This is a genomic window from Myxococcales bacterium (assembly GCA_022563535.1).
In the GTDB taxonomy this organism is placed as follows: domain Bacteria; phylum Myxococcota_A; class UBA9160; order UBA9160; family UBA4427; genus DUBZ01.
The window spans coordinates 1-57,330 of sequence record JADFNE010000027.1 but is presented as its reverse complement, the minus strand read 5'-3'; the positions used below and the strand labels follow the sequence as shown (position 1 = coordinate 57,330).

The 57,330-nt window shown below is 60.5% G+C and carries 55 protein-coding genes and 1 tRNA gene; 28 read left to right on the top strand and 28 right to left on the bottom strand.

Annotated elements, in window-relative coordinates:
- Nucleotides 1-753, bottom strand: a 753-nt coding sequence (locus tag IH881_10550) for a GNAT family N-acetyltransferase (GenBank protein ID MCH7868124.1), incomplete at its 3' end; no start/stop codon positions are given.
- Nucleotides 754-806: 53 nt separating this feature from the next.
- On the bottom strand, nt 807-1,727 hold the full coding sequence (locus IH881_10545; GenBank protein ID MCH7868123.1) for an RluA family pseudouridine synthase: 921 nt from the start codon (nt 1,725-1,727) through the stop codon (nt 807-809).
- A 317-nt stretch (nt 1,728-2,044) separates the two neighbouring features.
- Between IH881_10545 and IH881_10540 the strand changes: the two genes are divergently transcribed.
- The 3 genes from IH881_10540 to IH881_10530 all read left to right on the top strand — a co-directional run bounded on the left by IH881_10540 (nt 2,045) and on the right by IH881_10530 (nt 7,124).
- The gene (locus IH881_10540) at nt 2,045-3,751 is read left to right on the top strand and encodes a 2-isopropylmalate synthase (GenBank protein MCH7868122.1); all 1,707 of its coding nucleotides are present in this window, start codon (nt 2,045-2,047) and stop codon (nt 3,749-3,751) included.
- Between the two features lie 51 nt (nt 3,752-3,802).
- Nucleotides 3,803-4,825 (top strand): hypothetical protein, encoded by a 1,023-nt coding sequence (locus tag IH881_10535; GenBank protein ID MCH7868121.1) that lies wholly within the window; start codon nt 3,803-3,805, stop codon nt 4,823-4,825.
- A 64-nt stretch (nt 4,826-4,889) separates the two neighbouring features.
- Nucleotides 4,890-7,124, top strand: coding sequence for a hypothetical protein (locus IH881_10530; protein MCH7868120.1), 2,235 nt, complete (start codon nt 4,890-4,892; stop codon nt 7,122-7,124).
- 21 nt (nt 7,125-7,145) lie between these two features.
- On the opposite strand, the gene IH881_10525 is transcribed toward IH881_10530, so the two are convergent.
- The 5 genes from IH881_10525 to IH881_10505 form a co-directional block, all read right to left on the bottom strand.
- Nucleotides 7,146-7,781 carry a YdcF family protein gene (locus IH881_10525; protein MCH7868119.1) on the bottom strand — a complete coding sequence of 212 codons (636 nt, stop codon included), beginning with the start codon at nt 7,779-7,781 and terminating at the stop codon, nt 7,146-7,148.
- Nucleotides 7,782-7,796: 15 nt separating this feature from the next.
- Nucleotides 7,797-8,159: a deiodinase gene (locus IH881_10520; protein MCH7868118.1), complete on the bottom strand. Its 363-nt coding sequence runs from the start codon at nt 8,157-8,159 to the stop codon at nt 7,797-7,799.
- 36 nt (nt 8,160-8,195) lie between these two features.
- A complete protein-coding gene (locus IH881_10515) occupies nt 8,196-8,504 on the bottom strand; it encodes a hypothetical protein (protein ID MCH7868117.1) in 309 nt (102 codons plus the stop codon).
- A gap of 74 nt (nt 8,505-8,578) precedes the next feature.
- Complete coding sequence (locus IH881_10510) at nt 8,579-9,730, bottom strand: aromatic ring-hydroxylating dioxygenase subunit alpha (protein MCH7868116.1); 1,152 nt, start codon at nt 9,728-9,730, stop codon at nt 8,579-8,581.
- A gap of 21 nt (nt 9,731-9,751) precedes the next feature.
- Entirely contained in the window at nt 9,752-10,591 is an 840-nt protein-coding gene (locus IH881_10505; protein MCH7868115.1) for an LLM class F420-dependent oxidoreductase, read from the bottom strand.
- 427 nt (nt 10,592-11,018) lie between these two features.
- Between IH881_10505 and IH881_10500 the strand changes: the two genes are divergently transcribed.
- The 6 genes from IH881_10500 to IH881_10475 all read left to right on the top strand — a co-directional run bounded on the left by IH881_10500 (nt 11,019) and on the right by IH881_10475 (nt 15,934).
- Nucleotides 11,019-11,903: an LLM class flavin-dependent oxidoreductase gene (locus tag IH881_10500; GenBank protein MCH7868114.1), complete on the top strand. Its 885-nt coding sequence runs from the start codon at nt 11,019-11,021 to the stop codon at nt 11,901-11,903.
- 116 nt (nt 11,904-12,019) lie between these two features.
- Nucleotides 12,020-13,198, top strand: a complete 1,179-nt coding sequence (locus IH881_10495; GenBank protein MCH7868113.1) for a CoA transferase — start codon at nt 12,020-12,022, stop codon at nt 13,196-13,198.
- Nucleotides 13,199-13,258: 60 nt separating this feature from the next.
- Nucleotides 13,259-13,783, top strand: a complete 525-nt coding sequence (locus IH881_10490) for a MaoC family dehydratase N-terminal domain-containing protein (GenBank protein ID MCH7868112.1) — start codon at nt 13,259-13,261, stop codon at nt 13,781-13,783.
- Nucleotides 13,780-14,265, top strand: a complete 486-nt coding sequence (locus IH881_10485) for a hypothetical protein (GenBank protein MCH7868111.1) — start codon at nt 13,780-13,782, stop codon at nt 14,263-14,265. The genes IH881_10490 and IH881_10485 overlap by 4 nt, the downstream gene beginning before the upstream one ends.
- Before the next feature lie 84 nt (nt 14,266-14,349).
- Nucleotides 14,350-15,462 carry an acyl-CoA/acyl-ACP dehydrogenase gene (locus IH881_10480; GenBank protein ID MCH7868110.1) on the top strand — a complete coding sequence of 371 codons (1,113 nt, stop codon included), beginning with the start codon at nt 14,350-14,352 and terminating at the stop codon, nt 15,460-15,462.
- 49 nt (nt 15,463-15,511) lie between these two features.
- The gene (locus tag IH881_10475) at nt 15,512-15,934 is read left to right on the top strand and encodes an SRPBCC family protein (GenBank protein ID MCH7868109.1); all 423 of its coding nucleotides are present in this window, start codon (nt 15,512-15,514) and stop codon (nt 15,932-15,934) included.
- Between the two features lie 11 nt (nt 15,935-15,945).
- On the opposite strand, the gene IH881_10470 is transcribed toward IH881_10475, so the two are convergent.
- On the bottom strand, nt 15,946-16,731 hold the full coding sequence (locus IH881_10470; GenBank protein MCH7868108.1) for a hypothetical protein: 786 nt from the start codon (nt 16,729-16,731) through the stop codon (nt 15,946-15,948).
- A gap of 163 nt (nt 16,732-16,894) precedes the next feature.
- On the opposite strand from IH881_10470, the gene IH881_10465 reads away from it, so the two are divergent.
- Nucleotides 16,895-17,296 (top strand): FHA domain-containing protein, encoded by a 402-nt coding sequence (locus tag IH881_10465; protein MCH7868107.1) that lies wholly within the window; start codon nt 16,895-16,897, stop codon nt 17,294-17,296.
- 64 nt (nt 17,297-17,360) lie between these two features.
- Nucleotides 17,361-18,464: a serine/threonine protein kinase gene (locus tag IH881_10460; GenBank protein MCH7868106.1), complete on the top strand. Its 1,104-nt coding sequence runs from the start codon at nt 17,361-17,363 to the stop codon at nt 18,462-18,464.
- On the opposite strand, the gene IH881_10455 is transcribed toward IH881_10460, so the two are convergent.
- Nucleotides 18,448-19,551 (bottom strand): DUF1214 domain-containing protein, encoded by a 1,104-nt coding sequence (locus tag IH881_10455; GenBank protein ID MCH7868105.1) that lies wholly within the window; start codon nt 19,549-19,551, stop codon nt 18,448-18,450. The two genes, IH881_10460 and IH881_10455, sit on opposite strands and share 17 nt — an antisense overlap.
- 37 nt (nt 19,552-19,588) lie before the next feature.
- A complete protein-coding gene (locus IH881_10450; protein MCH7868104.1) occupies nt 19,589-20,530 on the bottom strand; it encodes a dihydrofolate reductase in 942 nt (313 codons plus the stop codon).
- 251 nt (nt 20,531-20,781) lie between these two features.
- Between IH881_10450 and IH881_10445 the strand changes: the two genes are divergently transcribed.
- Together IH881_10445 and IH881_10440 are read left to right on the top strand one after the other, a co-directional pair.
- Nucleotides 20,782-21,753 carry a diguanylate cyclase gene (locus tag IH881_10445; protein ID MCH7868103.1) on the top strand — a complete coding sequence of 324 codons (972 nt, stop codon included), beginning with the start codon at nt 20,782-20,784 and terminating at the stop codon, nt 21,751-21,753.
- A gap of 108 nt (nt 21,754-21,861) precedes the next feature.
- Nucleotides 21,862-22,452, top strand: coding sequence for a TetR/AcrR family transcriptional regulator (locus IH881_10440; GenBank protein MCH7868102.1), 591 nt, complete (start codon nt 21,862-21,864; stop codon nt 22,450-22,452).
- On the opposite strand, the gene IH881_10435 is transcribed toward IH881_10440, so the two are convergent.
- Nucleotides 22,449-24,023, bottom strand: coding sequence for a fatty acid--CoA ligase family protein (locus tag IH881_10435; protein MCH7868101.1), 1,575 nt, complete (start codon nt 24,021-24,023; stop codon nt 22,449-22,451). The genes IH881_10440 and IH881_10435 overlap by 4 nt on opposite strands.
- 271 nt (nt 24,024-24,294) lie before the next feature.
- Here IH881_10435 and IH881_10430 point away from each other — a divergent pair, with 271 nt between their 5' ends.
- The 4 genes from IH881_10430 to IH881_10415 are packed head-to-tail and all read left to right on the top strand — an operon-like array spanning nt 24,295 to nt 28,199.
- Complete coding sequence (locus IH881_10430; GenBank protein ID MCH7868100.1) at nt 24,295-25,170, top strand: LLM class F420-dependent oxidoreductase; 876 nt, start codon at nt 24,295-24,297, stop codon at nt 25,168-25,170.
- A complete protein-coding gene (locus IH881_10425) occupies nt 25,167-26,354 on the top strand; it encodes an acyl-CoA dehydrogenase family protein (GenBank protein ID MCH7868099.1) in 1,188 nt (395 codons plus the stop codon). Before IH881_10430 ends, IH881_10425 begins: the two co-directional genes overlap by 4 nt.
- A gap of 33 nt (nt 26,355-26,387) precedes the next feature.
- Nucleotides 26,388-27,170, top strand: a complete 783-nt coding sequence (locus IH881_10420; GenBank protein MCH7868098.1) for an SDR family oxidoreductase — start codon at nt 26,388-26,390, stop codon at nt 27,168-27,170.
- Nucleotides 27,171-27,200: 30 nt separating this feature from the next.
- Entirely contained in the window at nt 27,201-28,199 is a 999-nt protein-coding gene (locus tag IH881_10415; GenBank protein ID MCH7868097.1) for a cysteine synthase A, read from the top strand.
- Nucleotides 28,200-28,233: 34 nt separating this feature from the next.
- Here the strand turns inward: IH881_10415 and IH881_10410 are convergent, their stop codons facing one another.
- Nucleotides 28,234-28,881 (bottom strand): alpha/beta fold hydrolase, encoded by a 648-nt coding sequence (locus IH881_10410; protein MCH7868096.1) that lies wholly within the window; start codon nt 28,879-28,881, stop codon nt 28,234-28,236.
- Nucleotides 28,882-29,021: 140 nt separating this feature from the next.
- Between IH881_10410 and IH881_10405 the strand changes: the two genes are divergently transcribed.
- The 3 genes from IH881_10405 to IH881_10395 all read left to right on the top strand — a co-directional run bounded on the left by IH881_10405 (nt 29,022) and on the right by IH881_10395 (nt 31,469).
- Nucleotides 29,022-29,555 carry an NUDIX hydrolase gene (locus IH881_10405; protein ID MCH7868095.1) on the top strand — a complete coding sequence of 178 codons (534 nt, stop codon included), beginning with the start codon at nt 29,022-29,024 and terminating at the stop codon, nt 29,553-29,555.
- A 225-nt stretch (nt 29,556-29,780) separates the two neighbouring features.
- A complete protein-coding gene (locus IH881_10400) occupies nt 29,781-30,524 on the top strand; it encodes a rhomboid family intramembrane serine protease (protein ID MCH7868094.1) in 744 nt (247 codons plus the stop codon).
- Between the two features lie 48 nt (nt 30,525-30,572).
- Nucleotides 30,573-31,469, top strand: a complete 897-nt coding sequence (locus IH881_10395) for a DUF4097 family beta strand repeat protein (protein MCH7868093.1) — start codon at nt 30,573-30,575, stop codon at nt 31,467-31,469.
- A 55-nt stretch (nt 31,470-31,524) separates the two neighbouring features.
- On the opposite strand, the gene IH881_10390 is transcribed toward IH881_10395, so the two are convergent.
- Nucleotides 31,525-32,466 (bottom strand): hypothetical protein, encoded by a 942-nt coding sequence (locus tag IH881_10390; protein MCH7868092.1) that lies wholly within the window; start codon nt 32,464-32,466, stop codon nt 31,525-31,527.
- Nucleotides 32,463-34,139: an AAA family ATPase gene (locus IH881_10385; GenBank protein MCH7868091.1), complete on the bottom strand. Its 1,677-nt coding sequence runs from the start codon at nt 34,137-34,139 to the stop codon at nt 32,463-32,465. The genes IH881_10390 and IH881_10385 overlap by 4 nt, the downstream gene beginning before the upstream one ends.
- An 88-nt stretch (nt 34,140-34,227) precedes the next feature.
- On the opposite strand from IH881_10385, the gene IH881_10380 reads away from it, so the two are divergent.
- Nucleotides 34,228-35,094, top strand: coding sequence for a hypothetical protein (locus IH881_10380; protein ID MCH7868090.1), 867 nt, complete (start codon nt 34,228-34,230; stop codon nt 35,092-35,094).
- Between the two features lie 104 nt (nt 35,095-35,198).
- Here IH881_10380 and IH881_10375 read toward each other — a convergent pair whose 3' ends face one another.
- The 4 genes from IH881_10375 to IH881_10360 form a co-directional block, all read right to left on the bottom strand.
- Nucleotides 35,199-36,686, bottom strand: a complete 1,488-nt coding sequence (locus tag IH881_10375) for a hypothetical protein (GenBank protein ID MCH7868089.1) — start codon at nt 36,684-36,686, stop codon at nt 35,199-35,201.
- A gap of 560 nt (nt 36,687-37,246) precedes the next feature.
- Complete coding sequence (locus tag IH881_10370; protein MCH7868088.1) at nt 37,247-38,422, bottom strand: TRC40/GET3/ArsA family transport-energizing ATPase; 1,176 nt, start codon at nt 38,420-38,422, stop codon at nt 37,247-37,249.
- Nucleotides 38,419-39,657 (bottom strand): ArsA family ATPase, encoded by a 1,239-nt coding sequence (locus IH881_10365; protein MCH7868087.1) that lies wholly within the window; start codon nt 39,655-39,657, stop codon nt 38,419-38,421. The genes IH881_10370 and IH881_10365 overlap by 4 nt, the downstream gene beginning before the upstream one ends.
- Nucleotides 39,658-39,669: 12 nt before the next feature.
- Nucleotides 39,670-39,879: a hypothetical protein gene (locus tag IH881_10360; protein MCH7868086.1), complete on the bottom strand. Its 210-nt coding sequence runs from the start codon at nt 39,877-39,879 to the stop codon at nt 39,670-39,672.
- 376 nt (nt 39,880-40,255) lie between these two features.
- Here IH881_10360 and IH881_10355 point away from each other — a divergent pair, with 376 nt between their 5' ends.
- A complete protein-coding gene (locus IH881_10355) occupies nt 40,256-41,017 on the top strand; it encodes a PaaI family thioesterase (protein MCH7868085.1) in 762 nt (253 codons plus the stop codon).
- 306 nt (nt 41,018-41,323) lie between these two features.
- Complete coding sequence (locus tag IH881_10350) at nt 41,324-41,680, top strand: HPF/RaiA family ribosome-associated protein (GenBank protein MCH7868084.1); 357 nt, start codon at nt 41,324-41,326, stop codon at nt 41,678-41,680.
- Between the two features lie 96 nt (nt 41,681-41,776).
- On the opposite strand, the gene IH881_10345 is transcribed toward IH881_10350, so the two are convergent.
- Nucleotides 41,777-43,270 carry a long-chain fatty acid--CoA ligase gene (locus IH881_10345; protein MCH7868083.1) on the bottom strand — a complete coding sequence of 498 codons (1,494 nt, stop codon included), beginning with the start codon at nt 43,268-43,270 and terminating at the stop codon, nt 41,777-41,779.
- A 33-nt stretch (nt 43,271-43,303) separates the two neighbouring features.
- Complete coding sequence (gene folP, locus IH881_10340) at nt 43,304-44,170, bottom strand: dihydropteroate synthase (protein ID MCH7868082.1); 867 nt, start codon at nt 44,168-44,170, stop codon at nt 43,304-43,306.
- Nucleotides 44,171-44,422: 252 nt separating this feature from the next.
- Between folP and IH881_10335 the strand changes: the two genes are divergently transcribed.
- Both IH881_10335 and IH881_10330 read left to right on the top strand, forming a co-directional pair.
- On the top strand, nt 44,423-44,731 hold the full coding sequence (locus tag IH881_10335) for a hypothetical protein (GenBank protein ID MCH7868081.1): 309 nt from the start codon (nt 44,423-44,425) through the stop codon (nt 44,729-44,731).
- A 348-nt stretch (nt 44,732-45,079) separates the two neighbouring features.
- Complete coding sequence (locus tag IH881_10330) at nt 45,080-45,592, top strand: HDOD domain-containing protein (protein MCH7868080.1); 513 nt, start codon at nt 45,080-45,082, stop codon at nt 45,590-45,592.
- A 31-nt stretch (nt 45,593-45,623) separates the two neighbouring features.
- Here IH881_10330 and IH881_10325 read toward each other — a convergent pair whose 3' ends face one another.
- The 4 genes from IH881_10325 to IH881_10310 all read right to left on the bottom strand — a co-directional run bounded on the left by IH881_10325 (nt 45,624) and on the right by IH881_10310 (nt 50,786).
- The gene (locus IH881_10325) at nt 45,624-46,919 is read right to left on the bottom strand and encodes a (Fe-S)-binding protein (GenBank protein MCH7868079.1); all 1,296 of its coding nucleotides are present in this window, start codon (nt 46,917-46,919) and stop codon (nt 45,624-45,626) included.
- A gap of 4 nt (nt 46,920-46,923) precedes the next feature.
- Nucleotides 46,924-48,216, bottom strand: a complete 1,293-nt coding sequence (locus tag IH881_10320; GenBank protein MCH7868078.1) for an FAD-binding oxidoreductase — start codon at nt 48,214-48,216, stop codon at nt 46,924-46,926.
- On the bottom strand, nt 48,213-49,649 hold the full coding sequence (locus IH881_10315) for an FAD-binding protein (GenBank protein ID MCH7868077.1): 1,437 nt from the start codon (nt 49,647-49,649) through the stop codon (nt 48,213-48,215). Before IH881_10315 ends, IH881_10320 begins: the two co-directional genes overlap by 4 nt.
- Nucleotides 49,650-49,748: 99 nt before the next feature.
- Complete coding sequence (locus tag IH881_10310) at nt 49,749-50,786, bottom strand: metallopeptidase family protein (GenBank protein ID MCH7868076.1); 1,038 nt, start codon at nt 50,784-50,786, stop codon at nt 49,749-49,751.
- A 551-nt stretch (nt 50,787-51,337) separates the two neighbouring features.
- On the opposite strand from IH881_10310, the gene IH881_10305 reads away from it, so the two are divergent.
- Both IH881_10305 and IH881_10300 read left to right on the top strand, forming a co-directional pair.
- On the top strand, nt 51,338-51,994 hold the full coding sequence (locus IH881_10305) for a PEP-CTERM sorting domain-containing protein (GenBank protein MCH7868075.1): 657 nt from the start codon (nt 51,338-51,340) through the stop codon (nt 51,992-51,994).
- Nucleotides 51,995-52,032: 38 nt separating this feature from the next.
- Complete coding sequence (locus IH881_10300) at nt 52,033-52,983, top strand: sel1 repeat family protein (protein MCH7868074.1); 951 nt, start codon at nt 52,033-52,035, stop codon at nt 52,981-52,983.
- Nucleotides 52,984-53,008: 25 nt separating this feature from the next.
- Here the strand turns inward: IH881_10300 and IH881_10295 are convergent, their stop codons facing one another.
- From IH881_10295 to IH881_10285, 3 genes are all read right to left on the bottom strand, one after another.
- A complete protein-coding gene (locus tag IH881_10295) occupies nt 53,009-53,929 on the bottom strand; it encodes an SDR family NAD(P)-dependent oxidoreductase (protein MCH7868073.1) in 921 nt (306 codons plus the stop codon).
- A gap of 67 nt (nt 53,930-53,996) precedes the next feature.
- Nucleotides 53,997-55,181, bottom strand: a complete 1,185-nt coding sequence (locus IH881_10290; GenBank protein MCH7868072.1) for a steroid 3-ketoacyl-CoA thiolase — start codon at nt 55,179-55,181, stop codon at nt 53,997-53,999.
- A gap of 331 nt (nt 55,182-55,512) precedes the next feature.
- Nucleotides 55,513-55,588: transfer RNA gene (locus IH881_10285), tRNA-Ile, on the bottom strand.
- A gap of 62 nt (nt 55,589-55,650) precedes the next feature.
- On the opposite strand from IH881_10285, the gene IH881_10280 reads away from it, so the two are divergent.
- On the top strand, nt 55,651-57,021 hold the full coding sequence (locus IH881_10280; GenBank protein ID MCH7868071.1) for a hypothetical protein: 1,371 nt from the start codon (nt 55,651-55,653) through the stop codon (nt 57,019-57,021).
- A 40-nt stretch (nt 57,022-57,061) separates the two neighbouring features.
- On the opposite strand, the gene IH881_10275 is transcribed toward IH881_10280, so the two are convergent.
- On the bottom strand, nt 57,062-57,277 hold the full coding sequence (locus IH881_10275) for a DUF4339 domain-containing protein (GenBank protein ID MCH7868070.1): 216 nt from the start codon (nt 57,275-57,277) through the stop codon (nt 57,062-57,064).
- Nucleotides 57,278-57,330 lie beyond the last annotated feature (53 nt).

Below are 57,330 nucleotides of genomic sequence, written 5' to 3'. Positions count from 1 at the left end.
GGCGAGTGCAAGGGACGCATCTTCGAGGCGTCCGAGTTCCGTCAAAGTGAGGACACCCCCGAGCAGGGTGCAGCGCGCATAGGCGACCACCGCGCCGTTTTGTCTCGCCACCAGAAACTCTTCCATCGGGTTCCCGGCCAGGCAGAGACTCGCATCCCACTGCTCGTCATCGCGCACCACGGTGCCACTGCGTGAAGCCGAGTAGGCGGAATGAATGACCTTTACCGCCGCCAGATCGCGAGCGTGATCAAACGGGGCGAACTTGACCTCGCGACTCGGCGGGATTGAATCCGTGGACTTGGGATCTGACGCGACCGACCCGCTGCCCGTCCTGCGCAAGATGCTTCGGTCACTCGTCCAACTGTGCCAGCCACGAGCTAAAAAGATGTCCTGGTTCTGGGCGTGGAGCAGAGAGATCTCCATCCCCTGCTCGATCATTGCATTCACCGCCGCTTCGATCAGCATGCTCGCCAGGCGCTTGCCCCGGTGTTCCGGGGCCGTAAAGAGCGTCCCCAGGCCGCCGGTCGGAATCCCATGGCCGAGCACGCGAACGCGGCGGGGGTAGATCTGCACACAGGCGAGCAGTTCTTCGCCCTCCGCGGCCACCCAGATGTTCTGATCCCGGTAGCCCGGGTCATAGTCCATATGGCGGCGGAAGTAGTTGCGGCCGCGCCAGCCGTCTTGCAGTTCCCACTGGTCGAGCAGGCCGAGCACACGGTCGCGTTCCGATTTCTCGAGTGTCCGGATCTCCATGGCGTCGCCAGTATAGTGGCTTCAGCGTTATGCGCGGCCGCTAGTGCTCCGCATCAGTGCCGCAGTCGCGCGACCACCTCTGCGAAATCCGCTGGATCGGGGCTGCTGACTTCGATCTCCTCGAAGCGAAGCTCCGCGGCATGCAACATATGCCGCGAGATCCAGGGATGTTCTCGATCCCCACCGTAGGTTCGATCGCCGAGCACCGGATGACCCAGGTGGGCCAGGGTCGACCGAATTTGATGCAGGAACCCCGTTCGGGGCCGGACCTCAACCAGGCATGCACCTTCGAATTGCTCGAGCGGGCGCACCCGCTGCACCGCCGCGCGAACGCCTCCGGACTTGGACCCGTCCGGTTGGTCGACGACTCGCACCCGCGCGGGACGATGCTGGGCAACCACAAGACCCACCTCTTGCTCCAACGACTCGCGTAGATTTCCTGCCACGATGGCGCGGTAGACCTTGTCTACCCGGTGTTCGTGAAACCCCCGCCGCAAGCGATTCCAAGCGGCCTGCTCGGTGGCGACCAACAAGATCCCAGACGTCTCGACATCGAGCCGATGGACGACACCGCTGCGCAGCCCCCCTTCGCCTATGCCCTGAAGCTCCGGGTGAAGCGACGCAACGCAATTGAGCACGGTTCCTGTTTCGTGCTCCCGCAGCGGGTGGACGGGGAAACCCGGGCATTTGTCCACCGCGAGCCAACCTTCGCCCCGGGCCAGAATTCCGCGAATGGCTGCATCCGGGTCCGCTGCCGTATCGGGTTCGATCCGCTGTCGATCCGGAGGTCGGAAATCGACCACCCCCACCTCGGCCCCCGCCTGCAGCGCCCGCCCCTTGTCCCGGACGGATGCTATGCGCCCGTCGAGACTGACCTTGCCGGCCTCGAGCAGACGGCGAGCCTCGCCGCGCGAAACCTCGAGACACTCGGCCAGGAACTGGTCGAGCCGGGTCCCGGCCCTCGTGTCGGGCACTCTTTCGAGCCTTTCGCGGCCCTGATCCATTCCCAATCTGGCCCCCCGGCAGCCCGTTTAAAAGCCATGATTTCTCGCTCGTGATACTCGTCCAGCCCGCGCGCGAGGTCGACAGGCCCGGAGCGCATGGGTAACCTCGCACTCCATGAGCACGAGAACCACCTTCATTTGGATCGAGTCGATAGCCGCCGCACAGGGGATTGCGCGCGCGGCGATCGCAATTCGGAGAAGGTCCTGCCCCCATCCCAAACCCGGCTCAGTCTGATGCCGGGACGGGGCGGCGGGCCTGAAGGGGCTAGCCGCCTCGGGAACGCATCATGAGCACCGGTTTGAACAAAGACGGCAGCAGCAATCGAGCCAGCGAATTCCAGGAACCGCGGTACATCGCGGTGATGGACACCACGTTGCGCGACGGGGAACAAACCCCAAACGTCTCGTATACCCCCGAAGAAAAGCTGCTGATCGCGAGGCGGCTCTTGCTCGAGGTCGAGGTCGACCGCATTGAAGTCGCGTCGACCCGGGTTTCCGACGGCGAGTACGAATCCGCCACGCTGATCTGTAATTGGGCGCGCAAGAACCGGGTGATCCAGCGGATCGAGATGCTGGGCTACTGCGACGGTGCAACTTCCGTCGATTGGATCGCGAGTGCGGGGGGCAAGGTGATCAACCTGCTGACCAAGGGCAGCGAGCGACACTGCCGTGTGCAGCTGCGCATGACCCCCGAAGAGCATCGCGCTCAGATCGAGAAAACGATCCGCTATGCCCGCCGCAAGCGCATGACCGTAAACGTCTACCTCGAAGACTGGTCACATGGAGTCAAAGATTCGTTTGACTACGTTTTTGCCCTGGTGAATTTGCTTCGCGAGTTGCGCGTCGCTCGAGTGTATCTGCCCGACACCCTCGGCATTTTTGCGCCGGACGACACCGCCCGCTACGTCGACCTGATGGTCTCTACCTGGCCCGAGGTCGACTTCGAATTCCACGGCCACAACGACTACGGACTCGCGGTGGCGAATTGCCTAGTGGCCCTGCGCGCCGGAGCGCGGGGAGTTCATACCAGCGTAAACGGCATGGGAGAGCGTTCGGGCAACACGAGCCTGGCCGAAGTGGTGGCCGCCATTCACGACCACACGTCGCTTGAAACTGGCGTCGTCGAATCTCGGCTGGCCGGTGTCTCACAGATCGTGGCGACTTATACAGGCAAAGACATCTCGGCCAACACTCCGATCGTGGGGCGCGATGTATTCACCCAGACCGCGGGCATTCACGCGGACGGCGACGCCAAGGGCGACCTTTACGGCACCAGACTCGCGCCGGGTCGTTTTGGGCGCGCGCGACGTTACGCGCTCGGAAAGCTCTCGGGCAAAGCTTCGCTGGATCACAACCTCGAAGCGCTGGGGGTTCAACTGAGCAGCGCCAACCGCAACCTGGTGCTCAAGCGGGTGATCGAACTCGGCGATCGCAAGCACACGGTCTCGATGGAAGACCTGCCCTACATCATCAACGATGTGCTCAAATCCACCGGCGAACAACTGGTGCGCGTCGAACGTTTCCAGGTTTCGATCAGCAGCGACGAAATCCCCGAAGCCGATGTAGCTGTGAGCTTTCACGGCCGAATCGAGAAGGCGACCGCGACCGGAGACGGCGGCTACGACGCTTTCATGAATGCGATCAAGAAAGCCGTGAAGAGCTTTGAACTCGAAGTCCCGGCACTCGAAGACTTTCGCGTGCGCATTCCGCCGGGCGGCAAGACCGGCGCCATTGTCGAAACCATCATCACCTGGAACCAGGCAGCGGGCCGCAACAACGCGGGCGTGTTCACCACCAGTGGTGTCGATACCGATCAGCTGAACGCTGCGGTGATTGCAACCGAAAAGATGCTGAATCTCCTGGTTCAGCCCAAGGCTGCAAAATCTGCCCAGCGCGATCGCAATTCGAGCAAGCGCAAAAAGAAAACCAAGGCCAAAACCAAATCCGGCGCGAAACCTAGAACCGCGTCGAGTAGCAAGCGCACCGCCCGCTGACCGCAGCGCAGGCGGCTCGATGCTTCAGGTCTTTGGGAGAAGGACCCCGTATTGCGCCTCGCAGATCAAAATTTGGTTGCACTCCCGATCCGGGGCGTGGTCCTTGGAGTAGTCCTGGGATTAGTCCTGGGATTATTCCTCACCGGGTGCACGCCATATACCAAGCGTAGAGCCGCTGCGATCTACGACCCGGCGGAGAGCCTCACCGAAATTGTCGCCGTGCTGCGACGACACGTTCCCGACGACACGTACCGCTTCCCTCCCGGTCGCGACTTCACCGGCCGGAATGTCTATCGCTCGACGTTGCTCCGCCTCGAGAACATCGAGCGAATTCACAGCGACGAACTGCGCAGTGGCTACATGGATGCGGTGATCGATTTTTCTAAGGCGCGCAGTCTCGAGCGTTTGCGGGGCTTCGACCTCGCCGCTCGTTTGTATCGCGAAGCCGCGCGCAAGGACCGGGAACTGCGCGACGAAGCGCTGCGCAGTGCAAACATATGCGAAGCCATTTACGCGGCGAACCAAATTGGCATCGATCTCCCGGACCCGGTCGCAGCCGTTGTGGTGCCGTTGAGCATGGATACCGACGAAGTCGTGGTCCAGCTCGACCGGCGCATCGCCGAACTGCTCAACATCTTGGCGGGACTCGATACTTCCCACCAACCCAACTCCCACTACCGAGCCGTAATTCGACAGGAGATCGAGCGCGCGGACGTGATCCGCAGCCACTACTTCCTGGCCCTGCGACACGTGATCCCCGACGGTTCGATTCGCTCCGTGGCAGAACTCCAGAAGCTGCTCACGCGTCACGGCGCAAGTCAAAACCGACGCCAGCACATGCTCGAACTCGCGGATCTCTACGCCACGATTTCACGGGAGTACGTACAAGCCGTGCCACCCGAGAGTTTGCACTTTGACCCACCCAAATTTCAGGAACTGGTGGACGCCGCCGTGGGTCTATACCGCACGGTCGCCGCCCAGGATGGAACCAGTGAGAAGCTCGAGGCGACGCGGCGACTCGAAGCATTCTTGGCCTTTACCCTCCGCGTGGATCGCGATCGCTTTGCCCAGTAGACGAACTGTAAGTAGACGAGCCGTAAAAGCGCGGGTTCTTTTCGCCTTGGGCTTTGCAGCCAGCATGAGCGCGCTCGCTTGCACAACCCCCGCACAAATCGTCGAGGACAACATCCTCACGCCCCTGGTCCCCATGGCTGCCCTGCAGCCGAGCGACAGCGATCTCGCCAGCCGCGACCTGATCCGCGCCGCACTGCAGAGCGACCGCAACGGTATAGAGAGCAGTCTCGCAAGGCTGCGGAAACTCGCGGAAGACGGACTCGAGCCCGAACGCAAGCTCGCGCGCCGCATCCCGATGAGTGTCGACTTGCGCAACTCGACCCTCGACGACCCCGTGGAATACCGCGCCGCTTGTATGGCGCTCATGCGAGAGATCAAGAAGAGCGGCGTTCACGACGACCCGCGGCTCGACAGCCGACTCGAAGAATGTGTGGCCGACGACTCCCTGCGCCTGGCTCGACGGCGGATCCGGGATTCGTTCGAATCGCTTTGGGCCGATACCTACAACGCGGTCGCAGAACCGCTGAGCCAGTCTCTTTTGAGCGGAGGCCTCCTCACGCCCTACTACCTCGCCAACAGCGTGGCGAACTACCTGGCAGGGCTCAACGAACGCGACGCCTTCCCGTTGCAGTGGCGTCAGGCACTGGTTCACCGCGAACGATTCCTGGCGCACTTTCCCGACTCGGAAGAAGCTCCGGAGGTTGCGCGTCAAATCGAAAAGGCTCGACGCAAACTCAACCGCGAGCAGGCAAAGAAGATCGTCTTCCGTTCCAATCTCGCCATGAAGAACGACAACAAGCGCGCCGCCAAATGGCTGGCCGAGAGCGCGCTGGAGACTGACCCGGAAAACAAGAAAGCAGCCAAGCTCGCCGATCGGGCGAGACTCGCGATTGAACACGAACGCAGTGAGAGGATTCGCAGTCAGGAAGTGGCGTTCGACCGCTTGAGCCTCGAGGACGCGACTCATGCTACCGGGCTGCTGCTCGCGGGTTCGGATCTTGGCAGCCATGGGCTATCGCTATCGCGCATCGATGAATATGCGGACGTGGGCGTCTACGTCGCCGCCACCGCGCTGGCCGAACGCGGAGACGAGGTGGCGAGCTGGGATCGATTGCGCGATCTCGCGGGCCGAGACCCCGGCCAACATTCAATGGCGCGTCACGCCCGTACACTGGTTCGAGATTCCGCACAGAACCCCTACGGAAGATTCGAACGGGTAAAGCGCATTCAGCGCAAGAACGAGGTGCTTTGGCGCATCTTCGGTCCGTTCGCCCAGGGCCCGCGTTACCGGAGATTGCCCCAACCCTTCGCCTGGTTGCTCGACCTCCCCCTGCTAGTCAACACCGTGCTCTTCGCGCCTGTTCGATTGATCTTCTCGCCAATCAGCGAAAAACCCGATTTCGATCGACCTGTGGCGATCACGGCGTATCGCTACCTCGATCGCGAACCCGAGGGTTACTACAAAGACGAACTCTCGCGCTGGCTATTCGACTATGAGTCGAAGCGTAAAAACTGGAACGCCGCACTTCGCATGGCGGATTATTTTCCGCGCTTCGATCCCGAAGAACGCAGCGAACTCGTAGAGAAGGCCGCAGAACAACAGATCGAGATTGCACGCAGGAGTAAACGGCGGGATCGCAGGGGCTCGACCCTTCGTCAAGCGGTGCGAGAGTTCCCGGAATCTGAGGCGGGCCATCGCGCGGGGGTCGCGGCGCGGGAGCAACGGGACAATGCCACGGCCCAGAGCATTCGCATGACCCGGGGGTTCTTGATCGAGAATCCGCAGGTGTCGGGGCCTCGGGCGCTCGGTATCCGCAGTGAACTGATCGACGGAGACAACGCCAACGGAGAACTCCATCCGAGAGGAGTGAGCTTTATTGGCGGTCGCTACCTCGAGTTCGAGTTTCTCGCCGAGTCTGGCGACGAAGATGATCCGCCAAACAAAGTGCGGCAGAAAATTTCTCAGGCGCGGCTGGCTCGACTGGTTGCAATTCTGGACGACACCGCGCGCCGCAACTTCCGAGTGGATCCCGACTCCGACCTCGCTCCAGACCCCCGTCGCGAGCTGTTCATCGAACGCGCGCGACTCGGCCTGACCGAAGAAATCGATCTGCGCGCAACCGCCCAATCCAACTACGTGTTCCGGAGCGCGCGCGAGCGCTTTGGAATGGTGCGCGGACGCGATTCGCTGCTGCCCTTTGATCTGGTGGTGCGCGGCGATTTTTCAAGCGCCGGGATCGCCGCGTTTCCGCGCTGGCGAAAGCCGAGAGAAACTCCCGACGCGTTTCTCTATCGGTAGCGTGCTATCGATTCGCGGGGATCAAAGCGGTTCGCGTTTTCCTAGCACCCTGGGTTGAGTGTGGTTGATGTGGATGTCGATCACGACGCGCATGCGCGCAAAGAATTCTCGGAATCGCACTTTTCGTCCTCGGGGTGGAAGCACATCCGCAGCATTGAAACCAACTGCGTCGATGCCGCGATGCTCGGCCAGGTAGAGGGCGCGCTGGTTGTGAAACGGCTGCGAGATGATCGTCAGACGGTCCTGGCCATAAACGAGTTGAGCGCGCAACACGCTGTCGATGGTCCGGTACCCGTGGTGATCGCAGACGATGCAGTCGGCGGGCACTCCCGCCTCGATCAAGGCTTGTTTCATACTGGTCACTTCGTTGATGTCTGCCCCACGACTCGCTCCACTCGCGAGCAATCGTTCGACCTTGCCCGCGCGAAACAGCGCGGCCGCGGCCTCGATGCGCTTGGTGAAGTAGAGGTTGGGCCGACCGCTGCGCAGATTGCGGGCGCAGCCGAGCACCAGTCCAACTCGATTGGCCGGAATCTGCACGACGTCGTCGTAGCATCGACCTCGAAAGCGCTTTGGAATTGTCTGCGCCGTGTAGACCAGCGCCACGCTCCCGAACACGACCGCGAGGGGAAGTACGACAAATAGAAACAACCACATGGGATGCGAGCGCGACTAGCGCTCTTCAGCCAGGTAGGACCGAATCGCTTCCTGCCATTCCCGGGGCTTGAAGAACATGGGGCCCATACCGCTCTTGTACGCGACGTTGCCGTCTCGACTGATCAGGTAGAGGCGTTCGGGCATGGCGCCGTAGATCGTGGCGACCGCATCGTCCATTTCGTCGACCAGTGCGGGCATTTCGAGGGCCAACTTGATCATGCACGACCGGCCCACTGCCACGCGCTCTGCCAGCGATTCATGGGTGCGAAAGAGTATTGCGTCCTGCTCGTTTTCTTTGACTTGCCAACCGTCCGTTGGGTGAATCTCTTTGATGTAGACGACAAAGAACTCGACCTGATTCGAGAACTCGCGGTAGATCTCGTTGAGGGTCCCAGCCTGGGCCCGAAAAGGAGGTCAGGTGTAGCTGCCGAAGATCAGCGCAACGGGACGCGAATCGAAATAGTCCGAGAGCGTTACCGAAGAGCTTCCGTCTGGACCTTGTCCGGATAGCCAGGGCAAGGTGAAGTCTGGTGCGAGCTCTCCGGACTGAATCGTGTCGGGCTCGAGCTCGATCAACGCCTTCACGATATCCGCAGCCTTGGGATGTGACATGGCGTCCATCAGGTCGTCCACGTCCATTTCTTTCAAGCCATCTTCGCCCGCGTTGGCTTCGAGCCCGGCCTTCAATTCATCTTTCAACGCATCGATATCGAATTCGGTCATTCGCATTCCCGGTTCTGTGGGGCGCCGAACAGAGCCTAACGCGCGTCAACCACTTTCGCAGCCAACGTCCGCAGCTATTCCAGTTCTTCCGACCAGCGGCGCTGCCACATCTGCACCACGGGTTCGTTGCGTCCGATTATGACGGGGCGCCCACTAGCTTCGATCCCCCGCTGGCACTCCTCGGAAATGGGAAGATCTTCGGTTGCGAAGATATTGCGACCGAACTCGTAGATCGCGAGAGCAGCTTCTGAGATTTCGTTTTCTTCCGCGTCCCCTGAAACTTCCGAACCCAAGACTTCCGAAACAGAAGAGAAGTAGACCACAGAGCTGCCGGGGTGTTCTCCCGGCTCGACGCGAATCATCTGTGCATTGCCCTCGTTGGCGACAACCACCGTGCCGGGAAACAACGTGTGATTCACGGCAGCGCGAGGAAAATCTGGCCAGTCGGCTTCGTCCTTGTCGCGCAAGCTCTCGATGCCGCGCAAGGGAAACGCCCAGCGGGTGTGAATGCCAAACTCGTCGACAACACCGTGGCCAGTCATCAGCGGCGCAAGGCTGTCCCGGTGAAGTGTCGAAAAGTGGTACCCCTCATGGCTCAGATTGACCACCAGCTTCCAGTTGGCCGCAACTTCGAACCGTTCACTCCCCACCAACGTCATCTGCTCGAGTCCATGACCCAGGAGCGCGGACGCAATGTCGTCGAGGGCGTGTTCGACCCGCAGCGGCCCCATCCCGGGCCGCACGCCGACCACGATCAAGCCCGCGCGGTCGCTCACGGGTAGCGGCTGCAAGCTGGGGTTCGACGCTTCGGGTTCGAAGGCCTCGGCTCGACCGCGTCCAGCGAGCTTCCCGTTCAGCTCGTAGCTCCAGCCGTGAAAGCCACAAACCAACCGCTTCCGCTTGCCACAACCCGTTGCGACCCGGGCACCCCGGTGGGAGCAAACATTCAGAAAGGCCCGCAAGGTGTTGTCCTCGTCTCGCACCACGACAACGGGAACGCCCATCACCTCGGCGGTCATGAATGAACCCGGCGCGGCCACCTCCCCGGCAAATCCGATCACTTGTGGAGTATCGAAGAAGAACTGTTCGCGTTCCCGCTCCCAGCGATCGCGATCGAGAAAGATTTCGGCGGGCTCGACCATCGGGGCGTCGGCCAGATCCGTGGTATCGGCCACGACGTGTTCGATCAATCGCTTGGTGATGGCAAGCGACGACTCGCGATCCATGGATCTCTCCAATTCAGTGATTCAGCGCGAAAGATAGCGAGCAAAATCGTCGAGTACTGGCAGCACCGCGTCACGCGGCGCGGACGGCAGGCGCAGTACCGCCTCCGTAACACCGAGTTCAGCGTAGTAGTCGAGCTTGGCAGTGTCCGGTTGAACGCCAAAAGGCACGATGTGGAGGGTCGAGGGATCGCGATCGCGGGCTTCGAGAGCCGCTCGCAGGCGCGGCAACGATTCCCGTAAGCCCGCGCCGCCAATCGGCAGCCAACCGTCAGCGTACTCGGCGATGTGATCAAAGAGCTTGGGGCCAGCGCCCCCACCGATCAGAGTACGGGGCCGCGGCTTCTGTACGGGCTTGGGCCACTGCCAACTCGCATCAAAATGCACGAACTCACCGTGGTACTCCGCAACCTCGTTGGCCCAAAGCTGCTGCATAGCGAGCATGTGTTCGCGCACCTGCGCACGTCGCGTCGCATAGACAACGCCATGGTGCTCCATCTCTTCCCGATTCCAACCAAACCCGATCCCGAACACCAGCCGTCCGTTCGAAACCAGATCGAGGGTTGCGATCTCTTTTGCAAGTGTGATTGGGTCGTGTTGGGCGGGCAGGCTGATTCCGGTGCCGAGACGAATGGTCTCGGTCACGCTCGCGGCCGCGGCCAGCGAGATGTAGGGATCGGGGCTGCGCGCGTATTCTTCGCCGAGTTCATCCTCTCCCGTCGGTGCCGGCGTGCGCCGACTGGTGGGAATGTGGGTGTGTTCGGGGATGTAGAGAGAGTAGAAGCCTCGGGCCTCCGCTTCGCGGGCGAGGTCGACCGGGCTGATCGATTTGTCGGTGGCGTGGATTGCGACGCCGATCTTCATGATCCAGTTTTCCTAGAAGCTTGTGTTTGGAACGCGCGAAAAACTCTAGCAGCCGGTTGGAGCGGCGAGGGCGGGACGGGAGTGGGACTCGATTTAGGAACTGGAGGGACACGATGACGCCCCCACGAGCAAAGGGGCGATCCGCCTTGGACCGCCCCCCCGGCTTCCTGCTGGGTACACCTCTGCCACGATCTCTGCAGAAACGTCTCGGTGCTCCAGCCGCTTTCGCTCTTCGCTCGTCCTGCACAGGCTGAGTTTGAGCGAGGCACAGTTGCCGCGATCATTGAGTCGCCCTGCCTGTCGAGATGGATACGGGGAAATCGCGCAATGAATGCAATAACTCCGCAGGTGAATCCACAACCAATCTGGTGTAACCGATCAAGGGTGCGGACAGCCGAACGCACGGGTCGACCGACGGAGATTCTCAATGGATATCGGCATGAATGTGCCCGTGATGGTCCCGGGGTTGGACCGCGAAACCCTGCTGGCCTGGTGCGTGGGAATCGACAAGGGCCCCTATTCGAGTCTCGCCGTGGGCGAGCGGATCAACTTTCCCAATCTCGCCGCCATGGTGACCCTCAGCGTGGCGGCGGCGGTGACCAACCGCGTGCGCATCATGTCCTACGTGCTCATCATGCCGATGCACAACGCGGTCAACCGGGCGAAGGAGCTCGCCACCATTGACGTGATCTCGGGCGGGCGCCTGTGCCTTGGGGTGGGGGCCGGGGCGCGTGAAGAGGACTACCAGGCCCTCGGGGCGACGTTCAGCAAACGCAGGCTGTCGCAACTCGAACAACAGATCGCCACGATGAAGCGCGTGTGGGCGGGAGAGATCGTGGTCGAAGGGCCGCTGCGACCCGTCGAACCCGCTCCGCTTCAGCCGGGCGGCCCGGAGATCTTGGCGGCTTCGCTCTCCGAGCCGGCCATCAAACATGTTTCACGCTGGGCCGATGGGCTCGCGGGTTTCAGTTTCGGTCCGTCTATAAAAGAGATCGACAACAGCTTTGCGCTTGCGCGCAAGTACTGGAAAGAGTCGGGGAGAGAAAGCCAGCCGCGGCTGGTCACCAGCTTCTGGTTTGCCCTGGGGAGCGACGCCCGGGGACAACTGGATCGCTATCTCAATCGGTATTTGAATTTCTTTGAACCTGACGTGGCCCAAAAGCTGGCCGAGAGCGTGAGCTGCGACTCTGCCCAGGCCCTCAAGGACTGGGTGCGGCGCGTAGAAGACACAGGCGCGGATGAACTGAGCCTCGTCCCCACCACCTCCGATCCCGCGGAACTCGACCGGGTCGCGGACGCGCTCGGCTGGTAGGCCGCCAGCTAGCCTGCGCAGCCGAAAGGCTCCGGGCATTTACAAGACGCATCGTCTCGTATATATTAAACGCCTTCTCCGAAGGCTCAATCACCGGTTTTGACGCCGAGGCGCCCATGTCCACGACCCCCTTGCTGGATGCCATCACCGTGCTCAATCTCGCGAGCGTGGGCCCCGCTGCCCGGGCGGCGCGGACCCTCGCAGATTACGGCGCCAGCGTGGTTCAGGTCGGGCCGATCGCAAAGCAGGGCGCCGTGCAGATTCAACCTCCCTTTCACACCTATGGCGCGGGGCGTGGTCTCAAGCACATCGCGATCGATATGAAGTCGGACGCGGGGCGCGAGGGATTTTTGCGCCTGGTGGAACATGCAGACGTGATGATCGAGAGTTTTCGTCCGGGCGTCGTCGACCGCCTCGGGATCGGCTACGCGGAGGTATCCGCGCGCAACGAACGCATCGTCTACTGCTCGACTACGGGCTACGGCCAGGACGGGCCCGCTTCGAGCTGGGCGGGGCACGACATCAATTACCTGGCCATGTCGGGTTTCCTCGCCTGCACGGAACCGCGTGAAGACGGCGGGCCCCCCATTCCGGGGGCGACCGTCGCCGACAGTGCGGGGGGGGGCATGCACGCCGCCATGTCGATCATGGCCGCATTGGTGAAGCGCGGCCATGACGGTAACAACGGCAAAGGCACGTATCTCGACGTTTCCGCAACCGAAGGTGTGCTTTCCCTGATGGCGCTGGCAATCGATCAGTATCTCGCGACGGGCCAGGTCGCGGGACCGCGCCAGGTTCTCCTGACCGGGCGCTACGCGTTCTACGACGTCTACCCCACAAAGGACGGCAAGTGGGTCTCGGTCGGCGCGATCGAACCCAAGTTCTACGTAAATCTGTGTAACGCGCTGGAGCTATCGCAGTACGCGAAGTCCCAGCTGGACGACGCAATGCAGGACGAGATTCGCGAGGCGTTCAAGCAGGCCTTCCTGACCCGCACGCGAGACGAGTGGACCGAAGCCCTCGCGCCCAACGACACCTGCGTGGCACCCGTGCTCACGATTCCCGAAGTAGTCGATGATCCTCACCATGCAGCCCGCAAGATCTTCATGCAGGCCATTCACGTTGAACACGGCGAGTTTCGCCAGGTGGGTCCGATCCTCGCGGGTGGAATTCGCGACCAGCCCACCCACCAGGTTCGGCCCGCTGGGTGCAGCGACGCGTCGGAGTTATTGACCGCGGCCGGCTACGACGCAGGAGAAATTGCAAAGCTCGCGGCCGAAGGGGCGATTGAGTAGTGCCGTGCAATTTCCCTTGCGCGGCAACGAGCGGGCAGCAACGAACAGGAGCGCGACAGCATGAGTGACGCACTGCCGGAAATTCCGGCCGAGGTAAGGGACTGGATCGGTGAGGAGCGCTACCGGGAAGTAAGCGAGTTTCCGGTCGAGCAAGGTTATATCTGGACCGCGTGCGCTTCGGTCGAAATGGGCAATCCGCTTTTTTGGGACGAGAAGGTCGCGAATGAACTGACCGATGGCCCGATCGCACCGCCCACCATGATCTCGACCTGGTTTCGCCCCCACCACTGGGCCCCGGGCCGCACCAAACAGGCGCTGCCCTTGCAGATCCACTTTGATTTGAAGGAAGTCCTCGAACTCCCGGAAGCGATCATGTCCGACTACACGGTGACGTTTGGCGAGCCCGTGCGCCCCGGCGACCGGCTGCGCACTGCTCAAATTCTCCGCACCCTGAGTGACCCGAAGACGACTAAACTGGGGACCGGTCGCTTCTGGCTGATCGACGTCGTCTACACCAACCAGAACGACGAATACGTCGGAACCGAATCCTACACGGGGTTTGGCTACCGGAGGAACGCAGCATGAGCGCCGCCCTTGCAAGCCTCACCGCCAGCCAGGTCAAGAGCGGCGACGCCCTGCCCGACTTCTCGTACGACGTAACGGCCACGACCGTCATTCTCGGCGCGCTGGCGACTCGCGACACGCGCCCGATGCACCACGACAGGGACTTCGCCATCAACCACAGTGGTACCAAGGACATCTTTCTCAATACGCCCAACCAATCGACCTGGTTCGAGCGGTATGTAAGCGATTGGACGGGACCGCGAGCACGACTCGGCAAAATGCAGTTTCGCATGAAGGACTCTGTGTATCCCAACGACACCATGGTCTTTCGCGGCACAGTGCGCGAAATTGAAACGGACGACACCGGCTGTCACTGGGCAACCCTCGAGATCAATCTATCGGTCGATGAAAAGACTGTGACGGATTGCACGGTGCGTGTGGCACTCCCGGCCGACGAAAACGACAACCCCTGGAAGCGCAAGGGAGAGCGCTGGAAACCCTAAGGGCCATGCCCTGACAATCAACAGCTTATACTCTCTGCAAGCACGTCTGAAGTGCGCAGAGCCCCGCCGTAAGAGGACGACGATATGAATCTCGATTTCACCGAAGAGCAAGACATGCTGCGCGAAACCGTGCGCGGTGTGTGTGACGAACTCGCGAGCCCCGCGGTCGTGCGCGCCATGGAAGACGATCCCAAGGGTTACCCCGACGATCTGTGGAAGCAATTTGCAGAGCTGGGTCTCACGGGCATCATCATTCCCGAACAGTACGGTGGCTCGGATATGGGCATGATGGAAGCCGCGATCACCTACGAAGAGTTGGGCAGCCGTCTTTGCCCGAGCCCCCACTTCCACAGCGCAATTCTCTCAGCCAAGATTCTGCTGGCCAGCGGAAGTGAAGACCAGAAATCCGAATGGCTGCCCAAGATTGCCAGCGGCGACTCGATCCTCACTCCGGCATGGCTCGAACCTCACAACGGCTTCGGTCCCAAGGGCGTTCAGGTGCGAGCCCAGGCGAGCGGTGGTGGATTCACGATCAGCGGCACCAAACTGCACGTCCACTTTGCCAGTGAAGCCGACCGCCTGTTGGTACTGGCTCGCACGGGCGACGCCGAAGAAGATGTTTCGATCTTTCTCGTCGATCCCAGTGCAAAGGGAGTGAGCCTCATCCAGCTCAAGAGTTTGTCTTCCGACACCCAGTACCGGGTGGACTTCGACGGCGTCGAGGTTTCGCAGGGCGACATTGTGGGCAACTGGGCTTCTTTCAACGCCACCATGTACGAAGGCGTCATCCTGCTCGCGGCACTCGCGGTTGGCGGGTCCGGCCGGGCCCTCGAACTCACGGTTGAATTCGCCCAGCAACGAGAGCAGTTCGGCAAGCCGATCGCGGCCTTCCAGGCAATCTCCCACTATCTCGCCGATGCGTCGACCAACCTCGCCGGCGCTCGTACGCTCATGTACGAAGCGGCCTGGGCGAGCGGCGCGGGCAAACCGATCGCGCGTCTGGCTCCGATGGCGAAGATGTTTGCCTGCCAGACCTACCGAGATCTCACCGCGATGGCCGAGCAGGTCTTCGGCGGGGTAGGCTTTACGGTCGAGTATGACATCCAGCTATACTTCCGACGCGCCAAACAGCTGCAGATCAGTTGGTGGGACACGAGCTACCTCGAAGAGTTGATTGCGAGCGAAATGCTCGATTAGTTTTTCCGACCCGGAATGCGACCTGTCATGTCAGTCGAAGGAGTCCGCCATGATCGAAGTAACGGTGAGCAAGAGTTCTGAATCGTCCGCCGATGACGTCTACGATCTGCTCGCGGATTTTGGCAATACGAGCTGGATGAAGGGCATCGCGAAGACCGAGGTCGAAGGCGACGGAGTCGGAATGGTTCGCAACATCTACCCAACCCCGGACGGCTCGCCGGTCCGAGAGAAGTTGCTCGAGCGTGACGATCTCGCGCGCAAGGTCTCGTACACCATTACCGAAGGCAATCCCCTGCCGGTCCAGAACTACAACGCCTCCGTCACCATATCCGAGTATGGGAGTGGTTGTCGGATCGAATGGACCGGGAGCTTCGAGGCCAAGGGCGTCGACGACCCCACAGCGAAGTCGACGGTCGAGGGCATGTACGGCGTGCTGATCGATTGGGTGATCGAGGGAGCCGCAAACAACTGATCCGAAGCGGCCTACTCTGCGGTGACCTTCGCCCCTTCGACGATGAGTTCGTAGAAATATCCGTAGCCGAAGTCCCGGTCGGCACGGACGACACCGCGCACCAACACGAGATCGCCGACCGAAGCGACATCGTCGGTCGTGATCACCAGATCGTTGTCGCCATCTCTTCCCTCGGTCCCATCTTGGAGATGGATCCAGTTGGTCCCCATGATTCTCGGCGAGTACTTGACGACGCGGCCGCGAATCGCAACTTCACTCCCCGCAAGCCCCTTTCCTCCGTCAAAGACTTCGCCAATCGTGCGACCGCCGTCGGGCTTGACGATCCCTTCGAACGACAGTGCTGATGCACGCGAGACGCGGGACGGACTCGGATGAGGTGCGGAGCGATCCGTTGCGAGTTCGGCCCGGGTTCCGGCCGCCGCGACGCGAATCTTGCCGGCAAAATAGACCAGTGGAAATGTTCGCCCCAGGGAATCGCTTCGATAGTTCTGCATGGGGCTCCCGGTGGGGATCGACACCCGGTCGCCGACCTTTACCGGAAACTGCGGCGCCGCCGCCCAGACCGACCGACTTCCCGCATCGACGTGCACGTAGGTGTAACTCGACGCATCCATGGTTTCGATCACGGTTCCCGTGATGCTCCGTTCGCCAAAGGAATGCGCGCTCCTCGCATTGGACTTCGTCTGATCGACGACGGGATGACCGGGCGGCATTGCACGTTGCTGACTCTGCACCGGCGCGCCGACCAGCAGTCCCAATACGATCCCCAACCAGAGAGTGACGCTTGTCTTGTGCAACCTGAGTTCCTCGCTTCGATGTCCCACGGTGGTCGCGAACAATACATCAGGTTCAGTCGGCGGCTGTGTCGCAAACCGACGTACTGAGTGATGTAGATCACAAGAGTACACGAACGATGGACCGATAGATTTCTCAAGAATTGCGTTTTTGGGAGCAAACCTGATGAAGGACGGTCACACCGTACGAATAAAAAAACCCGATGATCATTCCGCCACCGATGACTTCTTTGCGAGGAATTGCGTGTCTCTCATCATCGAAAAGGGGCCCGCTGCGGGCGAAGAATTTGTGATCGAGCGCGAGCAGGCCATTGTGGGACGCAGCCCGAAAGCCGATTTCTGCATTTCCGACGACGCGATGTCTAAAGAACACGTTGCATTCGAATTGCAGACCGACGGATTTCGCGTGCGGGATCTGGCGAGCACCAACGGCATGAGGGTGAACGGCGCCGAAGTCCTGGTCGCCGATCTCAAGCACGGAGACTCGATCGAAGTCGGCAACGCAATGCTCCGCTTTGTCCTCGAGCCCATTGCGAAGTCGGGCAAGACGCATTGGATCAAGGATTAGCTCTGCGCGACTGGCGACCTGACGAGCGTCGACTTTCCAGGGCGCGGCGAGGAGAATTGCGGCAATGGTTACGCTGGTCGGCAAAACCCTCGGCAACTATTTGGTCGAAGACGAATTGGGCAGCGGCGGCATGGGGGTGGTGTTGCTCGCCCGGCAGGTCTCCCTGGATCGTCCAGCCGTATTGAAGCGCATCCGCCCGGAACTCCGGGAGAACCTGGAAATGGCCGAACGGTTCCGCCGCGAAGCGCGAACCGCGGCCGCCATCCATCACCCCAATGTGGTCACGGTATACGATCGATTTGTCTGGCGCGGCAACGAGTACATCGCCCAGGAGTATGTCGACGGAGCCGATCTCGCCAGCGTGTTGAAGTGCTGTGGCCCTTTGCCTTCCCGCATCGCAGCGATGATCGCCCTCGAAATCGTTCGGGGACTCGAAGCGGTCCACGACCAGGGCACCGTGCACCGCGACCTCAAACCCCAGAACATCATTGTGGGGCGACGGGGCGAGGTAAAGATTGCAGACTTCGGCCTGGCCCTCGATGCCCGGGGGGCGGGGCTCACGCAACCCGGGGTCATGCTCGGCTCACCGCCCTATATGCCCCCCGAGCAAATGCTGGGGGAACGCGTCGATGCGCGTTGCGATCTGTTTTCCCTGGGCGTTGTGCTCTACGAGCTGTTGTCGAATCGGCTTCCCTACCCGGAACCCGATTCAACGAAGTCTCAAACCGAAGGCTTGCTCAAGAGGATGGGCAAAGAACGCTATCCCCGGCTCAGCACTCACGTGAGTGGCGTGCCCCGCTATCTGCGAAAGATCGTCCGGGGTTGTCTCAGAGCGAAACCTCGACAGCGAATCGCAAGCGCTGCACTCATCCGGCGCCGACTCGAACGCGAACTCGGTCAGCCCTCCCCCACGGATCTTCGGCAGCAACTCGCCGGCTGGTTGTGGGAACACCAGGTCTTCGAATGTCGCGACAACGAGACCGTTGTGCGCACGTTTGAACCCGTCAGCGGCGCGACGACGCACAGTTGGCGACGCGTTTCGATCGCAGCCCTGCTGGCCACGGTCCTCGGCTTCGGGCTACTCGCCACGAGCGCGCAATTTGAACTGTTGTTGGATCTCGATGCAGTGCGAAAGCTTGCGCTGTACGAATTCAGCTCAATTCGCTGAGCTTCATCACCTTGGTCGTCACCAATGGGTGATCCGTCGCGCCGATCCAGCGCCAGCACATCGTGCCCAGATTGTGGCCCGCCGTTTCAATCCAGTTCGGCAGCCCCGGGTCCGTGTGGGAGATGATCAGGCGCACAGAACCATCGGGCCGGTAGCTGGCGGTGTGTTTGTTGATATGGATCGTGTGATAGCGATAGTCGAGGGACTCCATCCACCAGTTGTCGAGCTGAAAATTCCAAGTCTGACACTCGGGGATTTTTTCGGCGTCGATCACCAGGACTTCGTCGTCCGCCAGTTTCCAGGCGCTGTGGAAGTAAAAGATGTTGGGATCGCCACCGATCGCCTGGCAATAGTCTTGATCGGCGGGAGGCAGCTCGTTCATGGTCGGAACGAAGCTCTCGGACCAGTTTTCGAACATCTGGGTCGTGACGCGAAGAAACCTCGCCGCGCCGGTGAGACCGCGATCCAACTTTTCGGGAGTGAGTGGAGCCGGGCGCTCCTGATCGGCGCCGATCCGCTCGATCGTGATTTCCGCGCGCTTCTCGTTGACGCGATCCTGAAAGGTCTGGCGCACATTCAGTGAATTGCTCTCGGGCCCCATCGGAAGCCAGTTGCCTGGGTGCTCTTTCTGGCTGACGATGATTTCGAGACGACCGTCTGCGTCTATTTCCAATTCGCTCGAGTCGAGATAACCCGTTGTCTTCATGCCGCCGCCTGTGCTGTAGCGGTTGATTACCGTGCCGAAGCCCAGATAGTCGACCGTGCCTCGCGTGCCCGTAATGCGGTAGTCGTACCCGGGGTCGAGTGACGTGCTCTGGTAGTAGTTGTCCGGGTTGTCCGCGCCCATCTTGATCGTCGTGTGGCAGGGGCAGCGAAGCTCCGGAAAAGCGGGGTCGCCGTGTTCGAGAAAACTTTCGAGTCCGGAGCGAAGCATGCGGCTCAGGTAGCGATAACCCTCGGCCTTGTTGAAGGCATCATCGGGAGCGCCCGCACTCTGTACGAGTCGGCCCGCTTCCTTCAACGCTTCGCAAAAATCGTCCCAGACCTCGCCGCTGAGGACTCGCTCTTCGGATTCACTCATCGTCATTCTCCTTTTCACCTGCTCTCATTCTTCTGTTCGTGTTTCAATAGCCCCGCGAGCGGTCGACTTGCGCTTCCAACTCTTCACCGTCGAGAAAGCGGCGCAAATTGCGATAGAACGTCTCGCGAATCATCGCCATGGATCCCGGCATCGACCAGGAGATGTGGGAGCTCAAGTTGACCTGCGGATGTCGATACAGCCAGTGTCCTTCGGGCAGGGGCTCGGGCTCGCAGACATCGAGAGAAGCGCACGCGACCCGGCCATCATCGAGGGCGACCTCGAGCGCAGCTTGATCGATGATCGAACCCCGAGCGATGTTGACGAGGTGGACACCCGGTTTGACCTGGGCCAGAGCTTTTGCGTCGATCAAGTGTCGCGTCTCCGCCGTGGCCGCAGCCGCAATCACGAGATGATCGGCCTGTGGCAGCAGTTCGGCCAAATCCGACACCACTTCCACATCGGACACCCCACTCGGTTGGGCGCTGCGGCGACAGGCGATCACCCCCATGCCAAACGCCTGAGCACGGGTGGCAATCGCTTCGCCGATCGATCCCAGCCCCACCAGCCCGAGGGTCTTTCCGTGCAGTCCCCCGAGCTGGGCAATGTTCCAGTGCTCCGGCTCTTTTTTGATCCAACTTTTGGGAAGCTGCTTTTCAAAGGCCAACATCATCGCAAGGGTCCACTCCGCAACGGGGATTGCACTCGCGCCCCGGGCGCAGGTCAATACGCAGTCGCCGATGGCGTCGATCGGAAACCGATCGACACCGGTGCCGATGGTGTGAATCCAACGAACACCGCGCTTCACGACCTCGGCGAGATTCTCCGTGCCCCATGCCAGTGTGAGCAGCACTTCGCCCTCGACACCAGCGGGGATCTCTCCGGTTCGCGGCACGGTGATGAATTCGACTTCGGGAAAATCAGCGCGCCGTTCGTCGACGAAATCCGGGTTGAAATGCAGCAGAACTTTGAGCTTTTGGTCCTTCAAAGACGATCCTCCGGCGTTGACCCATGCTCGCAAATCTCACGCCAGGGTACCGCGAAAGGACCGGGCTTTTCCCGCGCTGCTCATGGTTTTGCCCGATCCTGGGCGTCCGGAGTATCCCTCGATCCAGAAGCTCAACGTCGTGGACTGGAAAACTCGTGCAGTCACAAGCTGAATCGGCCGATTGATTCCACTGATTGCCGTGCCGTGGCCCCGCGCGCGACCGCATTGGGCCCGCATCACAGGAGCCAGACTTGACGAACATTCTGGTTGTAGACGACAGTGAGGACAATCTCGCCCTGATCTCGATGTTGCTCGAGAAGGACGGGTTTGACGTCACGAAAGCACGTCGAGGCGAAGAGAGCCTCGAACTTGCGGCGCACCGCTTGCCCGACGTCATCTTGCTGGACATCGGCATGCCCGGAATCGACGGCGTGGAGACGTGCCGGCGCTTCAAGAGCAATCCTCGAACCGAGTCGATCCCCATCATCATGGTCTCCGCGAACGATGAAGACGAGCACATCCTGGCGTCCCTCGAGGCTGGGGCGTGGGACTACGTTTCCAAGCCGGTCAAGAAGAGAATTCTGCTGGCGAGGGTTCGCTCGGCACTGCGGATCAAAGAAGCCCAGGACGAAACCGCCCGACTGCTCGTCGAACTCGAGAGCCGAAACGAAGAACTCGCAATCATGAACGAGCGCTTCAAGAGCCTTGCCCTCGAAGACGGCCTGACGGGACTTGGAAACCGCCGAGCGATGGAACTCGAACTCGACAACGTTCACGCAATCGCCATGCGATTCCATCGCCCCTATTCGGTCGCGCTGTTCGACATCGATTACTTCAAACAGTACAACGATCACTACGGCCACCAGGCCGGCGACGAACTCTTGCGCAAGCTATCCGATCGCCTCACCGAATTGCTGCGAAAGTCCGACCGCATCTACCGCTACGGAGGCGAGGAGTTCCTGCTGCTGTTCCCGGAATGCCTGCCCACCGGTGCCGCGATCATCACCGAGCGAATCTGCGCGAGTGTTCTGGATCTGGGTTTCGAGCACTGCGAATCCGATGAGGGTTTCGTGACGATCAGCGCCGGGATCGCCCATGAAGCGGCGCTCGACCGCACGCGAGAGAGCTGGAAGACCGTGGTCGGAGAGGCCGACAAGGCCCTCTACATGGCAAAGGATCGCGGCCGAAATCGCGTTGTGCTCTGGCGCGCCGGCCAAGATTGAGCCCGCTTTTCGAGCGCAGTGGGCGCCACGAAACAGTCCTGGGGGAATGAAAGCATACGATACGTGCTGTATCGTAATGCGGATTGGCCTTGGATTGGAGTGGCGGCAATGAGTGCAGACAATCTCGCGAATTCGAGTGCGGGCCGGCCCCGCAGCGAAGAGGCCCATCAGGCGATTCTCGACGCCACCCTCGAGCTACTGGTCGAACTCGGCTTTTCGGCGCTGACCGTCGAAGGCGTGGCGAATCGTGCGGGAGTGGGAAAAGCGACAATTTATCGCCGCTGGACTTCGAAGCTTCCATTGATCGTCGAAGCCTTTGGACAGCTACCCGGGTTCGAAGACTGCGACACGGGAAACCTTGCCGACGATTTGAAGAAAATGCTTCGACGCTACCTCGAGGTCTTCAACTCAACCGCGCTATCAGCCGTGCTCCCGAGCCTGGCGGGCGAGCGCTTCCACAACCCCGAACTTTCAGTGCTTTTCGATCCAGTTTCCATCGATCGGCGACGCCCACTGATCGCCGCCTTTGAACGCGCTCGCGAGCGCGGAGAGCTCGCCAGCGACATCGACCTCGAACTGGCAGCCGACCTCGTGGTAGGTCCCATCGCAGTCACCCTCTTCTTCAAGGGCGGCCGCATTAAACCCGAAATGGTCGACCCCATGGTCGACCTGGCCCTCCGCGGCCTCCACACCCACTAACCCCGCGCCGCAAGCTCGCGCAAAACAAATTTAGTCACCTTGCCCGAAGCGTTAACCGGCAGTTCCGACACGATCTCAACCCGGCGCGGAACCTTGTAGTTCGCCATGTTCTCTCGACACCAGGCAATCACCGACTCCGGCGTCGGGTTCGCACCGGGCGCCGGAACGACAAACGCCATCCCGACCTCCCCCATGCGTTCGTCAGGAATTCCGATCACGGCGACCTGTGCGTACTCCCCGCTGCCGTAGAGCGCGCTTTCAATCTCCGCCGGATAGCAGTTGAAGCCACCGGCGATGTACATGTCCTTGATGCGATCGGTGATCTTGATGTAGCCAGCGTCGTCCATGATCGCGACATCCCCCGTGTGGAGCCAACCCTCGCGATCGATCGTCTTTTCGGTTTCTGCGGCATCGCCAAAGTAGCCCCGCATCACGTTGTACCCGCGCACCCACACTTCACCCGGCTCGCCCCGCGGCACTTCGTTGCCGTGCTCGTCCACGCACTGCACCTCGACATCGGGAATCGCCCGGCCTGAAGTCGTTGCGATGGTCTCGGGGTCGTCGTCGAAGCGACACATCGTCGCAATGCCGGAGGTCTCGGTGAGCCCGTAACCGGTAATGATCGTCTCAATGCCGAGTTCGTCCTTCATGCGGTGAATTAATTCGACCGGTGTCGGTGCCGCGCCGGTGACCGCGAGGCGCAGACACGAGATGTCATGCTTTGCGAGATCCGGGTAGGCGAGCATGCTCTGATAAATGGCTGGCGCACCTGGAAACACGCTGATGCGATCCCTGGCGATGCGCTCGAGAATGACCGAGACGTCGAAAACTTGATGGGGGATCGCCGTAGCCCCCCGCATCAGACATGCGAGCCATCCGGCCTTGTAGCCAAAAGAATGAAAGAACGGCATTACGATCAGGTACCGATCACCCTGGCGCAGCCCCACGACTTCGCTCCAGGACATGAAGGCGCGGATGTTCTGCCCATGGCAGCTCATCACGCCCTTGGGACTGCCGGTGGTTCCAGAAGTAAAGAGAAGATCCGACAGATCGTCGGGCTTGACCGCAAGCGCTCGCTCACGGGCTACGTCCGCGCAAACATGCGCACCCTCGGCGAGAAAATCACTCCAACCCACGGTACCTGCAGCCTCTCCGCGCAGGGTCACGATGCGTTCGAGATCCGGAAGATCCTGGCTCGCGAGCATCTCGACGTACTTGATGTTGAGAAAGTTGCTGCCGAGGGTCTCGCCCATCGTGCACAATATTTTTGCGCCGCTGTTGCGCAGGATGTACGCGGCTTCGCTGCCCTTCAATCGCGTGTTCAGCGTGACCAACACGCCGCCCGCCATCTGGATACCGATCGCGGCAACCACCCATTCCCACAGATTCGGAGCCCACACGCAAACGCGATCTCCGGGCAAGATGCCCGCGGCGATGAACGCGCGCGCAGCACCGAGCCCCGCATCGGCGAGCTCGCGAAAGCTCGTGACGACACCCTCGTCCTCGATCGCGGGCGCATCTGCGAATCGCTCGGCTGCGCCAAAGACGAGTCGCGGAATGGTTTCTTCCATGGGTCGGGGGCTCCGTTGACTCAAAGGCGGGGACTCTGAATGCGGACCGATCGTTCTGCCAAGTGGGTCTCGTCTCTCGTCGGACGTCGGGCACCTGGAGGACGGGACGCGGCCCACAGGCTTGCACGCGGGTCGTATCGTATCGTAACGTAAAGCTCTCTTCGAGAATCCGTACCTGCCGTACCGCACTCCCCCGCTCCCTACAATGCGGGCAGTGCGGCGGGCAGTAGCAGTGCGGCGAGCGATCTGACCCGGTCCAGGAGGCCCAAGCATGAAGTTTGGAATCATTCCCGGTTACTACGCAGCACCGGTCGCGACCGCCGAATACGCATCGGGCTTCGCCCGCCTCGCCGAAGACCTGGGCTTCGAATCCGTCTGGCCCGTCGAGCACGTGGTGATGCCGGAGCATTACACATCGCGTTACCCATACGCGGCCGACGGTCGCATGCCGATCCCCGACGCGGACATTCCCGATCCGCTCATCTGGAATACCTGGGCAGCCGCACAGACTACCCGCCTGATCGTCGGCACGGCGATGGTGATCCTGCCCCAGCACAACCCGGTCGCCTACGCGAAGACACTCGCGAGTCTCGATGCTCTTTCCGGAGGGCGCACGATCCTGGGGGTTGGCATCGGCTGGCTCAAGGAAGAAGCCGAAGCTGTGGGCACCGATTTTTCGGATCGCGGAGCTCGAACCGACGAATACATCGAAGCCATGAAGGTTCTCTGGCGCGACCCCATCGCGAGTTACTCGGGCAAGTACGTGTCGTTCAGCGAGGTCAAGTGCAACCCGCGACCGGTGCAGAAAGGCGGAGTCCCGATCCACATCGGCGGCCATTCGAAGGCTGCCGCGCGTCGGGCCGGACGACTCGGCGATGGCTTCCTCCCGCTGGGCGGCAGCATTTCTGAACTGGGCAAGTTGTTCGAGGTGGTCGAGGCATCGGCGCGCGAAGCGGGGCGTGACCCGAGCGCTATCGAACTCACCTACTCGGGAGCCGCCACTCATGACATGGCTCTCGAGATCGAACAAGCGGGCGCCCAGCGAATGCTGATCGCATCGGTGGAACCGGACCTCGAATCCGCAAAGCGCAGCCTGGGTGAGTTCAGCGAACAAGTCATCGCGAAGTTTGGCGGCGCCCCATCGTGAATACCCGCTTCAGCAAAGAAGACGAAGTCTTCCGAGACGAGATCGCGAGCTGGCTGTCCCAACATCTGCAGGGCGATTTTCACAGCGTCATGGGACGCGGGGGTCCCGGTGACGAAAACGCGCTTTTCGAAGAACGCCACGCCTGGGAAAAGAAACTGGGGGAAGACGGCTGGATCGGCATCGGTTGGCCCAAGGATGTCGGTGGGCGCGACCTGAGCCTGAACCAGCAGGTGATCTTCTACGAAGAGTATGCCCGGGCCAAGGGACCCGCCCGGGTCGGACACATCGGTGAAGGCTTGCTCGCTCCCACGCTCATCCACTTCGGAACCGACGAACAGAAACAGCGCTTCTTGCCCGGCATCTTGAGAGGCGAAACCATATGGTGTCAAGGATACAGCGAACCCAACGCGGGCTCGGATCTCGCCAACGTGCAAACCCGGGCCGAGCTCATGGGCGACGAATGGGTATTGAACGGGCAAAAGGTATGGACCTCTGGCGCGGCGTGGTCCGATTGGTGCTTCGTGGTCTGCCGCACGGATCCCGAAGCGCAGCCGAAACACCGCGGGATTTCGTACATCCTGGTGCCGATGGATCAAGCTGGCGTCGAGATCCGCCCGATCGAACAAATGACCGGCGATTCCGAGTTCAGCGAAGTCTTCTTCAATGATGCCCGAACTGCTGCGGACAACATCGTGGGCGGCAAAAATGGCGGTTGGAAAGTGGCGATGGGCACCCTCGCCTTCGAGCGCGGCGCTTCTACTCTCGGCCAACAGATGTTGTTCAACAACGAACTCGAACAGATTATCGAGATCGCCAAACGCAATGGAAAAGCCAAGGACCCCGTGATGCGACAGCGCATCGCAAACGCCTGGATTGGCCTGCGCTTGCAGCGGTACAACGCGCTCCGGACGCTCAGTCGTGACGAGGGCGGTGTCCCGGGCCGCGAGTCGATGATCACCAAGATTTTTTGGGCCACCTGGCACCGAGATCTCGGCAAACTCGCAATGGACGTGATGGGTGCCCACTCTGAAATTACCGAGGGGGCGCCATACCAGTTGAATGCGCTCCAGCGCATGTATCTCTTTACCCGCTCGGACACCATCTACGCCGGGTCGAACGAGATCCAGCGCAACATCATCAGCGAGCGAGCACTGGGTATGCCTCGCGAACCGCGCCCGACTTGAAGCCCAGAGAGAATTCCAAAAGGAGAACTGGCGATGAGCAAAACTCCGCCCCCCTATGTCGAGGGACACGGCCTGCTCACCGGAAAGACGGTGCTCGTAACTGCCGCCGCCGGGAAGGGGATCGGCTTTGCAGCCGCAAAGAAATGCATCGAAGAAGGTGCGCGGGTGATGATCAGCGACATCCACGAGCGCCGGCTCGCCGAAGCGGCCGAGACTCTCGAGAAGCTCGCTGGCGATCGCGTGCCATCTCGCCTGTGCAATGTGACACAGGAAGAAGACGTCCGGGGGCTGGTCGAAACCGCCATCAGCGAGTTCGGCCAACTCGACGTCCTGATCAACAACGCGGGCCTGGGCGGTACGGCGAACGTCGTAGACATGACCGACGAGCAATGGCACACGGTACTGGACGTTACTTTGACGGGAACATTCCGAATGACACGTGCGGTATTGCCGCACATGATGGAGCGCGAGAGCGGGGTGATCGTAAACAACGCCTCGGTGCTGGGCTGGCGTGCTCAGGTAGGTCAGGCACATTACGCGGCGGCCAAGGCCGGCGTGATGGCACTCACTCGTTGCTCAGCTCTCGAAGCCGCCGAATACGGGATTCGCATCAACGCAGTTTCCCCGAGCTTCGCGACCCACCCCTTCCTGGTGAAGACCACACCCAAAGAAACCCTCGACCAGCTCGAAGCCCAGGAAGCCTTTGGCCGGGGGGCACAGCCGTTCGAAGTCGCCAACGTGATGGTGTTTCTCGCGAGTGACTACTCTTCGTACATGACCGGCGAAACCGTCGCAGTGAGCAGTCAACGCGCCTGAGCAGAAGAACAATTGAGCAGGAGTCAAAGCATGGATACGCGTTCTGGATTTGTTGGCAGCATTGGGAATACGCCGCTGATTCGGCTGGATCGGGTTTCCAATCTCACCGGTTGCGAGATTCTTGCCAAGGCCGAGTTCCTCAACCCGGGCGGTTCCGTCAAGGATCGCGCCGCATTGGCGATCGTGCTGGATGCCGAGAAGAAGGGAGAGCTCCGGCCGGGCGGAACCATCGTCGAAGGCACCGCGGGCAATACCGGGATCGGCCTGGCGTTGGTGGGCAATGCTCTGGGGTACCGCACGGTGATCGTGATTCCCGACACCCAGAGCCAGGAAAAGAAGGACATGCTCCGGCTGTGCGGAGCAGATCTGCGCGAAGTCCCGGCGGTGCCGTACAAGAACCCCGAAAACTTCGTGCACGTCTCGCAACGCCTCGCCGAAGAACTCTCGAAGACCGAAGAAGCCGGTGCAATCTGGGCGAACCAATTTGACAACCTCGCCAACCGCCAGGCCCATTTCGATTTCACGGGGGTCGAAATCTGGAATCAGACCGACGGCAAGGTCGATGGGTTCATTTGTTCAGTGGGCACCGGCGGGACGCTTTCCGGAGTGGGGATGGCGCTGAAGGAGCGCAACAAAAACGTCGTGATCGGACTCGCAGACCCGATGGGCGCCGCAATCTACAGCTACTTCAAGTACGGCGAACTGAAGTCGAGCGGAACCTCCATCACCGAGGGCATCGGCCAGGGACGCATCACCGCCAATATCGAAGGAACCCCTCTAGACGAGCTGTACCAGATTCCCGACGAAGAGTGGCTGCCGATCGTCTTCGACTTGCTCAAACTGGACGGCTTCTGTGTCGGCGGTTCTAGCGGGGTCAATGTCGCGGGAGCGATTCGACTCGCAAAGGAGATGGGGCCGGGACACACGATTGTGACCATGCTTTGCGACAGTGGAACTCGCTACCAGAGCAAGATGTTCAATCCCACATTCCTGAAAGAGAAGGGGTTGCCGTTTCCGGATTGGTTGTAGGGGTGTGGAGTTGGTTGAGGCTGTCGATTGGGGGTCAGGTTTCGAGCCAGTTTGTGAGTCTGGAGCATAGGTCTTTTAGGCCGGGTCCTGTTACGAAATAGTGGTCGGTCTTGTCTAGTACTTCGAAATTTACGCGATCCAGTCCCCTGGCAATCTCTTCGAGTTCGCGTGCTGGTGCCAGTGTGTCGTCATCTCCCACCGCGATGAATACCTTGCCCTTGAAGCTTTCGAGGCGGGAACGATCCAGCATGGAGGGCGGTGGCGCGACGAGGGCCAGCCGACGGACGGTTGTGCGATCTGCAGCGACAACTGCCGTGATGCCTCCGAAGGAATAGCCCGCCGCGACCAGGGGTGGGGATACGGATTCCTCGAGAAAGTCGAGCGCCGCACAGTAGTCTTCGCGTGCGTCTTCTGGAGCGCCGCTCGCTTCCCCGGTACTGGCCCCGATCCCGCGCCAGTTGAAACGCAGACTCGCAATGCCGGCCTTCTCACAGGCAAAGGCAATTTCATTGACGACGGGTGAATCCATGCTGCCGCCGTACAGCGGGTGGGGAGGCGCGATCACCGCACCGCCGGTTTCCGTACCCAACCCGACCCGGTAGAGGGCTTCGAGCACCCAACCCACACGATCATTTCGATCCGCCAGCGCGATCGTCGCCGGTCGCTCCATTCGATTCGCCACGTCTGTCTGACTCCTTCGACCCGCCAGGTGAGCGCTGCATCACCCACCACTCCACAACACCACACAACAACACCACAACAACAGACTGCCGCGCCAACCCCCCTGCGGCTACCCTCACAGCGTATTGAAAAGGAGGCGTCATGGCCGTGGTGGGGCGATACCGAGGCAAGTTTCTCGAGATGGTGACCGAGGAGGTCGTGCTTCCCAACGGCCGCACGGCCACCCTCGACCTGATCCGTCACCCGGGCGCAGCTGCGGTGGTTCCGTTCCTGGACGACGATCGCGTGCTGCTGATCCGCCAATTCAGGCACGCGGCCGGGGGAACGATTTTCGAGGTACCCGCGGGCAAACTCGAACCGGGGGAAGAGCCCATAATTTGTGCAGGTAGAGAACTCGAGGAGGAAACCGGCAAGAAGGCCGGCCGCATCGAGCCTCTGGGGTCGATTTTCACTACCCCGGGCTTCACCGACGAGCAAATCTACCTGTTTGCCGCCTTCGACCTCGAGGATGTCCCTCAAGCCTTAGAGGACGACGAGATCATCGAGCAGGCGCCCATGACCCTCGAAAGTGCCCTGGAGCTCATCTGGTCCGGGGAACTGACCGATGCAAAGAGCATCATTGCGCTGATAAAAGCCGCGCGACTCCTGGGCCGACTCGATGGTGCCGGCGCCTGAAACGGGCTAATTGCTCATTTTCGGCCAACGTTGACGGAACTAGCCAGAATCCGTAGCCTTTTTTTGTCCGTTGGGTGAGGCGCCCCGCCTTTGGACGAACCCGAGGCACGTTTGCCAGTCGATTCGTCACGACGAATAGATCCACCCCCATCACGCTTGAGCCTGTAGAGGTTCCTCGAGTCCAGAGATCAGGAGTGCTTATTTGTGTACGGCCGAGGTAACCAGATGGGGTTCGGACCCCCGGTAACTCCAAACATCATCAAGAATTTGATCATCGCGAACGGCGTGGTCTTCATCGCTCAGTATTTGACCAAAGGACTCGTGTCCGACTGGGCGGTCGTCTCGCCGGCTTCGGTCTGGCTCAACTTCGAGTTGTGGCGCCCGTTCACCTACATGTGGCTCCACTCCGTAAATTCTCCCTTTCACATCATTTTCAACATGTTCGCCCTGTGGATGTTCGGCAGCCAGATGGCCCTCCACTGGGGTGAGCAACGCTTCATCCGCTACTACCTCATATGTGGCATCGGCGCCGGATTCCTGATTGCGACCGTGCCCTTTATCCCGGTGATCATGGGCATCAGCCCGCTGACCCACGCACTCATGATTCCAACCCTCGGCGCCTCGGGCGCGGTCATGGGATGTCTTCTGGCCTATTCCCTCACCTGGCCCAATCGAACCATCCAACTCATCTTTCCGCCGATCCCCATCAAGGCGATCTGGTTGATTCCTTTTCTGTTCTTCATGGAGTTCAGCTCTGGCCAACAAGGCGTGAGCCACGTCGGACACCTGGGCGGCGTGTTGGTCGGCTGGGTGTATCTCGTGCGCGAGGGGCGCACCCCCGGTGCACCGACAATCGCTACCCTCAAGTTGAAATGGCGTCGCTACCAGATGCGCCAGAAGCTGCGCGCGGTTCACGAAGAAGAGCGCCGTGAAAGAAAAAGGGAAGATGATGACCACACGTATCATTAGACCGCGCCCTCACCCACGTCACGTTTGCGCGCCTGCGAGTGTCTGGTAGTGGGCGCCCATCAGCACGGACGCGGCGAACGATCGGGAACCCGCCTTTCGAACGGTTTGCTCGGCGGATTTCTCCGCGGCCTGGTGAATGGGATCCCCTGGGGCGAAGCGGCCGAGGGCGAAGAAACCCTACTGCTCGAGGTGCCGGAAAAGAACGTCGTTCACATTCACAACGCCAACGGCCGAACTGCGATCATCGGCGAGGAGCGTGACGACATCGAAGTGACGGCCACCAAGCAAGCTCGGGCCGAATGTCCGATCGCGGCGGCAGAGTTGATCGGCACGATGGGCGTCAGCGCGGAAGAGGTGGCGGGCATCCTGGAAATTGACATCGAGATTCCGCGCAAGTGGAATCGGCACGGTCGCGTGGCACTCACGATTCGAATTCCAAATCATGTACAGATCGAAGTTTCGTCTGCGAACGGCAAGGTCAACGTTTGCGGCATGCGGGCCAACGTCCACGCGCGTTCGGATAACGGCAGCGTCTGTATCCAGGACGTGATCGGCGATCTGACCCTGAGCGCGGCCAACGCCAAGGTCTGCTGCGAGCATACCTGCGGCCTGCTCGAGGCGCGGTCGAGCAACGGCAATGTAGAGCTACACGATCACACGGGCGGGATCGACGCCATGACCTCGAACGGATCGATTCGCGCTTCGGTCGCAAAACTTTCAGAGGACGGCGTCAAGCTCGCGACCAGCAACGGACGCATCGTGCTCGATCTTCCAAAAGATCTCGACGCTGAAATGGACATTCGCGTCGACAACGGCGTGATCCGCAACGACCGCACGATAGATTCCGACATCCCTCAAAGCGCGGGTCGGGTTCGCGGCAAGCTCGGGCTCGGCGGCCCGATGATCAAGCTCCGCACCTCGAACGGTACGGTCTCGATTCACTGATCCCCAGCGCCTGTCCATCTATGTGCGCCCAAGTCACCAGCCTGCAGTTTTCGGGTTATCTGCGCGTACCGCCGACCCGGTGCTCGACTTCCACGCCTTCGAGTTCAAACGTGACACCGATGGGACCAATCTCGCTGAGTCTCAGGGGTCCGAGAAAATCGCCCTCGCGCAGCTCCACGGTTCGAATCTCGCCACCTTCCTCGACCGAAAATTCGGCGCGGCGGCGCTCACGCCTCGGATGCCAGACGGTGCTCACCACCGCGACTGACGGCACGGGTTCACGCGCGATCTCGGGCAATGCAGGAGGGGCTGATGCCTCGACCGGTTCATCCTGCACCACGGGAACCGGCAAGGGCTCTGCCGGCGCAACTTCGACTCGCACCGCCGCGATCTGAACGGGTTCGGGTTCGGCTGGCGCGGGTTCCTCGTACGCGACCTGCGACCGAACATCTATGGGTGCGCGGGTCATGCGCGCTTCGCGCGCGGCCGCCAGTCGCGAAATCGGGCCTTGTTGGCGGTTGTATATGGCGACTGGTGTCGACTCGGCCGACTCGACACGATCAAATGTCGACGCAGCAGTTTCATCGAACGCGGTGTCTCGCCGCTTCAATACGTCCGCCACAATCACGACGCTGGGTTGTTCTGCGAGATCTGGCGTGGATGCAGGAGCGAAGTCACTCGGTGCGGCTGCGACATCGGCCATGACTTTGGCCGCGTCTTCCATCTCGACATCGGCCGTCATCGCTTCGCTCTGCAAAGCAAACAGGCTCGTCTGCCAATAGGAGAGTGCCACGAGGGTGACCCCTACACCCGCAACTCCCGAAAACAGCACCGCGGTCACCACCAGAGCGACACGCCGCCAGGGTCGCGATCTCTCGCTGCCTCCCTGGGACCGGCCCCGAGCCAGAATCTGACGGTCGAGTTCCATGGAGCTCGCCCCGGGCCGCTCGGGTTGGTCTTCTTCCAGTTTTCGGAGTGCTTTGAGGATCGTGCTCATCCTGCACCTCTCTGGTCGAGCAGCCGCGGGCCCTGATCGCGAGGGAGCTTCTCCCAGACGATCAGTGCCTCGCCATCCCACTGGTGATCAATTTCGACAACGGGAACCTTCAGAGAATCGAGGCCGGTGACCCCGAAGAGCAACGCACTGTCGTTGTCGAGATGTCGCAGCGCCACGCTGCGCAATCCTCTTTGTTCGGTGCGCAGCGAAAGCATCACTGGGTGGTTCATCGCGCGAAGTTCTTCGAGGGTGGCACCGTGAACTCGCAACACCGAGAGACCGCGCCCTTCGAGGTGGGTCGCAATGTCCTGGTCATCCAATGGAGTGTCCAACGCGGGGAGGAGATCAAAAGAAGCGAGTATCGCGTTGAGGGCAATTGCGCGCCCCGCGGCTGCGTCCTGATGATCGAGCAGGCGTCCCAAAAAACTCCCGGGCAACAGGGTATTGCGCAGGCGTTCGGCGCGGCTTCCCACCGGTCCGGGTGTCAGGGCCTTGCTGCCGCGCAGGGTGTCCGATTCAGGCGCTTCAACAGGGATCGAAGCACCTTCCAACTCGGCTGCGGGGATGCCACTGGTGTCTGGTCCTGGAGTCAAGGGCGCAGGAATGGGAGTCGTCACGGGGCCGGTTTGTTCAATCGAATCCCCGGCGTTCAACGCTCCGAATGCCGTCTCCTCGGGGGATAATTCCGTCTTCGCTGCGGATACCGGAGCCAAATTCGTTCGCGAGCCGAAATTTACGGCGACCAGACTGCGCAATGAATCGGAGTGTCCCACCAAGTTGCCCAGGACTCCCGCGAGCACGAACAACCCGAGGGCCATGGCGATCCGCAGAGCGACAAGCGATGTGCGGCGCGGTTTTTTGATTCGCCCACCTTCGTCAATCTCGCGCGCCGCCTGACGCACGATGCCGGGGCCAATCCGCGCAGCATTTGCGCCGTAGCCGGCCAGCAGACTTCGGTCGGCCAGAAGATTGATCCGACGAGGGACTCCACCCGAGCGTTTGTAAATTTCTCGTTGGGCGCTCGAGGTAAAGATTGGGCGCTCTCCACCGGCCGAAACATAGAGTCGATGCGCCACGTAGGCGCTGGTCTCGACCCGGGTCAGCGGCGTCAAAAACCAGCGGACGCTGATGCGTTGGCGCAGTTGGCGCAACTCATGGGAGTCGAGTTTGCGGTCGAGTTCCGGCTGACCCAACAACACAATCTGGATCAGTTTGCTGTTGGCAGTCTCGAGATTGGACAGCAGGCGAATTTCTTCGAGCACGTGTGCGTCGAGGTTCTGGGCCTCGTCGATGACCAACAGCACCTGTTGGCCGCAGCGCTTTCGTTCGAGCAGAAATTGGTTGAGTTGATCGTTGAGCGCGTGGCGCTGGTGTCCGGCCGGATCGAGTCCGTACTCGTGAGCAATCGCCTGCAGCAACTCGGTCGCGGAGCGCGGAGGATTGAACAGGTACGCCACTTCGGTTTCGGGGCCAAGCTCTTCGATCAACGCGCGACACAGGGTCGACTTGCCCATCCCCACCTCACCCGTCACCGCAATGAAGCCCTCACCCTGATCGATCCCGTAGCGCATGTGTGCCAGCGCCTCGCGGTGAGAATCCGCAAAGAACAGGTAGCGAGGGTCAGGGCTCAGAGAAAAGGGCTTTTCGAAAAGCCCGTAAAACGCGGTATACATCTCGATTGATATCCGGTGTGCGATTGTAACTGATGGATTCCGAAAGACATTATTCGAAACTCGCGGCGGTCTCCCCAGAATGGATGAAGTGAAGGACACAGTAGTTCACAGTCCAGCCCCAAAAGCGCCCTGCGCCATGGGAGTCGATCTGGGCGCCACCCTGGCAAAAATCGTGTTCCGCGACTCCAGTGGTCAGTTGCATTTCGAATGCCTCCCGGCTCCCGAAATCGATCGGCTCAAGCAGCGCATTCTCTCCCTCGAGCCCGAACACGTGGGTTTGACCGGCGGCGGAGCTTCGCGGCTCGCCGAACTGCTGGACATTCCCTGCCAGCGCCACGACGAGTTTTCTTCCTGGGGCGCCGGGGCCCGGCGACTGCTCGATGCCGAAGCCTGGTCGGGCGATTCTCCCAGCCTGTTGATCTCGCTCGGCACCGGAACCTCGGTGTTGCTGATGGACGGCGACTCGACAACCCGCATAGGTGGCACGGCGATCGGGGGCGGAACCATCCTGGGTCTGGCGAAAGCCATGATCGGGACCCATGACTTTGATGAGATTTGCGCTCTTGCCCAAGCTGGGGACCGGACCCGCGTTGACCTGATGGTGTCTGACATCTATCGCCCCGGTGAAATCAACTTGCCCGACGATCTCACCGCTGCCTCATTCGGCAAGCTCGGCACGATCAGCGATACGTCGGGCGGCAAAGAACCAGAGAATCTCGCCGCCGCAATTCTCGGGCTCGTGGGTGAAAATGTCGGTCTGATCTGTGGCGGCTTGTCCTATGTGAGCAAAGCAGAGCAGATCGTGTTTGGCGGATCGACCTTGCGCGGCAACCCCTTCTTGCGCGATGTCCTGGCCGCGAGAACCCATGACATGGGCCGCAAGCCACTGTTCCTTCCCCATTGCGAGTTCGGCGGCGCCACCGGCGCGCTCATTCTTTGCGACCTCGAAGCTTGAGCCGCAACCCTGCTCCACAAATGACGAGCCCCCCACCTCGTTCGAGCTCACTAGAGCTAGTTCGATGATGAGGGGCAGGTCAATTCGCGTTACTGATTTTGCGACTAGGAGTTCGAATCCCGCAGTGCTGGCTCCGTCGGCGATTCGTCGTCGGGTCGGCTCAGGTTTCGCAGGGCGCGTTGGGTTCGTGCAATTGCGGCACGCTGTACCCGCAGTTCCTCGGTCTGGGCCGCGACTTGTCGCTCGAGTCGCTCCTTCGCTTCACTGACTTCGTCGAGCCGCGCTTCCATCGCCGCCATGCGCTGTTCAAACTCGCGCAGCATGCGCATCGTGTCCGAGCTGTCTCCAGCACCCGGAATCGGGGGCATCGTGTTCACGACCGTATCTTCCGTCGAATCTCCGTAGGCTTCCATGTTGTCTCCTGAGCCTTCGGCGCTTGGCGCGTCGGGCATATTGACTGGTGTGTCCGTGTCTTCGGCTGCGAGTGATTCCGTCACCGAGGTATCGAATAAACCTTCTCCGGGTCCCGAGTCGGCAGATACCTTTGCCACCGGGATATCCGCGTCTTCAGCGGCGGTGTCCGAGTCGAATTCGTCCACAACAGTCGCAATCGGAATCTCCGCTGTTTCTTCCGCTTGCGAGGGTGCATCGACGAGTTCCGAAGCGTCGTTGATCTCTGCAAACGGATTGTCGGTCGAGAACGGATCCTGCTCTAAATCATCTTCGTCGAGCAGTTCCGCACCACCGCGGCGACGCATCATGAAGAACGTGCCGCCACCGACTAGACCCAGCAGTGCCAGACCTCCGCCGATGTTGGTGGCCGTGAGCAGCGATTTAGACTGAGGAATTGCAGCCGGCGCGGTGGGCATCGAACGCGTGTTCTTGGCAGGCTTCTGACGTGCCGGTGGAGGCGGTGTCTTTGCCGGCACGGTGACCGATGTCTTTGGCGCTACAGCCACAGTCCTTGCGGGCGCTTTGGGCACAACGACCGGAGGCTTTTTGGCGACCATCGCAGTGGGCTTTGCCGGAGCAACCGCCGTTGGCTTCGCAGCGGGCCTTGCCGCAGGTGCGACCGCGGATGGTTTTGCTACCCGCCCAGGCACCGCACCGTGATTGAGCGAAGCAACCGGAGGGTTGGCTTCGACCTGCCACGTGGTCCGCGACACACTTGCGATCTTGGGCGGCGCAGCCGCCGGAGCAGCCTTTCCCGTCGGTGTAGTCGTTGGCGTGTCTGCCTTCGCGGTCTTTGCAGCTCTAGCCGGTGCGAGCACATCCAATACGATTCGCGGCGGGCTTCCGAGGATCATCTCCTTGACCCGCAGCTTGCCGGCGCCGAGACGAATGCGCGCCACCGACTGGCTGCCCTTACCGGTGAGCCGAACTCCCTTGACCAGCGACTTGTCAAGCGACTTTTCCTGGTCGACAGCACTCGCGTCCAGGGTCACTACGAGTTCTGTGCTCCCGTCTTCGAGCACGTTCTGCTCCAGGCTATAACCCGCGGGCGCGTCGAGTTCGAATACGACTCGCGTGAAGCCCGCATGTCGTCCCAGTCGCATATCTACGACTTCAGCAGCAACGGCCGCTGTAGACATTGCGCAAAACCCAATGGCGAACACCGAAGAAAGTAAACGGAACATCGCTCGACGCGATCGCCCCCTTTTCCCCGGCACGCCACGAGCTTTTGCCCGTTTCATTCCGCAATTAACATGCATATCGATAGCGACCCCTGAGTTTCCAGAGCGGTGCCGCACCGTGCCCCACGGTGCATTCGGCGCTCACCCTGCGCATGAATGAACATGCGATTTCTTCCGACCTAACGCGCTCCGATTCAAGAACTTGCACATTTCTTTTCGGGTCGGGGGGTTCTGTCTTTAACTCGGATTGATCGATTTGATGACTGAATTGGTTTCGGGGAAGGTAGACCGCAGTGGAAACGCGAACACACGTGGCTAAATAACCCCATTTTGGCTGTCCGGTCGTCCTTCGTGTTCATCGTCGGGCCTCTTTCCAGTCACTAGATCTTTCTTTCTAGTTACAAGGCCGTTAGCTCAGCTGGGACCTGGAGGGACCTCGGGGGGGCTGGATCCGGCTGAGGCTCACGCGCGGCGAGGCTACCACGCCGGATTGCACGAGTCGAACAAATCGGCCCATCTCAGTCGCAGAAAAGAACATGCAGCACCCCCTGCGAGAAATGAGAACGCGCAATCGGCTTGCCGGCGATCGACGAGGGTAAAGAAATACGCCGCGCGACATCGCGCACCCGTAGATGAAGCTCGCTTCCGGTGCTGAGAAGCTCAATCTCGTCTTTTTCGATTCCATGCAGATCAATTTCCAACAGCGTCTGCCGACCCTGTTTTCGCACGCGAAATGGCCGGGCACGGGTCATGACCTCGGCGGGATCTCGCGCGTTGTAGACTTCGCTCGCTAGCTGTTCGAGGGCGGGAATTCCGATGATCTCTCGATTGTGTAGGGGCGCCGTGAATTGGGGAATCGGAAACGATTCAGCGATCTCGGCCAATCCGGTTGCTTCGCGTTCCGCCCAGCGCGCGAAATAGCCATCCGCGGCACAACTCGGCAAAACCCGATTGATCAGCACCGCGTCGGTCGCAACACCGTATAGGCCGAGATACGCGTACGTTCGCCGAGATTCTGCGATCACGACCTGGGCCGGGTTGACGATGAGTCGCGCGCTCGTTCGTGTGTTGTCCATCAAAATCTTACGCACATCCGAGACTTCGCGATAGAGCTGCTCGAATGCGACGAAAAACTCTTCGCTCGGCAACAAGCGCCCAGCGTTGATGCCGCTGAGTAGAGGACCATTCAGCAGAGGGCGGAGGAGCTGGGCGCCCTTTCGCTCGAACTCGAAGAAGTGCTCCATGAAGATCTCGAGCACGTCTGGATAGCGCAGCATGCGCAGGGCCGAACCGGTTGGCGCGCAGTCCACGACGCAGACGTCGAATTCACCGCTGGCTTCGACTTCGCACACGGCTCGCAGAGCCATGAGCTCTTCCAAACCGGGAAAGACCAGCAGTTCTTCGACCACCATCTCGTCGGCTTCATCGCGCAAGAGCTCACGCAGCCAGTTTTGAATTTCGAACCATGAGTGCGAGAGTTCTTCGAACACGCTGACTTCGCGCGCGACCACGCGCTCTGCAATGTCGACGGACTTCGGGCCAACCGGGCGGCCAAGAGCGTCTCCCAGGCTATGAGCGGTGTCGGTCGACAACACGATCACCCGGTGCCCCGCGCGTGCACAACCCAGCGCCGTCGCCAATGAAAGCGTCGTCTTTCCGACTCCGCCCTTGCCCATATGGAGGAGAACCCTCACGGATCAGGCCCCTGCGCCGGCGTGGGGGAATGGGGGCCGCAGGCATCATCGACGTCACCCTGGGCCTGCTCGCTGCGAAAGAAGACCGAGAGCATCCCATCGCGCAGATGTGCCTCGGTCACCTCGAGCGTTGCCATGCGGCGCGGCAACCTCAGTGCACGACACACTGATGCTGTCCGGACCAGGAGTTCGCCCTCCACCTTGGTGATCTCGACACTGTCGAGGGTCGCGCCGGGGAGCGGGATCGAAACCGAGTAGCGACCCTGTTCGCTGTGAAATTCAATCGCGCGGGCACTCGAGAGCACGTCGTCGGGTCGGCAGTCGGCAAAGAGTCGACGACCGTGATCCAGCAGCGACTCCGGGCCGATGATTTCTTCCTCTCCGAGAACGGCGGGGAGCAATCGGAGCGGAGCGAATAGTTCGCTGATCTCCGCCAGCCGCTCTTCTTGAACTTCACCCCACTCGCGAAAGAACGGCTCGCGCATAGCGATTTCGGGCAACAGGCGATTGACCACGACGGCGTCGCAGCGGAGCCCAAAAAGACATAGGTCGGTGAAAGCCCGCCGCGCTTCTTCAATCACCATTCTCTCCGTGGTGACAACGAGACGAACGCTCGTCTGTGGATCAATGATTCGGGCCCGCAATGCTCGCAACTTGGCGTAGAGCAACGCCTCGGCTTCGGCGAACACATCGGCGCTCGGTAGTGGCATCGAGACAAAGTTCCGCGCCAGGGGAGTCATGACCCCCGCGAGCGCACGCTGGATCTTGAGCAACAAGCGAAGGCTGCTGTGCGCCACATCGGGCAGTGCCAGCAGTCGCAATGTGGTGTCGGTCGGGGCGCAGTCGACGACGGCAAAATCGAATTCGCCCGACTGGGCAAACCGATCTACCGCGAGCAGGGTCGTGAGTTCTTCGGCACCCGGCAGCAGGGCGAGTTCCTCTGCCACCACGCCTTCGATTCCCTGGTAGCGAAACAGCGAAACGAGAAAGTCGCTGATGCTGCCCCAATGGCGACCCATCTCGACCCGAGAGTCGACTTCGACCGCCTTCAGGTTGTCAGTGATGACGATGGGTTCGGGGCCGATCTTTCGATCGAGCACATCGGACAGACTGTGTGAAGAATCCGCCGAAATCAGCAGAGTCCGCTTACCCTGGGAGGCGCTCCACAGCGCGCTCGCGGCGGCCGTCGTAGTCTTCCCCACTCCGCCCTTACCGGTGTACAGAACCAGGCGCATGGGGAAACAATATCACGAAGCCATCGCGACCTCCGCCACGGAAACCCGGCGTGTGAGGGCGAGCTGGGGCGCGACCGGAAACGGTCGAGCCTGGGTCCAGCGGTGGTGACAGCGATCGCACTGGCTGAGGAGCAGCCGACCCGCAGCGAAGACCTCGTCGTGCTGGATCGCCGAGGATCCACAGACTTCGCAAGATTTCGGAGAATTTCTGAGTGCCATCATTAGGGCGTCCTCTTTGTTGTTATTGGCGTCGTTACTGGTGCTGTTGCTGGTGTTGTCATTGCCAAGAACTCCGTGCGGTTTCCGCCGTTGAGAGTTCTAGGGGGGCTGAGTTCCAGTTCACGACATAAAAGCGCTCAAACGTGACAGATCCGGTCACCCACATTCGGTTCTTTGAAAAAAATCTCAGTTGCTGCCGCTCGAAACAACTTCGGTATTCGTTCCAGCGGGGAATCGACGTTCCTGTGAATCATCGCGACCCCAATTGCAGTGATCTACTCTTTGCAGAAGGATTGGAGTTCATCGACCGGTACGGCGAGCCGATGATCCATTGGATGCTGTCCAACGTCACACAATCAAACAGCGGGGAATCTCCGAAGTGAGCATCGATAGCGACCAAGAACGGAGATTCACCCATTGGGATGCGAGTTCGATGAACGCCACGGGCGCTTGGGCGGAGCGCCGACGGCTCGCCCAGGCGATGCGCAAAGTGATCCAGCGACTGGTTGTGATCGATGCGCCAGAAGCGGATCTGGCAGAAGCCGCCGACGCTCTCGAGCGTTATTCCAAGCGACTCGCCGAATATCCCAACTGCACCAAGTACGAAGGTTGGGCTGAGACTGCCCTGTCGGGGGATGCCGCGGCGTTCTTCGACCACAGTCCACTGATCGGCCTCGCAAACCCACTTTCACCGCCAATCTCGCTAATGGCAGATCGCGACCAGATGACGGTAGACGGCAGCGTGGTGTTTGGTCCGGCGTTCGAAGGCCCACCCGCCTGTGTCCACGGCGGATTCATCTCCGCCGCCTTCGATGAAGTGCTGGGCTACGTCTATTCCCTCACCGGCAATCCGGGAATGACCGCGCAATTGACGGTCAACTACAAACGCCCGACCCCACTCAACACCGAACTCCACTTCAAGGCCCAAATTGATCGCGTCGATGGACGCAAGACCTATGTGAGTGGCAAAGTATTTGCGGAAGATCGCCTCACCGCATCTGCCGATGCCCTCTTCCTAAACATCAGCGCTGAACGCTTGAGCGACTTGTATATGGAAGGCCAGGAACGCGAAGAAGAGAGGCGCATCCAGAAAGGTGAAATTGCCGACGCCAACCTCGAACCAGAATCCGAGCCCAGGTGATTCTTTTCTCCGGTTCCGCTGCGAGACTTTTCACAGCTGCGCGGCTTGCGCGCAGCTGGGCAGCAGTTTCAGTTCACCCTGTTCTCGGCGTCTATACAGGGGCGACTCAGCCACTAGTTAAAACCACCTGCCTCGATTCCCCCTCAAGAATGTCCGTATCGAACCCGAGAAATTTGAGAGAGAGTTGCGACCAAAAGCGCACTGATCCGGGCAAAAAACCGACGAGGCGCGGCGCTTTCAATTTCGGTATCGATTGTTAGATGCGCAGCAGCAAGCCACTCTCAACCGAACAGGAAAGGAGAACACTTGCAAATACATTGGCACCAGACCAAATTCGTAGGAGACAAACAACGAGCTGAAATCGAGGAGCGCATTCACGCCCTCGCAGACCAAGGACACAACGACCTCCTCGATATCAGAATTTCCGGAAACCCATCCCGCCACTGGGGCCACACCGAGCACGAAGTCAAAATCACCTGTGATGCTCGAGGACAAGAGATCGTCGCCAGTCGCAGCGCACCCAAGATGGAGCGCGCACTTCACGACGCACTAGAAAATTTCAAACAACAGGTGCGACACATGCGATCGCGCCGCAAAGAACATCGCGAACCACGTGGACGCGCCGAGGACGCAGCGGCCACACTGGATGACGTGAACAAGTAATCCGCCTGACCGTCACCGGATAGGCTGAGCGTCACTCATGGGATCCGAATGCGGGACCCGAGCAGCGGGCGACCGATACCGGCTACCACAAAACCTTCAGCGCAACTCCCGCTTGAGAATCTTGCCCGAGGGTCCTTTGGGCAGGGCGTCCACGAACTCTACGGTGCGGGGATATTTGTAAGCCGAGAGCCGCTCTTTGCAGAAGGCGATGATTTCCTTTTCGCTCGCGGTCTTGCCAGCGAGCAGGGACACGACGGCCTTGACTTCTTCTCCGTGGCTTTCGTGGGGCACGCCCACGACGGCAGCTTCCGCGATCGCTTCATGGGCATAGAGGACCTCTTCGACTTCTCGCGGATAAACGTTGAAGCCGCCGCGCAAGATCATGTCCTTCTTGCGGTCGACGATCCAATAGCAGCCGTCGTCGTCGCGATATCCGATGTCTCCCGAATGGAACCAGCCGCCCTCGAATGCTTCTGCGGTGGCTTCGGGGCGACCGAGGTAACCCTTCATGATGTTGTGCCCTCGAATGCAGATCTCGCCCCGCTCCCCATCCGGGAGTGCTTTGCCTTTTTCGTCCGCAATCTGCAGTTCGACTCCCCAAACCGGGTAACCGATGGATCCCGCTTTGCGCGGTCGACCGAGGGTGCCGAAGCTCGCGATCGGTGAAGTTTCGGAAAGCCCGTAGCCCTCGAAGATCGTGACGCCAAATTTCTTCTCGAAGGCGCTCATGACTTCGATCGGCATCGGCGCACCGCCGGTCAAACAGAACTCCAGGCTCGAGACGTCGTAGCTGCGATCGCCCTTGTGATGCAGCATGGCAAAGTACATCGTCGGAACTCCGGCAAACACGTTGATCTTGTCGCGCTCGATGATCTCGAGCGCCTGGCCCGGATCAAAACGAGGCAACAGGCTGAAGCAGCCACCGCTGGAGATGCTGGCGTTCTGTACGACCACCTGTCCAAAGGAATGGAAGAGCGGGAGGGTCGCGAGGTAGTTTGCCTGTCCCAAGGGTACGGGCACGAGCTTGGGCGACACGATTGCACAATTGAGCAGGATGTTCGAATGGGTGAGTTCCGCGCCCTTGGGTTTTCCCGTGGTGCCCGACGTGTAGAGGATGACCGCAGTGTCGTCCGGTGATGTGGGGTAGATGCCATCGACCGGCGAACTCGCCATCAGCTCGGCGAGAGTTCCCTCGCCCTCGTTGCCGGCGCTCACACAGGGAACGTCCGCGAGCGCTGCACCCTTTGTCCCCACATCTTCAAAATTCTTGTGGGCGATCAACATCTTGGCCTTCGAGTCGCGCAGGAAGTAGTCGACTTCGACCGCGGTGGCCAGGACGTTGATGGGAACAACCGTCGCTCCGGCGTACAAGATGCCGAAGTAGGCAATCGTGAACTCGGGAACATTCGGAATCAAGACCGCAACGCAGTCGTTGGCCTCTATGCCGCGCTCAGCCAGGGCGCTGGCAACACCGCGCGCTGCCGCATCGAGTTCGGCGTAGCTCATCGAGAACTCGCCCAGCCGGAGCGCCTTGGAGTCAGGTCGATCGGCGCAACTCGCTTGCAGAATACTTCCGAGGTTGAGACTCATGGGGAGTGATCTCCTTTACCCGGTTTCGTCGGTTTAATCTAACAAATCCGAATTGAGAGCGTGGGGTGCGAAGAACGACTCGCCTTCGAGGACGAGGCTGGTCTGGAGGACATCGCTCAGGCTCTTTACATCGTGGGTTCGAATCCAATCCACACCCTGGCGCGCGGCAAAGAGTTCAGCTGCCAATGTCGCGGGCAGACGCTCCGCAATGGGGCGCTCGCTTCCAGTCCGAGGATCCGAACAAAGCGCACCCAGAAACGATTTGCGAGATACCGAAATGAGAACCCTGCATCCAACCTCCCGGCGCAGTCGGGAAAGCTCTCGCAGCACCGCAAGGGATGGCTCCGGACTTGCACCCAGGAAGAACCCCATGCCGGGGTCCACCACAATTCGCTCGCGCGCAATTCCCGCCCGCTCGAGACTGGCGAGCCGAGTCTCGAAGAAGGCGAGCACGTGATCCAGTATCGGCCCCTTCTGTGCGGGCGCGCGGGTGGCAGGGCCGCGCCCCTGGATTGAATGCATCACCACCAGATCGCAGCTGTGATCTGCAAGTTCGTCCCAGAATTTCTCGTCCGCAAAACCCTGGATGTCGTTGAGCATCGAAGCCCCCCCGGCGAGAGACCAACGTTGGGTAGCGGTTTCGAACGAATCGACTCCGAAGGGAATATTCGCTTCGACCAGAGCGCCGACCACGGATTCGAGGCGCGAGATCTCGAGATCGGCCCCAACCTTCTGTGCATCTGGATGACTGGACGCGGGACCGAGTTCGACGAGCCTTGCGCCGCTGTCCATCAGATGACGAGCGTGATCGACCGCACGATCGGGTGCGAGAAATTGGCCGCCGTCCGAGAACGAATCCTCGGTGATATTCAAGATGCCCACGAGTTCTGGAGCGCGCATGGAAGATCGTCTGGGCATGGTCTGGCACTCCGACATTTCAAAATGAGACATCAACCCTACCCCCTCTCCGGCATTCGGCCAATACGAACTCACTCGACATCGCTCGACGGTAACGTGGAACAAGTAGCCACCTTCTTCGAGTTTCAGTGCCGCAGACGATACGCCGACAGGCCCGAGAGGCTCTGGCGCGTGTATGCGTACAGCAGATGGGGGCAAAGATTGCGGGTACTTCGAACGAATTTGTCACCCGGCATGATCCTCGATAGCGATGCCATGGATCGCCAGGGGCGCATGTTGATCGGTGCCAAGACCGAGCTGACCGATCGCTTGCTCGAAGTCCTGGAGACCGCTCTGATTCCGATTGTGTACGTGACCGACGATTCATTTGAAGAGCACAATTGTGCTCCGGAACTGCCGCCACTCACGAGAGAACAAGAGAGAGAAATCACCGGCCGCTTCCGCCATGTCAATCTCGACGATGATTTTGCTCGAGCGGTGTTCGACGAATGTCTGAACCATGCGCGCGAATGCAGTGCTACAGGCCCCAAGGCTACCGAGTGAAGGCAACCGCCGCCGAATTCGTCCGAGGCACTCCGGAGATCCAGTCCCTCCCCGAGATTTTCGAACTCGTAAACCGGGTGGTCGCCAAGCCGAGTTCTTCATCGGAAGAGATTGCCAAGGTTGTGATGCAAGACCCGGGCTTGACCACCCGCCTGTTGCGACTGATCAACAGCTCTCTGTTTTCCTTCCCAGGACAAATCGACACGATTTCCCGAGCCATCTCCCTGGTGGGAACCCAACAGCTACGCGACCTTGCCCTGGCGACCTGTGTGATCGAGATGTTCGAGGACATCTCGATCGAGTTCGTCGACATGCCAATCCTATTGGCGGCACTGTCTGGCGACCGCAGTGTGTGCACGACTACTGGCGGTTCACTGCGGAGAAGACAACGTCGAACGTTTCTTTGTAGCGGGCTTGCTGCACGATATCGGAAGCATCGTGATCTACCTGCGCGGCGGCCGGAAGCTCAAACGACTCATGAATCGCTGTATCAATGATCATCAATATCTCTCCGAAGCCGAGCGCGGGATCTTCGGCTTCGACCACGCGGACGTAGGTCGCGAACTCCTGCAACTCTGGGGTCTCCCCGACGCGCTGGTCGAGGCGGTCAACGCCCATCACACTCCCTCCCGAACAAAGCGTTTTCCTCGGGTCGCAAACATCCTCCACGTTTCGGAATTTCTCGTCGAAGCTCGGGCCATGGGGAGCAATGGAGAGCACCTGGTGGCGCCACTGAACCATGACGCCTGGCTCGAGCTGGGCCTCAGCACCGACTACCTTCCGCTGATCTATCAGGATCTCGAAACCCAATGGCGAGATGCCCAGATCGAGTTGCTGGGGAGCGACGGATCGCCGCAATGACGCGGCCGGATCTCGCGGTTTCGACTTCGGTTCAGCGGGACTCCGTGGGACCGATTGGATAGAGCGCGGCGATCAACTCGATCGGATGCTGCACCCGGGTCTTCATCCCCCGTTCCTCGACTCCGCGTCGCAACTGCATCATGCAACCCGGATTGCCGGTCGCGATCAGGTCGGGATTCACCTGTGCGAGTGAGTTCATCTTCTCTTCCAGGATTTGTCCGGAGAGTTCGCGCTGAGTGAGATTGTAAATTCCGGCGGCGCCGCAGCAGTGGTCGGGATTTTCGTGCGCGACCAACTCCACTCCGGGCAGCGATTCGAGCAAACGCCGGGGCGCCTTGGCGACGCCTTGCGTGTGAATCAGATGACAGGGATCGTCGTAACAGATCCGAATCGGTGGTCTGTCGTTGGGGTTCTCGGGAAATCGCAGGCCCACTTCGTCGAGGAACTCGCAGACGTCTCGAACTTTTTCTGCGAGCGCGCGGCCCTCTTCGCCGATCCACGCCTCGGCCTCTCGCAAAGCGGTTCCGCAGCCGGCCGAGTTCACCACCAGGGCGTCGATCGAATGTTCAGCGAAAGCAGCGGCGTTGCGCTCCGCCAGGCGATGAGCGGTCTCGGAGTCTCCAGTGTGGGCATGCAATGCGCCGCAACAACCCTGGGCTCTGGGCACCAAAACGTCGTAACCGTTTTCAGCGAGCACCCGCACCGTGGCGCGATTCACATCCGGAAAGATCTCGTGCATCACACAACCCGCGAGAAATGCGACGCAACCCCGCCGTTCGCCGATCGCAGGAGTGTGGATTGGGAGCGGTCGGCGAGCGCGCCGAGAGGGGATATCCGGCATGAAGCCATGGGCATGGCGCACGGATTCGGGCAGCAGCGAAAGCTTCGACAACAACGATAAGACGAAGCGATCAAGACCTGAGCGCTGGGCAAGACCGAGCAGAGAGACGAGGGCGTGCAGTCGCCATCGTTTGGGGACGATCTGGCGCAACGCAAACCGCTCGATGCTGCGCGGCCATCCGTCTCGCAGCCCCTGCTGGTCGACTTCCTCACGCATCAACTCGAGCATGGAACCGTATTCGACACCCGAGGGACACGCGGTTTCGCAGGCGCGGCAACCTACGCATCTGAACGCTTCTTCGGCGGCGAGTCCCGCCAAGGGAATTCTACCTTCGACGACGCCGCGCATGAGATAGATGCGGCCCCGAGGCGATGCATTCTCTTGTCCCGTCGCGAGATAGGTGGGGCAAGCAGACAGACACAGGCCGCAGTGAACGCAGTCGAGGCTCTTTTGGTAGATCGCATCCAGGCGGGAGAGCTCGGCCATGGGCTCAGATCCCTCCCACGAAGCGACCGGGGTTCAACAGACGCTTTGGATCAAACTCTTCTTTGAGTTTCCGCATCAGGGCCAGTTCCGGGCCGAGCTCGTCGCCAAACACATCGATGCCTCGTTTGAACTCGCTGGGTACGGACTCCAGCACCAGAGTTCCCGAAGCCGTCTGGGCCGCAGTACGCGCCACCTCGATGAACGCGCTGACTTCTCCGGGTCCACTTCCCGCCGCTTGCTCCGCAAACACCAGACCCAGGCCGGGATCCACGGTCATGCGCGCACCCGCTTTGGTCAGGGGGCGAATGCACGATTCGAGCTTGGTCCCCAATGCGGCGATTCGAACTCGAACCCCTGCGACCTCGGGACCCGCGACCAGCGAATCCCGCACTGCGTCGATCATGGCGAGGGCGTCGTCGCCCGAGGACACGCTTGGCCGGTTGGCGCCCATTTCAGTTTCGAGCCAAGCGGCGTCGTGGCGACACTCGGACGCTTCACCCGCGAACTCGGCCAGTAGAATCCAACTTGCCGCCAACGAGTGTTCGAGTCCGACCCGTCGCGCAACCTCGGGACTGAGCAACACGCATGCTCGCGCCGAACTCCGGCGACTCACCCGAATGCCGCCGGCAAGCGCTTGATCGGTTTGCGAAAATTCTGCCACCCGCACTTCGATGGCCCGGGGCTTCGGTTGCAGGCGCAACCAGGCACCCGATATGACACCGAGGGTGCCGAGGCTACCGGTGTAGATCTTGGCGAGATCGAAACCCGTAACGTTCTTGACCACTCGCCCCCCGCATCGGGTCAGTGTGCCCGCTGCGTTTACGACCTCGAGCCCGAGCACGTTTCTCCGCACGGGCCCAAAGCCCAGGCAGCGCGGACCGTATGCCGCGCACGCGATCGCGCCGCCAACGGTTGCCCGCGAGCCTCCGGCGTCAATGGGTAGTTCCCAGCCTTTGGCCAGCACGGCTTTGCGGACTTCCTCGAGTGGTGTGCCCGCCGACACTTCGACCACTCCGTCATCCGGCTCGAAACGCCGAACTCCGGAAAGAGAGCGGGTCGAGAGCAAGACCTGTACTTCATCTGGACAGTTGCCCAGTCCGATGCGGGTCCCGCCACCGCGGATCAAGACGGGAATTTGTTGCTCATTCAACAACGCAAGCACCTGGCATAGAGATTCGACGTCGCGAGGCGACAACTGGCCGATGATCTCACACCCATCAACCTCGATCCCCGATGGCTCTTCGAAGATTGCGGGATCAAATGCGTTGCGGAGTCGTTCGATCACAGCTGCGGTCATGGGATGAGTTCCAACAGAGCGTCTCGCGCAGCCGGATTCGATTCCACGCACGCACGCGTAACCGGCAGCACCTTGCCGGGATTACAACAGCCATCCGGGTTGAAGCAGCGCCGCAGCCTCATCATGGCGTCGAGGTCTGCGTCGCTGAAGAGCAGACTCATGAATTCCCGCTTTTCAGTGCCGACACCGTGCTCCCCCGTGAGCACGCCTCCCACCGCAAGGCAGGCCTCTAAAATCTCACGGCCGGCCTTCATCACACGATCGAGTTCGTCGGGGTCGCGCCTGTCAAAAGAAATGATGGGATGCAGATTTCCGTCCCCGGCGTGAAAAACGTTGGCCAACAGCAGGCCGTAACGCTCGCCAATTTCGCTCACTTGCTCGAGGATTCCCGGCAACTGGGCGCGGGGGACAACGGCATCGTGCACGTAGAGATCGGGCGCGAGACGCCCCATCGCGCCAAACGAACCCTTGCGCGCCTTCCAGAACAGATCCCGTTCCTCGCTGTCCTTGGCGATCCGCACCTCGCTGGCCCCCGCGTCGCGGCAGAGCTGCTGCATGCGCACAACCTGATCGTCGAGGGCACAGCGCGCACCGTCGAGTTCCGCCAGCAGTACGGCACCCGCCGTGCGGGGCAAGCCGGCCCTGTAGACACTGTCTTCGACAACTTCGATGGTTCTGCGATCAATGATCTCGAGCGCCGCCGGGACCATGCCACTGCCGATGATATCCATCACCGCGCGACACGCCGAAACGACGTCCGGAAAGATGCCGAGCAGAGTTTCGATGCCTTCGGGAATTTCCAACAACTTGACCGTCACTTCCGTGACGATTCCCAAAGTACCCTCGCTACCAGTAACGACCCCTACCAGGTCGTAGCCGGATCCGAAACCCGATTCGTGTCCCAGTACCAGAACCTCGCCGTCCGGCATCACGATCTCGACCGACAGCACATTGTCGGTCGTGGCCCCGTACTTCAGGGTGTGGGGGCCGCCCGCATTTTCGGCGACGTTGCCACCAATTGTGCAGACCTGCTGGCTCGATGGGTCGGGGGCGTAATAGAGACCGTGAGGCGACACTGCCTTGGACAAGTGCAGGTTCACCAGACCGGGCTGAACTCGTGCGATGCGATTCTCCACATCGACATCAATGATGCGATTCATGCGCGAGGTTTCGATCACCACCGCGTTCGACTTGGCGTGGGCTCCACCCGAGAGGCCTGTTCCCGCGCCGCGGGGGACGAACGGCGTGTCGTGCTGACGACAAGCCTTGACGATCTCGACGACCTGGGATGTTGTCTTCGGCAACACCACGATCGATGGAAGGGAGGGGTCCAGCGTCAGGCCATCGCACTCATAGACAAAGAGTTCTTCGGGCCGAGAGAGACAAGCTTCTTGCCCCACGATCGCTCGGAGCTGGTCGACCAGGGCGGTCATACGCGCGGTGTCGTCATGGCGGAACCATAGAAGGATGCTCTACCGACTGCCAGATACCGAACCCTGTCGCGCCACTTCCTATATTGGAGATCTTGCGAATCAGGCCAGGCCCAGGCGATCCATGTCTTCTTCGTCGAGGCCCAGGTAGTGACCAATCTCGTGCCTCACGGTGATCTGGACCTGTTCGATGAGTTCTTCGCGATCGTGGCAGATCTTCTCGTGATTCTTGATGAAGAGCAGGACGCGATCGAGATCGAGAGCCGGGGAAGTCGCCAACGTTTCGGTGCGTGGCGAACCGACAAAGAGCCCCAGAATTTGAGGGGATACGTTCTCCGCGGCAATCATCTCTCGGGACGGAAGGTCTTCCAGCAAGACTGGGACATCGGCGATGTATTCGCGGATCGAGCGCGGGAGGTTGTCGAGAGCCTCGGCGACGATCTCCTCGAATTCCTCCCGGCTGACCTCCATCGGCATTGGGTAGTGGTTCGGATCGAGGGAATTGGCCCGTGCGAACGCTTCGGCGGCATCGGGATCTTCGAGATGCTCCAACACGAGGCCGAGGTAGTAGACGACGTGGGCCGAATCTGGATCGGCGATCGCCGTGTGCTCGAGCACGCGTTTGGCTTCTTCGTAGCGACCCAACTCAAACAGCAACTGACCTTCGAAGGCAGAGTACGCGGGCTGATCCCCCGAAGCCTTGCCCGCCCGGCGCACGAGGAAGATTGCCCCTTCGAGGTCGTCGACATAGAACAACGCTTTCGACTTGAGATAGTAGACCTCGGCCTGTACTGATTTTTCGGGTCGGGGCAGATCAAGACGTCCCGATAGCAGCTCATCGCATAGCTGAAGCGCGGTATCGAACGCACCCAGTTCTTCGATCATGAGTTCGATGCGGTTCAAGTGTGCGGCGATGAACTTGGAATCCGCGTGGATCGCGCGTTCAAACTCGTGAACCGCTTCGTCGACCCTACCGTCGTCCCAGAGAATTTCACCGCGACCGTTGTGGGCCTCAGCGCCGGCGGGATAGGCGCGCAGGGCTTCGTCGAGCCAGGCGAGGGCTTCTTCCGTGCGACCCCGATGGGAGGCATCCATCGCCTGATCCAGGCAGTCCCAGTATCTGTCCTTATCGTTCCGCATCCAAGATCCACCGGATTCAGCTTGCTGGCACCCAGGACGCGCGTCGAGCGCACGTCCCCTGGACTTCGGGGCGAACATAGCAAACCTTGAGCGCCCCACGGTCGAACCGCGTGTGGACCGGGGTATGTCAAGCCATTGACTTTACTTGGCTTTCTTGATCAATAAGAGAAGAATCACGCAGCCATTCCCGCCCCTCCCCGAGCGAGAACCCGGCCCGGGCAAGCGCGTCCCACCAGACGTGGAGTGAAGCCCGCGCGAACTCCGGAAATCGACGGAATTCTCGAAAAATCAATTCTTGAAAATACGCGACCCCGCCACCTTTGAATTCCACTGTTCCAGTATTCGTGTAAAACACAGAACCGCACTGTGGCCGACACGAAATTGGGTCAAAAATCACAACTAGGGGTTAAAGCAACACGTCGATCGACCCGATGAGAATGAAAGACCTAATTCGGAGTGTGCGTGTTCTCTATCCCCAGAAATATCACGATTTTATGTTGTGAGCTGCGCACTGTTCGCAAACTCGTTCGGGTGGGAGATGACCAGCCGTGATGGATGACTGGAACGTTCGCAGAAAGGCGCGTGGCCGGATACGTCGTGCAAAATCACGCAGACGTCGCCAGCGTATCACCGCCGCGAGTTTGATGTTGTTGCTCCTGCTCTCCGTGTTCGCCGTCGGCTCGGTCAGGTATGGAGAATCGCGCGACACCGAAACCAGAATCGCCACTCAGCATCAACGCAGCTACACGATGCCCCGTGTTTCCCCGTTGCTAGCACGCGCCGAAGTCGTGAAACGCGATAGCCAATTGCCGCAGGTCCTGAACTTCGTAGAGCGCTTTCCTGATTACCGCAATCCCCCCAGAGTCGAAGACCCCAACCTGAGCAGTGGCGACGAGGGGGGTACCCCTCCGGTTGAGGCTGCCCAGGAATTGGTGATCCTCGACGATCTCCGCGCGGCGCCACCAAAGTCGATGTTCATTAATGCCGTATTCGACAACTCCGACCGCGATACAGCGCAAGAAGATTCTGGACCCCGATGGGTCTTCAACGATCCCCTCGACAACAATCTCCTCGATCTGGCTGGACACCCGGACGAAGGTGAAGGTTCGATTCCCGCAGTCCCCGAACCCGGATCCAGCACTCTGCTCGGACTTGGATTGGTCGCTCTCGCGGTTCGACGTAAACTCAACGAGAGACGCAGGGAATAGAACCCACAACGTCGAAGCAACCGGGGATTCGCATGGGCATGAAAACTCGAAAGATCACATCCATCTTTGCGCTGATGCTCGGATCGAGCTTGCTCTCCGGTTGCGCCAGCTTGAGCCAAAAAACAGGTCTCGATAAAGTGGAACGCAGCGCTGCGGATCACTCGACAATGAACGTCGAAGCGTTTCAGGCACTCCAGGACGCAGCAACGGCCGGCAGCCCACTTGCGCAATACAACCTCGGACTCGCGTACGCGTACGGCCAGGGTGTGATGCTCAACCCGGTGAAGGCCGCCGAGTGGTACACCAAGAGTGCGAATCAGGCTCTTCCCGAAGCGCAGTACAACCTCGGCATGGCCTATTTCACGGGAGACGGCGTCCCACACGACGTCGAAGAGGCTCTGAAATGGCTGCGCAGCGCTGCCGATCTCGGCGACGCCGACGCACAGTTCAACATCGGCCTTCTCTATCTCAGTGGCGAGATTGTGCCAAAAGATCCAGACGAAGCGCTGAAATGGTTCCAGTTCGCGGCGGAACAGGGATACGCAAAGGCGCAAGCCAATCTCGGCGTTGCCTACGCCCGGGGTCGCGGTGTCGACAAGGACCCGGCGACTGCGATCGAGTGGTACACCAAAGCTGCAGAGCAGGACCACGCGCTTGCCCAGTACAACCTTGCGTCCAACTACGAATTTGGGGTCGGAGTCGATCGCGATATCGAAGAAGCGATGGGCTGGTATCACAAAGCTGCGAACAGGGGCGTTCCCGTTGCGCAGTACCGACTCGGCCTGGCTTACTATTCAGGTGACGGAGTGGATCGCGATCCAGTCGAAGCTCATAAATGGCTGTTGCTCGCCTCGGATGCGGGGAACATGCAGGCCCAGAACCACCTGGAAAACGTTGTCGGGCTGCTGTCCGATGGACAGAGTGCCGCTGCTCGACGCGCTGCCGACAGTTGGAACAAGAGACACTTCAGCGCGGACAACACGCTCTAGCGGCCCGTTCTAAACCCCTTCGCCCTCACGCACTCGGTAGCGCGTAGCCCTCGCCAAACTTACGCTTCGCAAAGTACGACCCGAGTTGTTGCTCGAGTTTTTCGGTTGTCCACGCTCCTTGATTGTGGAACTGACTTTCGGGCTGGGTGATATCAGGTCGTCCCACCACGGTGATGTTCTCGCCGCAGCAAGTAAAAACTTGTCCCGAGATATTTTTCGCAGCCGGTGATCCCAGGTAGGCGACCAAGGGTGCAATGTTCGCGGGATCGAACATGTCAAAGCCTTCTTCGGGCTTGGCGAACATTTGCGAGAGCATCCCACCGGTATCCGTCATACGGGTGCGGGCCCGGGGGCAGATTACGTTGGCTGTAACTCCGTACTTCATAACGGCCTGTCCGGTCGAGAGGGTCAGTGCCGTAATTCCCGCTTTGCCTGCCGCGTAGTTGGGTTGGCCGACCGGGCAGTAGAGAAAAGCCTCTGACGAAGTGCCGATGATGCGACCGTAGACCGGCCCGCCGGTGCTCTTGGCTCGTTCGCGCCAGTACATCGCAGCAAACTTCAAGGAGCAGAAGTTTCCCTTCACGTGCACGCGGATCACGGCATCGAAGTCTTCTTCGCTCATGTTGAAGATCATCCGGTCGCGACAGAAGCCCGCGTTGTTGACCAGAATATTGAGGTCGCCATAGGTGTCGATTGCGGTCCGGATCATCGCCTGGGAATCGTTCCAATCGGCGACGTCCCCAAAATGCGCCACAGCTTCACCGCCAGCCGAGCGAATTTCTTCCACCACGGCGTCTGCCGCTTTGGTGTCTTGTCCCGTCCCATCGGAAGACACGCCAAGATCGTTGACCACGACCCGCGCGCCCTGGCGTGCGAGTTCGAGCGCCTCTTCCCGGCCCAGCCCTCGGGCCGCGCCGGTAACGATCGCTACTTTCCCGTCCAACATGTCGAACTCTCCCAGGCCTGCGTCCCGGAATCTGCCAGGGGACGCAAGCGTAATGGTATCTGGGCGATCAGATGCGCTCGATGATCGTCCCCGTCCCCACCGCGGCGCCGCAACACATGGTGATCAAGGCCGTGCTCTTGTCGGAGCGCTCGAGTTCATGCAACGCCGTAATGATCAAGCGAGATCCAGTCGCACCAACCGGGTGACCCAGGGCGATCGCGCCGCCGTTTACATTCACGTCACTCTCCTGCGCACCACAGGTTCTCAACCATGAAAGCACGACGGAGGCAAACGCTTCGTTGACTTCGAACAGGTCGATGTCTCCGATCTCCATTCCCGCCTTCTTGAGCAGTGCCTGGGTGGCATCGATCGGACCGTCGAGCAAGAAGTACGGATCGGCACCGACCACGACATCGGAAATGATGCGCGCCCGTGGCTTGAGCCCCAACTCCTTGGCTTTGTCCGCCGACATCCAGAGCACCGCAGCCGCACCGTCAGAGATTTGCGACGAGTTGCCCGCGGTGTGCATGCAGCCGGGGATGACTTCCTTGAGATTCGCCAAACCCTCGAGAGTACTGGGACGAATTCCCTGGTCGGTTTCAACCAGCCGGGTCTCTCCGGTGGGGTTGCCTTCGTCGTCGAGCACCGGTGCGTTGATTGGCAGAATTTCATTCTTGAAGCGACCCTCGTCCCGCGCCTGGGCGGCGAGCTGCTGGGATCGCATGCCCCACTCATCGACATCCTGGCGGGTGATCCCGCGCTTCTGCGCGATCCGTTCTGCCGCGGTGAACTGTTCGGGCGACATTTCCCACCGCCACCCCTGTTCCTTGCTGGGAATGAAGAAGCCCGGACCGTTGATCACGTTGGCACCGAGCCCAACGTGGCTCATCACTTCAACTCCGCCGGCAATACCGCAATCGATGCTCCCTACCGCGGTCAATGCCCGCACCAGGTGATTGGCCTGTTGCCCAGACCCACATTGGGAGTCGACAGTCGTGGCTCCACCGGCCCAACCCTTGTTTCGGTTCAACCATGCGATGCGGGTCACGTTGCCCGCCTGCTCACCGGCCTGGGTCACGCAGCCGCCAATGATCTGCTCGACCAACGCGGGGTCGATTCCCGACTTGTCGATGACGCCGTCCATCACGGCACCCAACAGCGCCGCAGGATGAAACCCGCTCAGGTCACCCTTTATTTTCTTTCCCCGTGCAATGGCAGTTCGCTGTGCTTCGACGATGACGGCCTCGGCCATGGGGGAATTCTCCTCGACGCGGACTTCGGAGCGCCGCGCAGCGATCCCGGAACTTCGATCATTCCGGGGACTATTGAAGGGACCGACCGGGGACTACGGGTCGCCGCGGCCGCGTAGGGGGAAACAACTTGCCGAACCCGGGCATCGGGCCCTCGGCGATGCTAGCCCGGAATTTCGCCGGGAGTGGAAGAGCCGGTTCAACTTCGCCGATTTTCCACAGTCACAATCGCAACGCACTCGCGGGTGGCGCGTTCTGCGGCGTTGCGCCGCCGGACGAACTGAACGGTACGGAACGATGCGCAACGGCAGCGTCGTCCGATCCGCGGCAGATTGGTAGGCCCTCCAGGATTTGAACCAGGGACTACCCGGTTATGAGCCGGGTGCTCTAACCGCTGAGCTAAGGGCCCGCGAGGCAGAGCGTAACACGGTCGCGCGGATTTGTTGTGGTGGTCATCGGAAGCTGACATAATTGGCCGTCATGACCAATCAAGCCAGCACACGTCCTCATTGTGTTGCCGTCATTGGAGGTGCCGTCTCCGGAGCCCAGGTCGCTGGCCTACTTTCGGAAAAGGGCGTTTCCGTCGCGGTTTTCGAACAGAATCCGCGCCCGTTCGGAAAGATAGAAGATGGGCTTCCGCGCTGGCATCACAAGCTGCGCGAGAAAGAGTATCGAGCCATAGAAGGCAAGCTGTCTCACCCGAACGTACATTACGTACCGAACACCGAGATCGGGATCGACGTCGACTTCGCAGCGCTGTGCAACGACTGGGGCTTCAGCGCGGTCGTACTTGCCAACGGAGCCTGGCGGGATCGACCCGTATCGATCCGTGGAGCCGACAACTATGTCGACAAGGGGCTGATCTACCAGAACCCCTTCGTAACCTGGTGGAACCACCTCGAAGAGTCGAACTACAGCGGCCCAACCTTCGAAGTCACCGACAATTCGATCGTGTTGGGCGGAGGCCTGGCGTCCATCGACGTCGCCAAGATCGTAATGCTCGAAATTACCCGGGCGAAGCTGCTCGAGCGCGGCATCGAAGTCGATGTCATTACGCTCGAGGTCAAGGGAATCCCCAAGATTCTCGAGACCCACGGGCTCGTTTTCGAGGACCTGGGCCTCGCGGGATGCACGATCTTCTACCGGCGCCGAATCGAAGACATGCCCGTGGTTGCGATACCCAAAGATGCAACCCCGGAGCGCGAGGCCAAGGCACGCAAAAGTCGCGGGACGCTGCTCGAAAAGGCCATGCGGAAGTACTGCTTCAAGATCCAGGAACTCTCGGTGGCGGATTCGCTCATCATCGAAGACGACCGGCTGGTTGGACTCGTCTTCAGGCGTACCAAGATCGAAGATGGGCGCGTGGTGATGACCGACGAAAAGTTCGAATGCCGCGGATCCCAGATCATCAGTTCGATCGGCAGCATTCCTCAGCCGATCTCTGGCATCGGCATGAATGGCGAACTCTTCAACTTCACCGATTGGGATATGGGTCGGCTACCCGATTTCCCGACGGTCTTTTCAGTGGGCAATGTCGTGACGGGCAAGGGCAACATCATCGCTTCGCGTAAACACGCAGAGCATGTCACTGCCGCCGCCATCGAAAGCTACCTCGGAGTAAGCGATGACCTCGAGGCGTCGCGCGAGAACATGGAAAGCCAGGCCGCGGCCATTGCCAATGAGAGTGCAGACGCCGTGGCAGAACATCTCGCCAGTGTGCCAGCTCCGAGCGCTGCCGCGTACGACGCGACCCTCGCCCGGGTGGCCGAGCGACAACAGGCAGTGAACTACACGGGCAACTTCGAGAGCTGGTTGAAGCTTGTCGCCCCGGTGCCTCGTTAAGTCCAAATTTCCATTGCCGTAGTTGCTATTGCCGTAGTCGCTACGGAACAGGTGGGGGTTCAGAGGCGAAGTGGCCCGCGAGCGCTGGGACCTGCCCCGCCTCGACCCAAACCTCCATGCCAGCACTCCACACGAGCGTTTCGCGGCGGATGCGTCCCGCGCGGATCGCATCGTCCTTCTCATACGCTTGAACCCATGTCACAGGGAGACACGGAAGGGCTCTTTCTGCGGCAACAATGACGCAACAACGGGAAATCGCTCCGCTGCCAAGCGAGTCTTTGACGCCAACACGAGAAGCGAGTCAGACCA

What these genes read in the sequence shown, in the direction of transcription:
- IH881_10540 (MCH7868122.1), top strand. Translation starts at nt 2,045, where the DNA reads ATGAGCACCGGTTTGAACAAAGACGGCAGCAGCAATCGAGCCAGCGAA.
- IH881_10530 (MCH7868120.1), top strand. Translation starts at nt 4,890, where the DNA reads ATGAGCGCGCTCGCTTGCACAACCCCCGCACAAATCGTCGAGGACAAC.
- IH881_10525 (MCH7868119.1), bottom strand. Translation starts at nt 7,781, where the DNA reads ATGTGGTTGTTTCTATTTGTCGTACTTCCCCTCGCGGTCGTGTTCGGG.
- IH881_10515 (MCH7868117.1), bottom strand. Translation starts at nt 8,504, where the DNA reads ATGACCGAATTCGATATCGATGCGTTGAAAGATGAATTGAAGGCCGGG.
- IH881_10510 (MCH7868116.1), bottom strand. Translation starts at nt 9,730, where the DNA reads ATGGATCGCGAGTCGTCGCTTGCCATCACCAAGCGATTGATCGAACAC.
- IH881_10505 (MCH7868115.1), bottom strand. Translation starts at nt 10,591, where the DNA reads ATGAAGATCGGCGTCGCAATCCACGCCACCGACAAATCGATCAGCCCG.
- IH881_10500 (MCH7868114.1), top strand. Translation starts at nt 11,019, where the DNA reads ATGGATATCGGCATGAATGTGCCCGTGATGGTCCCGGGGTTGGACCGC.
- IH881_10495 (MCH7868113.1), top strand. Translation starts at nt 12,020, where the DNA reads ATGTCCACGACCCCCTTGCTGGATGCCATCACCGTGCTCAATCTCGCG.
- IH881_10490 (MCH7868112.1), top strand. Translation starts at nt 13,259, where the DNA reads ATGAGTGACGCACTGCCGGAAATTCCGGCCGAGGTAAGGGACTGGATC.
- IH881_10485 (MCH7868111.1), top strand. Translation starts at nt 13,780, where the DNA reads ATGAGCGCCGCCCTTGCAAGCCTCACCGCCAGCCAGGTCAAGAGCGGC.
- IH881_10480 (MCH7868110.1), top strand. Translation starts at nt 14,350, where the DNA reads ATGAATCTCGATTTCACCGAAGAGCAAGACATGCTGCGCGAAACCGTG.
- IH881_10475 (MCH7868109.1), top strand. Translation starts at nt 15,512, where the DNA reads ATGATCGAAGTAACGGTGAGCAAGAGTTCTGAATCGTCCGCCGATGAC.
- IH881_10465 (MCH7868107.1), top strand. Translation starts at nt 16,895, where the DNA reads ATGAAGGACGGTCACACCGTACGAATAAAAAAACCCGATGATCATTCC.
- IH881_10460 (MCH7868106.1), top strand. Translation starts at nt 17,361, where the DNA reads ATGGTTACGCTGGTCGGCAAAACCCTCGGCAACTATTTGGTCGAAGAC.
- IH881_10455 (MCH7868105.1), bottom strand. Translation starts at nt 19,551, where the DNA reads ATGACGATGAGTGAATCCGAAGAGCGAGTCCTCAGCGGCGAGGTCTGG.
- IH881_10440 (MCH7868102.1), top strand. Translation starts at nt 21,862, where the DNA reads ATGAGTGCAGACAATCTCGCGAATTCGAGTGCGGGCCGGCCCCGCAGC.
- IH881_10435 (MCH7868101.1), bottom strand. Translation starts at nt 24,023, where the DNA reads ATGGAAGAAACCATTCCGCGACTCGTCTTTGGCGCAGCCGAGCGATTC.
- IH881_10430 (MCH7868100.1), top strand. Translation starts at nt 24,295, where the DNA reads ATGAAGTTTGGAATCATTCCCGGTTACTACGCAGCACCGGTCGCGACC.
- IH881_10420 (MCH7868098.1), top strand. Translation starts at nt 26,388, where the DNA reads ATGAGCAAAACTCCGCCCCCCTATGTCGAGGGACACGGCCTGCTCACC.
- IH881_10415 (MCH7868097.1), top strand. Translation starts at nt 27,201, where the DNA reads ATGGATACGCGTTCTGGATTTGTTGGCAGCATTGGGAATACGCCGCTG.
- IH881_10405 (MCH7868095.1), top strand. Translation starts at nt 29,022, where the DNA reads ATGGCCGTGGTGGGGCGATACCGAGGCAAGTTTCTCGAGATGGTGACC.
- IH881_10400 (MCH7868094.1), top strand. Translation starts at nt 29,781, where the DNA reads ATGGGGTTCGGACCCCCGGTAACTCCAAACATCATCAAGAATTTGATC.
- IH881_10390 (MCH7868092.1), bottom strand. Translation starts at nt 32,466, where the DNA reads ATGAGCACGATCCTCAAAGCACTCCGAAAACTGGAAGAAGACCAACCC.
- IH881_10385 (MCH7868091.1), bottom strand. Translation starts at nt 34,139, where the DNA reads ATGTATACCGCGTTTTACGGGCTTTTCGAAAAGCCCTTTTCTCTGAGC.
- IH881_10375 (MCH7868089.1), bottom strand. Translation starts at nt 36,686, where the DNA reads ATGTCTACAGCGGCCGTTGCTGCTGAAGTCGTAGATATGCGACTGGGA.
- IH881_10365 (MCH7868087.1), bottom strand. Translation starts at nt 39,657, where the DNA reads ATGCGCCTGGTTCTGTACACCGGTAAGGGCGGAGTGGGGAAGACTACG.
- IH881_10360 (MCH7868086.1), bottom strand. Translation starts at nt 39,879, where the DNA reads ATGATGGCACTCAGAAATTCTCCGAAATCTTGCGAAGTCTGTGGATCC.
- IH881_10345 (MCH7868083.1), bottom strand. Translation starts at nt 43,270, where the DNA reads ATGAGTCTCAACCTCGGAAGTATTCTGCAAGCGAGTTGCGCCGATCGA.
- folP (MCH7868082.1), bottom strand. Translation starts at nt 44,170, where the DNA reads ATGCGCGCTCCAGAACTCGTGGGCATCTTGAATATCACCGAGGATTCG.
- IH881_10335 (MCH7868081.1), top strand. Translation starts at nt 44,423, where the DNA reads ATGATCCTCGATAGCGATGCCATGGATCGCCAGGGGCGCATGTTGATC.
- IH881_10325 (MCH7868079.1), bottom strand. Translation starts at nt 46,919, where the DNA reads ATGGCCGAGCTCTCCCGCCTGGATGCGATCTACCAAAAGAGCCTCGAC.
- IH881_10320 (MCH7868078.1), bottom strand. Translation starts at nt 48,216, where the DNA reads ATGACCGCAGCTGTGATCGAACGACTCCGCAACGCATTTGATCCCGCA.
- IH881_10315 (MCH7868077.1), bottom strand. Translation starts at nt 49,649, where the DNA reads ATGACCGCCCTGGTCGACCAGCTCCGAGCGATCGTGGGGCAAGAAGCT.
- IH881_10310 (MCH7868076.1), bottom strand. Translation starts at nt 50,786, where the DNA reads ATGCGGAACGATAAGGACAGATACTGGGACTGCCTGGATCAGGCGATG.
- IH881_10305 (MCH7868075.1), top strand. Translation starts at nt 51,338, where the DNA reads ATGGATGACTGGAACGTTCGCAGAAAGGCGCGTGGCCGGATACGTCGT.
- IH881_10300 (MCH7868074.1), top strand. Translation starts at nt 52,033, where the DNA reads ATGAAAACTCGAAAGATCACATCCATCTTTGCGCTGATGCTCGGATCG.
- IH881_10295 (MCH7868073.1), bottom strand. Translation starts at nt 53,929, where the DNA reads ATGTTGGACGGGAAAGTAGCGATCGTTACCGGCGCGGCCCGAGGGCTG.
- IH881_10290 (MCH7868072.1), bottom strand. Translation starts at nt 55,181, where the DNA reads ATGGCCGAGGCCGTCATCGTCGAAGCACAGCGAACTGCCATTGCACGG.